47 protein-coding genes are annotated in these 53,170 nt (G+C 70.7%); 28 read left to right on the plus strand and 19 right to left on the minus strand.

Going from position 1 to position 53,170, the window contains the following annotated elements; all coding sequences use genetic code 11:
• Nucleotides 1-514 (minus strand): hypothetical protein (locus tag HKK72_RS40895; RefSeq protein WP_261986775.1); only part of this gene is annotated, 514 nt, incomplete at its 3' end.
• Between the two features lie 45 nt (nt 515-559).
• Between HKK72_RS40895 and HKK72_RS12840 the strand changes: the two genes are divergently transcribed.
• From HKK72_RS12840 to HKK72_RS12850, 3 genes are all read left to right on the plus strand, one after another.
• On the plus strand, nt 560-1,087 hold the full coding sequence (locus tag HKK72_RS12840; RefSeq protein WP_315987213.1) for a pentapeptide repeat-containing protein: 528 nt from the start codon (nt 560-562) through the stop codon (nt 1,085-1,087).
• 105 nt (nt 1,088-1,192) lie between these two features.
• Nucleotides 1,193-2,068, plus strand: coding sequence for a ClpX C4-type zinc finger protein (locus HKK72_RS12845; protein ID WP_187234556.1), 876 nt, complete (start codon nt 1,193-1,195; stop codon nt 2,066-2,068).
• A gap of 146 nt (nt 2,069-2,214) precedes the next feature.
• Nucleotides 2,215-2,382, plus strand: coding sequence for a hypothetical protein (locus HKK72_RS12850; protein WP_187234557.1), 168 nt, complete (start codon nt 2,215-2,217; stop codon nt 2,380-2,382).
• Between the two features lie 71 nt (nt 2,383-2,453).
• Here the strand turns inward: HKK72_RS12850 and HKK72_RS12855 are convergent, their stop codons facing one another.
• Both HKK72_RS12855 and HKK72_RS12860 read right to left on the minus strand, forming a co-directional pair.
• Nucleotides 2,454-4,469, minus strand: a complete 2,016-nt coding sequence (locus tag HKK72_RS12855) for a hypothetical protein (protein ID WP_187234558.1) — start codon at nt 4,467-4,469, stop codon at nt 2,454-2,456.
• Between the two features lie 226 nt (nt 4,470-4,695).
• Nucleotides 4,696-5,268 (minus strand): YbhB/YbcL family Raf kinase inhibitor-like protein, encoded by a 573-nt coding sequence (locus tag HKK72_RS12860; protein WP_187234559.1) that lies wholly within the window; start codon nt 5,266-5,268, stop codon nt 4,696-4,698.
• 287 nt (nt 5,269-5,555) lie between these two features.
• On the opposite strand from HKK72_RS12860, the gene HKK72_RS12865 reads away from it, so the two are divergent.
• Together HKK72_RS12865 and HKK72_RS12870 are read left to right on the plus strand one after the other, a co-directional pair.
• On the plus strand, nt 5,556-6,899 hold the full coding sequence (locus tag HKK72_RS12865) for an NAD(P)/FAD-dependent oxidoreductase (protein WP_187234560.1): 1,344 nt from the start codon (nt 5,556-5,558) through the stop codon (nt 6,897-6,899).
• An 82-nt stretch (nt 6,900-6,981) separates the two neighbouring features.
• Nucleotides 6,982-8,487: an SDR family oxidoreductase gene (locus HKK72_RS12870; protein WP_187234561.1), complete on the plus strand. Its 1,506-nt coding sequence runs from the start codon at nt 6,982-6,984 to the stop codon at nt 8,485-8,487.
• Between the two features lie 74 nt (nt 8,488-8,561).
• Here HKK72_RS12870 and HKK72_RS12875 read toward each other — a convergent pair whose 3' ends face one another.
• Complete coding sequence (locus HKK72_RS12875) at nt 8,562-9,581, minus strand: aldo/keto reductase (protein ID WP_187234562.1); 1,020 nt, start codon at nt 9,579-9,581, stop codon at nt 8,562-8,564.
• A 208-nt stretch (nt 9,582-9,789) separates the two neighbouring features.
• Here HKK72_RS12875 and HKK72_RS12880 point away from each other — a divergent pair, with 208 nt between their 5' ends.
• Nucleotides 9,790-13,023, plus strand: a complete 3,234-nt coding sequence (locus HKK72_RS12880; protein WP_187234563.1) for a BTAD domain-containing putative transcriptional regulator — start codon at nt 9,790-9,792, stop codon at nt 13,021-13,023.
• 52 nt (nt 13,024-13,075) lie between these two features.
• Here the strand turns inward: HKK72_RS12880 and HKK72_RS12885 are convergent, their stop codons facing one another.
• Both HKK72_RS12885 and HKK72_RS12890 read right to left on the minus strand, forming a co-directional pair.
• Nucleotides 13,076-13,894 carry an ABC transporter permease gene (locus tag HKK72_RS12885; RefSeq protein WP_261986767.1) on the minus strand — a complete coding sequence of 273 codons (819 nt, stop codon included), beginning with the start codon at nt 13,892-13,894 and terminating at the stop codon, nt 13,076-13,078.
• Nucleotides 13,891-14,871, minus strand: coding sequence for an ATP-binding cassette domain-containing protein (locus tag HKK72_RS12890; protein ID WP_187234564.1), 981 nt, complete (start codon nt 14,869-14,871; stop codon nt 13,891-13,893). Before HKK72_RS12890 ends, HKK72_RS12885 begins: the two co-directional genes overlap by 4 nt.
• 249 nt (nt 14,872-15,120) lie before the next feature.
• On the opposite strand from HKK72_RS12890, the gene HKK72_RS12895 reads away from it, so the two are divergent.
• Both HKK72_RS12895 and HKK72_RS12900 read left to right on the plus strand, forming a co-directional pair.
• Nucleotides 15,121-15,642 carry a PH domain-containing protein gene (locus HKK72_RS12895; RefSeq protein WP_315987214.1) on the plus strand — a complete coding sequence of 174 codons (522 nt, stop codon included), beginning with the start codon at nt 15,121-15,123 and terminating at the stop codon, nt 15,640-15,642.
• Nucleotides 15,639-17,081 (plus strand): PH domain-containing protein, encoded by a 1,443-nt coding sequence (locus HKK72_RS12900; RefSeq protein WP_187234565.1) that lies wholly within the window; start codon nt 15,639-15,641, stop codon nt 17,079-17,081. The genes HKK72_RS12895 and HKK72_RS12900 overlap by 4 nt, the downstream gene beginning before the upstream one ends.
• A gap of 23 nt (nt 17,082-17,104) precedes the next feature.
• Here the strand turns inward: HKK72_RS12900 and sepH are convergent, their stop codons facing one another.
• The 4 genes from sepH to HKK72_RS12920 form a co-directional block, all read right to left on the minus strand.
• Nucleotides 17,105-18,571: a septation protein SepH gene (gene sepH, locus HKK72_RS12905; RefSeq protein WP_187234566.1), complete on the minus strand. Its 1,467-nt coding sequence runs from the start codon at nt 18,569-18,571 to the stop codon at nt 17,105-17,107.
• Nucleotides 18,572-18,951: 380 nt separating this feature from the next.
• On the minus strand, nt 18,952-19,782 hold the full coding sequence (locus HKK72_RS12910; RefSeq protein ID WP_187234567.1) for an inositol monophosphatase family protein: 831 nt from the start codon (nt 19,780-19,782) through the stop codon (nt 18,952-18,954).
• A 79-nt stretch (nt 19,783-19,861) separates the two neighbouring features.
• Nucleotides 19,862-20,779, minus strand: coding sequence for a ferrochelatase (locus HKK72_RS12915; RefSeq protein WP_187234568.1), 918 nt, complete (start codon nt 20,777-20,779; stop codon nt 19,862-19,864).
• A gap of 99 nt (nt 20,780-20,878) precedes the next feature.
• Complete coding sequence (locus HKK72_RS12920; RefSeq protein ID WP_315987215.1) at nt 20,879-22,087, minus strand: lytic transglycosylase domain-containing protein; 1,209 nt, start codon at nt 22,085-22,087, stop codon at nt 20,879-20,881.
• Between the two features lie 92 nt (nt 22,088-22,179).
• Between HKK72_RS12920 and HKK72_RS12925 the strand changes: the two genes are divergently transcribed.
• Nucleotides 22,180-23,388, plus strand: coding sequence for an MFS transporter (locus HKK72_RS12925; protein ID WP_222720639.1), 1,209 nt, complete (start codon nt 22,180-22,182; stop codon nt 23,386-23,388).
• 59 nt (nt 23,389-23,447) lie between these two features.
• Nucleotides 23,448-24,770: a D-arabinono-1,4-lactone oxidase gene (locus HKK72_RS12930; RefSeq protein ID WP_187234569.1), complete on the plus strand. Its 1,323-nt coding sequence runs from the start codon at nt 23,448-23,450 to the stop codon at nt 24,768-24,770.
• A 95-nt stretch (nt 24,771-24,865) separates the two neighbouring features.
• Here the strand turns inward: HKK72_RS12930 and HKK72_RS12935 are convergent, their stop codons facing one another.
• Nucleotides 24,866-25,036: a hypothetical protein gene (locus HKK72_RS12935; RefSeq protein WP_187234570.1), complete on the minus strand. Its 171-nt coding sequence runs from the start codon at nt 25,034-25,036 to the stop codon at nt 24,866-24,868.
• A 275-nt stretch (nt 25,037-25,311) separates the two neighbouring features.
• On the opposite strand from HKK72_RS12935, the gene HKK72_RS12940 reads away from it, so the two are divergent.
• Both HKK72_RS12940 and HKK72_RS12945 read left to right on the plus strand, forming a co-directional pair.
• Entirely contained in the window at nt 25,312-25,965 is a 654-nt protein-coding gene (locus HKK72_RS12940) for a response regulator transcription factor (protein WP_187234571.1), read from the plus strand.
• A gap of 20 nt (nt 25,966-25,985) precedes the next feature.
• Nucleotides 25,986-27,239, plus strand: a complete 1,254-nt coding sequence (locus tag HKK72_RS12945) for a sensor histidine kinase (RefSeq protein WP_410050298.1) — start codon at nt 25,986-25,988, stop codon at nt 27,237-27,239.
• A gap of 122 nt (nt 27,240-27,361) precedes the next feature.
• On the opposite strand, the gene HKK72_RS12950 is transcribed toward HKK72_RS12945, so the two are convergent.
• On the minus strand, nt 27,362-29,005 hold the full coding sequence (locus tag HKK72_RS12950) for a serine/threonine-protein kinase (RefSeq protein WP_187234573.1): 1,644 nt from the start codon (nt 29,003-29,005) through the stop codon (nt 27,362-27,364).
• A 427-nt stretch (nt 29,006-29,432) separates the two neighbouring features.
• Between HKK72_RS12950 and HKK72_RS12955 the strand changes: the two genes are divergently transcribed.
• Both HKK72_RS12955 and HKK72_RS12960 read left to right on the plus strand, forming a co-directional pair.
• Nucleotides 29,433-29,729 (plus strand): DUF4193 domain-containing protein, encoded by a 297-nt coding sequence (locus tag HKK72_RS12955; protein WP_103937232.1) that lies wholly within the window; start codon nt 29,433-29,435, stop codon nt 29,727-29,729.
• Between the two features lie 14 nt (nt 29,730-29,743).
• Entirely contained in the window at nt 29,744-30,556 is an 813-nt protein-coding gene (locus tag HKK72_RS12960; protein WP_187234574.1) for a hypothetical protein, read from the plus strand.
• 51 nt (nt 30,557-30,607) lie between these two features.
• Here HKK72_RS12960 and HKK72_RS12965 read toward each other — a convergent pair whose 3' ends face one another.
• Nucleotides 30,608-30,892, minus strand: coding sequence for a DUF4235 domain-containing protein (locus HKK72_RS12965; protein ID WP_187234575.1), 285 nt, complete (start codon nt 30,890-30,892; stop codon nt 30,608-30,610).
• A gap of 337 nt (nt 30,893-31,229) precedes the next feature.
• Here HKK72_RS12965 and valS point away from each other — a divergent pair, with 337 nt between their 5' ends.
• The 9 genes from valS (at nt 31,230) to HKK72_RS13010 (ending at nt 41,247) form a co-directional block, all read left to right on the plus strand.
• Complete coding sequence (gene valS, locus HKK72_RS12970; RefSeq protein ID WP_187234576.1) at nt 31,230-33,794, plus strand: valine--tRNA ligase; 2,565 nt, start codon at nt 31,230-31,232, stop codon at nt 33,792-33,794.
• A 147-nt stretch (nt 33,795-33,941) separates the two neighbouring features.
• Nucleotides 33,942-34,712, plus strand: coding sequence for a hypothetical protein (locus tag HKK72_RS12975; protein ID WP_222720640.1), 771 nt, complete (start codon nt 33,942-33,944; stop codon nt 34,710-34,712).
• Between the two features lie 39 nt (nt 34,713-34,751).
• Nucleotides 34,752-35,297 carry a PaaI family thioesterase gene (locus tag HKK72_RS12980; protein ID WP_187234577.1) on the plus strand — a complete coding sequence of 182 codons (546 nt, stop codon included), beginning with the start codon at nt 34,752-34,754 and terminating at the stop codon, nt 35,295-35,297.
• Nucleotides 35,294-35,779 carry a dUTP diphosphatase gene (gene dut, locus HKK72_RS12985; RefSeq protein WP_187234578.1) on the plus strand — a complete coding sequence of 162 codons (486 nt, stop codon included), beginning with the start codon at nt 35,294-35,296 and terminating at the stop codon, nt 35,777-35,779. Before HKK72_RS12980 ends, dut begins: the two co-directional genes overlap by 4 nt.
• Nucleotides 35,780-35,782: 3 nt before the next feature.
• Nucleotides 35,783-36,574: a DUF3710 domain-containing protein gene (locus HKK72_RS12990; protein ID WP_187234579.1), complete on the plus strand. Its 792-nt coding sequence runs from the start codon at nt 35,783-35,785 to the stop codon at nt 36,572-36,574.
• A gap of 127 nt (nt 36,575-36,701) precedes the next feature.
• Nucleotides 36,702-39,254 carry a DUF4118 domain-containing protein gene (locus HKK72_RS12995; RefSeq protein WP_222720641.1) on the plus strand — a complete coding sequence of 851 codons (2,553 nt, stop codon included), beginning with the start codon at nt 36,702-36,704 and terminating at the stop codon, nt 39,252-39,254.
• A gap of 17 nt (nt 39,255-39,271) precedes the next feature.
• Entirely contained in the window at nt 39,272-39,946 is a 675-nt protein-coding gene (locus tag HKK72_RS13000) for a response regulator (RefSeq protein ID WP_187234580.1), read from the plus strand.
• Between the two features lie 120 nt (nt 39,947-40,066).
• Nucleotides 40,067-40,492: an OB-fold nucleic acid binding domain-containing protein gene (locus HKK72_RS13005; protein WP_187234581.1), complete on the plus strand. Its 426-nt coding sequence runs from the start codon at nt 40,067-40,069 to the stop codon at nt 40,490-40,492.
• Between the two features lie 68 nt (nt 40,493-40,560).
• Complete coding sequence (locus tag HKK72_RS13010) at nt 40,561-41,247, plus strand: DUF3159 domain-containing protein (RefSeq protein ID WP_187234598.1); 687 nt, start codon at nt 40,561-40,563, stop codon at nt 41,245-41,247.
• A 49-nt stretch (nt 41,248-41,296) separates the two neighbouring features.
• Here the strand turns inward: HKK72_RS13010 and HKK72_RS13015 are convergent, their stop codons facing one another.
• Both HKK72_RS13015 and HKK72_RS13020 read right to left on the minus strand, forming a co-directional pair.
• Complete coding sequence (locus HKK72_RS13015) at nt 41,297-41,956, minus strand: potassium channel family protein (RefSeq protein ID WP_187234582.1); 660 nt, start codon at nt 41,954-41,956, stop codon at nt 41,297-41,299.
• Nucleotides 41,956-42,621, minus strand: a complete 666-nt coding sequence (locus HKK72_RS13020) for a potassium channel family protein (RefSeq protein ID WP_187234583.1) — start codon at nt 42,619-42,621, stop codon at nt 41,956-41,958. Before HKK72_RS13020 ends, HKK72_RS13015 begins: the two co-directional genes overlap by 1 nt.
• Before the next feature lie 191 nt (nt 42,622-42,812).
• Here HKK72_RS13020 and HKK72_RS13025 point away from each other — a divergent pair, with 191 nt between their 5' ends.
• Both HKK72_RS13025 and HKK72_RS13030 read left to right on the plus strand, forming a co-directional pair.
• Nucleotides 42,813-44,849 (plus strand): APC family permease, encoded by a 2,037-nt coding sequence (locus HKK72_RS13025; RefSeq protein WP_187234584.1) that lies wholly within the window; start codon nt 42,813-42,815, stop codon nt 44,847-44,849.
• Complete coding sequence (locus HKK72_RS13030) at nt 44,842-46,215, plus strand: class I SAM-dependent RNA methyltransferase (RefSeq protein ID WP_187234585.1); 1,374 nt, start codon at nt 44,842-44,844, stop codon at nt 46,213-46,215. Before HKK72_RS13025 ends, HKK72_RS13030 begins: the two co-directional genes overlap by 8 nt.
• Before the next feature lie 96 nt (nt 46,216-46,311).
• On the opposite strand, the gene HKK72_RS13035 is transcribed toward HKK72_RS13030, so the two are convergent.
• Nucleotides 46,312-47,094, minus strand: coding sequence for a Bro-N domain-containing protein (locus HKK72_RS13035; protein WP_187234586.1), 783 nt, complete (start codon nt 47,092-47,094; stop codon nt 46,312-46,314).
• A 720-nt stretch (nt 47,095-47,814) separates the two neighbouring features.
• On the opposite strand from HKK72_RS13035, the gene HKK72_RS13040 reads away from it, so the two are divergent.
• Both HKK72_RS13040 and HKK72_RS13045 read left to right on the plus strand, forming a co-directional pair.
• A complete protein-coding gene (locus HKK72_RS13040) occupies nt 47,815-48,276 on the plus strand; it encodes a hypothetical protein (protein ID WP_187234587.1) in 462 nt (153 codons plus the stop codon).
• A 406-nt stretch (nt 48,277-48,682) separates the two neighbouring features.
• Nucleotides 48,683-49,180: a nuclear transport factor 2 family protein gene (locus HKK72_RS13045; protein WP_187234588.1), complete on the plus strand. Its 498-nt coding sequence runs from the start codon at nt 48,683-48,685 to the stop codon at nt 49,178-49,180.
• Between the two features lie 51 nt (nt 49,181-49,231).
• On the opposite strand, the gene HKK72_RS13050 is transcribed toward HKK72_RS13045, so the two are convergent.
• The 3 genes from HKK72_RS13050 to HKK72_RS13060 all read right to left on the minus strand — a co-directional run bounded on the left by HKK72_RS13050 (nt 49,232) and on the right by HKK72_RS13060 (nt 51,919).
• Nucleotides 49,232-50,260 (minus strand): glycoside hydrolase domain-containing protein, encoded by a 1,029-nt coding sequence (locus HKK72_RS13050; protein ID WP_187234589.1) that lies wholly within the window; start codon nt 50,258-50,260, stop codon nt 49,232-49,234.
• 434 nt (nt 50,261-50,694) lie between these two features.
• Nucleotides 50,695-51,459: a class I SAM-dependent methyltransferase gene (locus HKK72_RS13055; protein WP_187234590.1), complete on the minus strand. Its 765-nt coding sequence runs from the start codon at nt 51,457-51,459 to the stop codon at nt 50,695-50,697.
• A 151-nt stretch (nt 51,460-51,610) separates the two neighbouring features.
• A complete protein-coding gene (locus HKK72_RS13060) occupies nt 51,611-51,919 on the minus strand; it encodes a hypothetical protein (protein WP_187234591.1) in 309 nt (102 codons plus the stop codon).
• Between the two features lie 177 nt (nt 51,920-52,096).
• Between HKK72_RS13060 and HKK72_RS13065 the strand changes: the two genes are divergently transcribed.
• Nucleotides 52,097-53,170, plus strand: a 1,074-nt coding sequence (locus HKK72_RS13065) for a DUF11 domain-containing protein (RefSeq protein ID WP_187234592.1), incomplete at its 3' end; no start/stop codon positions are given.

Raw genomic sequence — 53,170 nt, forward strand, 5'->3', positions numbered from 1 at the left:
CGATCGCCGGGGTGGCCACAATCGGCCGTGAACCGATCGTCAAGTGGCATGAGTCCGTACCGTGCGCAAGGTGAGGATTCCTGACAGGTTCGAACGGGGTGACCGCATCGGCGACGCCGCCGATGGGGATCTCGAGGACCGGCGGTTCCGAAGGCGGCTGCGGCCGATCCGGATCCCGGAGCCGACGCAAGACGAACTCGACACGCTTTCGGTCAAAGAGCGCATCGAGCTGATGGATCGGCGACGGCAGGGCGGGCGTCAGACGCTCAACAGTGTCGGCATCCTGTTCGGAGTTCTCTTCACCGCGGGAAGCCTGATCGCTACCGCGATGACCCTCCGCACCGCCCAAGAGGACCGGGCGACCGATCGTTTCACCAGAACCGTCGAACAACTCGGTTCGGACAAGCGCGACGTTCGTGTGGGCGCCATCTACACGATGGAGCGGATCGCAGCGGACTCCGACCGTGATGATCCGACGATCATCGCGCTCCTGACCTCGTTGGTTCGAGAACACGACCCGGCTCCTGGCGCCGAGGTCCCTGAGGAGCCCGCCACCGATGTGCAGGCGGCGCTGGCCGTTCTCGTTCGTCTGGACGGCGCGCGCGAATCACGGCGTCTTGATCTGCACCGGGTCCGGTTGCCCCGCGCGCAGGTCGTCGAGGGTGACCTCAGCTGGGCGAATTTGCGCTACGCGGATCTGACCGGTGCCGACCTGACCGGCGCGAACCTGGCCAATACGGATCTGCACAGTGCCAAGTTGGCCGGCGCGGATCTGACCGGTGCCAACCTGACCGGCGCGAACCTGTACAAGGCGGATCTGACCGGCGCGATCCTGAGCGACACGAACCTGACCCGCGCGTACCTGGCCCGAGCGACCCCGACCGGCGCGGAGCTCATCAACGCGGTCCTGGTCGGCGCGATCCTGAACGATTCGAATCTGTCCCGGGCGGACCTGTCCGGCGCCGACCTGAGCGGCGCGGTCCTTTTCAAAACGAATCTGACCGGCGCGAGCCTCCACGACATCACAGGTCCCTCTCCTGAGGAGATCCGCAAGGTGGCCAGAACGAACGGCGACACTCTTTTCTGACGGGACGGGTCTCACGCACGGCCTGTCTGCCGTCATCGCGCTTCCGAGTTCCCGACCCGACAACCGGGTCTTGTCGGGGTGGTTTCGACAACTTATGGTTGTCGCATGGGTGAGGTGAGCGTGCGGACCCTGGTACGGGCCGTCCAGGAGCGGGCCGGAAGCAACGACCCGCTGGTGCTGCTGGAGACAGCGATGGTCGTCGCGGGGGAGACCAGTTCTGCGGCGGACGGTCTGATCGAGCACTACGTGGGCGCCGCTCGTGCGGTGAACGTGTCATGGACACTGATCGGTGAACGGCTCGGGGTGTCCAAACAGGCTGCCCGGCAGAAGTTCGCCCACCGCCTGGAGGTCAGCGACCTCATCGGCGATGCCGCCGAGAGCATGGTCATGGCACCGCGGCTGTCGGCCTGCCTGCAAGCGGCACAGGCTGCCGCTGACGCTGACGACAGTGTCCCTGGTACCCAGCACCTGCTACTCGGCGTGCTGCACGTCGGAGTGGCCGCCAACATCCTGGACCAACTCGGCGTCACTCGCGACAAGGTCCGGGAGGCCAGTGCCCGCCTCTTCGAGCCCGCGATGATTGCTGACGGGGACGGCCGGGAACGCCGGGTCGTCGGCGACGGCGATGCCGAGAACGCGGTGACCGGGGCCCGCCGACTGGCCGCCCGGCGCGGGCAGTCCCAGTTCCGTTCTGAGCACCTGCTGTTCTGCCTGGCCACCGATCCCGGCTCCTCAGCCCGCCGAGTTCTCAACGACCTCGGTGTGGACGTAGCCCGGCTCAAGAAGGAACTCGACGAATGGGTCGCCCCCGTCCAGCGCCGGCACCGCCGCATCGGCAAGAGCAAAGGCACCGGCCGGGCCTGCTCGTTCTGCGGCTGTAAAGACCTCGGCCCCCTGGTCGCTGGACCCGGCGTGTGGATCTGCGGCAACTGTGCCCGAACCGCCCTCGACATCCTGCACGCCGAACCACGCGGCGGCTGATCGCGGCCCGGCCCGGATCTGTTCCGCCAGAGCCGCAGACTTCTCTCGAACTTCTCTTCACAACGCCGCAAAAGGTGTCATGCGACGCGGCTTCGCGGCTCAGAGCAGCGCATGCTCAAGGTATCGAGCAAGGTGAGGAGGGCGTCATGATCGCTCTGACCGCGGTAATCGGTGGCCTGATGTTCGTCGCGTACCTGGCCAACCTCTGGGTGTTCCAGCGCGCCACCCGGAACGACCCGCTGACCACGTCGGCCCAGAGTTCCCAGTGCCTGCTGGCCAGGCGCTACGTCGGCGTCTACGTCCGGCGTCCCTGAGCCCTGCCCATGTCCGTGAGGAGTGAGCAGGCCGCCGAGCCGCTGTGCACGCGGCGACGCCGGCCTGCCGCTCAGCGGCGGAAATCGCCGCGGTAGTTGTCCCACTCTTCAGGGGTACGGCGCGGATTCTCGCCCGTGTCGTAGGCGGAGCCGTACGAGCCGTTCGTGCCGTTCGGGTCCGCCGGGGGCTGAGGCGGCGGCTGCTGGCCGTAGCTCTGCTCCGACCCGTAGTAGCCGGTCCCGCCGGTGTCGTACCCGCCGCTGGGAGGCTGCTGGCTCTGCTCGCCGTAGCCGCCTCCGGTTCCGAGCGGGTCGGAGTTGCCGTAGCTGCTTCCGGTGAAGTCGGAGTAGCGCCCGGGCTCGCCGGAGGGGTTGCTCGAGAGCGGAGAGGTCGACGAGGAGTCGCTCTGGCCGCCGAAGGAGCTGTAGCTGTCCATCCGGGTCGAGCCGGAGTCGTAACCGCTCAGCGGGTCGTCATAGCGCGGGCTCTCATACGTTGGCGAGGTCGGGTAACCGCCGGTGGAGTAACCCTGCCCAGGGCCACCCTGTCCGGAGCCGCCCTGTCCCGGGCCGCCCTGTCCCGGGCCGCCCTGCCCGCCGCCCTGTGCGCCGCTGCCGTAGCCGTCGTGGGACGGTGCCGCGGGCGCGCTGGAGCCGTAGCCGCCGTAGCCCTCCCCACCAGAGCCGGTGGAGCCGGTGGAGCCGCTGTAGCCGTCGCCACTGGTACCGCTGTAGCCGTCACCGCTGGAGTAGCCGCCTCCGGAGTAGCCGCCCCCCGAGAAACCGCCGGTCGAGGTGGGCTGCTCGCCGGACGGGGTGTGCAGCGGACCGGGGTCGTATCCAGACGTGGGGGCGGGGCTCGACGACGACCAGGGCGCGCCGCCGAACGACGGGTCGACCGTGGTGCTCAGCGGGTCGTTGAGCGGGTCGGTCAGTGATCCGCCACCGTACGACGGCGTCGGCGCGCCCGGCGAGGGCGTGTCCGCCGGCGAACCGGACCGCTGGCGACCCGACTGGATGCGCTGGAGCAGCTCGTCGACGGTGGGCAGCCGCTGGGAGTCGGTGTCATTGCCGGATCCGGGCGATCCGGCGGGCGGACCGCTCAACGGGCTCTCGGGGAACCCGCCGAGCGGGTCGCTCGAGTACGACCGGGAGGGCTGCGCGGGCTGGTGCGAGGACTGGAAGGACGGCGAGGCCTCCAGGCCCTGGTCGCTGCGCGCCGGCGGCATGCCGAGCGGGTCGGGAGCGTGGGTGGGCTGGTGTGGAGCCATGCCCAGCGGGTCCGGTGCGTGGGTGGGCTGGTGCGGGCCCATGCCGAGCGGGTCGGGAGCGTGCGTGGGCTGGTGCGGGCCCATGCCGAGCGGGTCGGGAGCGTGCGTGGGCTGCTGCGGGCCCATGCCCAGCGGGTCGGGAGCGTGCGTGGGCTGCTGCGGGCCCATGCCGAGCGGGTCGGGAGCATGCGTGGGCTGCTGCGGGCCCATGCCCAGCAGGTCCGGTGCGTGCGTGGGCTGGTGCGTGCCCATGCCCAGCGGATCGGGAGCGTGTGACGGCGGGCTGGGCGTCATGCCCAGCGGGTCCGGCGCGAACGACGACGCGGGCGTCACCGGCTGCGGGCCGGTGGACGAGTGGCCGGCGGTCGCGGGAGCGACCGGCATGTCGTACTCGTCCGGCGTCGTACCGAGCGGGTCGGCGCCGCGTTCCATGTCGTCCGGCTCTGGGGCGCCGTCGTGCTGCCAGGGGAACTTCGGCTTGTCGAAGGTGATGGTGGCCCAGTAGTCGTCGTCGGCCATCTCATCGTTGGCACGCCCACGCCGTGGAGCGGCGGGGGCGGGCTCGGCCGGAGGCGCGGACATGGGCGGGGCGGCGACAGGCGCGGACAACGGGGCTCCGGCCACCCGGCGGTCGTAACCGGCGGAGTAGCCGTCCTCGCCTTCCTCATCAAGGCCGTCGTGCCGCGTCTGCGACTCGTCGTCCATCCAGTCGTCGTCATCGGCGCGGGCCTGCCTGTTCGCCCGCATGCCGAGCGCGACGAGGACCACTACGAGTATGACGACCACAATGAGGCCGAGTACGACGATGTAAGTCATTGCACCACCCAATGCCATGGCCCAGCGAGTAGCGCCAGCGTTGCCCGCGGGATGATCCCGATGGTCGCTGACGGCCTGGTCCCCTGGGACCTCAACCGATTCTGGCTGACCGCTATGACCGTTGTCACACCCTTCGCGGATATCTACCTTCACACGAGTCGCCTCGTATGGCCACTTTGGCCGGTTCGTACGGCCGTCTACCCCGTGATCCCGTGGTCCAACGGATCTAAGCGCCGCTGAAGTTCCCGGTGATCCTGCCCCGGCCGATCGTGAGCTTGGCGATGTCGTTCAGCGAGTCCTTCAACGCCGCACCCTGGGGCATCTGCACCTTTTCGCTGAGGGCGTAGATCGTGTACCGGTACCGGTATCGCTGCCGGTCTCCCCGTTTCGGGCACGGCGGTGTGTAGCCGATCTTGCCCGAGGTGTTCCGGCCTTCGACCGCTTTGTCGGGGCGGGCTCCCTCCACCAGTTCGGTGGTGGTCCCGTCGATGTTGGCGATCAGCCAGAGGACCGCCGCGCCGTCCGGGGCGTCGGCGGAGTCGGTCACGATGGCGAACGCCTTGGTGTTGGCCGGCGCCCCTGACCACCGTAGCGGGGGAGTCTTGCCCCGGCCCCCGTTGCCGGAGCAGCCGAAGCGGGCCGGGATCTCGCCGCCATCACGGAACGCCGGACTGGTCACGGTGAACCAGTCCGATAGCTCGGCGCTCTGTGTGGTGGCCTGTCCATTGAGTCCGCAGCTGGTCAGCAGCGTGATCCCGACGGCAGCGACCGCGGCCGGCCGCCAATGTCTTCTCATCATTGAATATTGCTCCCGGTGGACACCTTAGCCGGGTGCCGGACGGCGTCGGCGTCTTTTGCGCTCAGCGAGGCGTGTGCCGGGCGGGATCTCCTGGTGCGACGCCCGGATGTGACGTCGGTCATATTTATGTACGGCTCGGCGAAGGAGTGCTGTAGTTCACACCGCAATAAAAGATCATCGTTGCGAATGTGTTAACTTCTGCTGTTCTTCGCTCTTAATCACTTGAAGGGGACTGGGTCATCGGGTAGCTTGTGAATGTCTTCACAAGCGTCAAGAGGGAGGCCTTGATGGCCACGAGACCGAAGGACGTCCCCCACATCCTCATCGTCGGCGGCGGCTACGTCGGTATGTACACCGCGCTGCGGCTGCACAAGAAGCTGCGTTCGGAGCTGCGGCGAGGCGAGGTCGAGATCACCGTCGTCGACCCGCAGTCGTACATGACCTACCAGCCGTTCCTGCCGGAGGCCGCTGCCGGGAACCTCTCGCCGCGGCACGTGGTGGCCCCGCTGCGGCGGGTGCTGCCCAAGGCGACGGTGCTCAACGCCCGGCTGACCGAGCTCGACCACTCCGGCCGCTGGGCCATCGTGCAGCCGATCGTCGGGCCGCCGAAGCGGATCTCCTATGACTACCTCGTGATGGCCGCCGGGTCGGTGTCGCGCACGCTGCCGATCCCCGGGCTCGCCGAGCACGGCATCGGCTTCAAGACCATCGGCGAGGCGATCCACCTCCGCAACCACGTGCTGGCGCAGCTCGACATCGCCGCGACCACCGATGACGAGGAGGTGCGCCGCCGGGCGCTCACGTTCGTCTTCGTCGGGGGCGGCTTCGCCGGCGTCGAGGCGCTGGCCGAGCTGGAGGACATGGCCCGCAACGCCAGCCGCTACTACGGCAACGTCAACGTCGAGGACATGCGCTGGGTGTTGGTCGAGGCCTCGGACCGCATCCTCCCCGAGGTCGGCCCGGAGATGGGCCGCTGGACCGCCGAGCAGTTGCGCGGCCGCGGCATCGACGTCCGCATGAAGACCTACCTCGACTCGGCCGTCGGCGGGAAGGTCGAGCTCTCCGACGGGACGGAGTTCCTCTCCGACACGCTGGTCTGGACGGCCGGCGTGAAGGCCGCGCCGGTGCTGCGCTCGACCGACCTTCCGCTCGACGAGCGGGGACGGGTCAAGGCCACCGAGTACCTGACCGTCGAGGGCGTGGTGCGGGCCTTCACGGCCGGCGACAACGCCGCCGTGCCCGACCTGACCAGCGAGGGGCAGCTCTGCGCGCCCAACGCCCAGCACGCGGTCCGTCAGGCGAAGGTACTGGCCGACAACCTCGTGCGCTCGCTGCGCGGCAAGAACCTCAAGCCGTACGAGCACGCCTCTGTGGGGTCGGTCGCCGGGCTCGGGCTGTACAAGGGCGTGGCGTACGTCTACGGCGTGAAGCTCAAGGGCGTCGCGGCGTGGTTCATGCACCGCACCTACCACCTGTCCCGGGTGCCGACCCTCAACCGCAAGGTGCGCGTGCTCGCCGACTGGACGCTGGCGCTGGTCTTCCGCCGCGAGACGGTGTCGCTCGGCAGCCTCGAGCAGCCGCGCGCCGAGTTCGAGCTGGCCAGCCGCGAGGACGTCCGCCAGGTGGCCTGAGGGGGCTGAGGGGCTCTGAGGGAACCCTGCGGAGCCCCTGCGTCGGAGGTTCATCCGCGTGCCACCGGGAAGGGGATCGTGGGTGCGATGCCTGGTCACGGGAGCCACCGGCTATATCGGCGGCCGTCTGGTCCCCGAACTGCTGCTCGCCGGCCATGAGGTGCGCTGCATGGCGCGCAGGCCGGAGCGACTGCGCGACCTGCCCTGGGCCGGTGAGGTGGACATCGCCGGTGCCGACGTCAACGACGCCGACGCGGTCTCCAAGGCGCTCGACGGCATGGACGTGGCGTACTACCTGATCCATGCGATCGGCGGCGGGGACGACTTCGCGGCCGCGGATCGGCGGGCGGCCGAGATCTTCGCCGCCGCGGCCGGGGAGGCCCGGATCCGCAGGATCGTCTACCTCGGCGGTCCGGCATCCGGACCCGGTCCGGCGGGTGAGCGTGAGCCGGTGCCCGGGGGTGGGCTCTCACCGCATCTGCGTTCTCGCGCCGAGGTGGGCGAGATCCTGCTGGCGTCGGGGGTGCCGACGGCGGTGCTGCGCGCCGCCGTGATCATCGGCTCCGGATCCGCCTCGTTCGAGATACTGCGGCACCTGACCGAACGGCTGCCCGTGATGATCACTCCGCGGTGGGTGGGCACCAGGATCCAGCCGATCGCCGTCCGCGACGTTCTCCGTTATCTCGTCGGTTGCGCCACGCTGCCGCCCGAGGTGAACCGCGGCTTCGACATCGGTGGCCCGGACGTGCTGACCTACGCCGACATGATGCGCCGGTACGCGGCCGTCGCCGGGCTGCCGCCGCGGGTCATCTTGCGGGTGCCACTGCTCACGCCGAAGCTCTCCAGCCTCTGGGTCGGGCTGGTGACTCCGGTGCCGGGCCGGCTGGCGCGCCCGCTGGTGGAGTCGCTCCGCACCGAGGCGGTCGCTCGCGAGCACGATGTCAGCCGGTTCGTCCCCGACCCTCCGCAGGGTCTGATCGGCTTCGATCGGGCCGTCGAGCTGGCACTCCGCCGCATCCAGGACAGGGACGTCCTCACCCGCTGGTCGTCGGCCTCCACCCCCGGCGCGCCGAGCGACCCGCTGCCCACCGACCCGGACTGGGCGGGCGGGCGGCTGTACGTCGACGAGCGCACCCGGGTGATCGACGCCCCGTCGGCGGCGGTCTGGCGGGTCATCGAGAGCATAGGGGGGCAGAACGGCTGGTACTCGCTGCCCATGGCCTGGCGCGTACGCGGATTCCTCGACCGGCTCGCCGGCGGGGTCGGATTGCGCCGGGGCCGCCGCGACCCGTGCCGGCTGCGGGTCGGCGACGCGGTGGACTTCTGGCGCGTGGAAGAGGTCGAGCCGGGCCGGCTCCTGCGGCTGCGCGCCGAGATGCGGCTGCCCGGCCTCGCCTGGCTGGAGCTGTCCGTCCGCGCCGAGGGCGGCCGCACCGTGTACGGCCAGCGCGCGATCTTCTATCCGCGCGGGCTCCTCGGCCATCTCTACTGGCGGGCGATCTGGCCGTTCCACGGGCTGGTCTTCGGCGGCATGCCGCGCAACGTGGCGGTCAAGGCGCTGGCCGGATCAGCGGGTGTACCGGACTGACCCGGCGTCACCGGCGGCGGCCGACGGCACCGGTGACCGGTCCCATCGGCCGCCGAGCAGGCGATCTCAGCGATTCACAGCCGCCGCGACCGCTGGTCGACCCCGAGCACGCCGTACGGGTAGTCGTCCACCTCTGGAGCGCTGACCTGGTCCAGCACGGCCGTTTCGTCCTCGGACAGGCGCAGCTCGCCCGCCGCGAGGTTGTCGTCGAGCTGTTCCAGCTTGCGGGCGCCGAGGATGACCGAGGCGACGGCCGGGCGGCCGGCCACCCAGGCCAGCGCCACCTGCGACATCGACACGCCGCGGCCCTCGGCCACCTGCCGGACGGCGTCGATGATCCGCCAGGTTCGCTCCTGCGCGTTGCGCGGCCCGTACGCCTCCATGCCGCGCTCCGGGTTCTCGCCCAAGCGGCTCGAACCGGTCGGCGTCAGGTCTCGCCGGTACTTCCCGGTGAGCCAGCCGCCGGCGAGAGGCGACCACGGCAGGATGCCGATGTTCTCGCCCAGGCATACGTCCACGAGCTCGAACTCGATGTCGCGGACGAGCAGGTTGTACTGCGGCTGCAGAGTCACGATCGGGTTCAGGCCGCGGAAGTCGGTGAGCATGGCTGCCTTCTGCAACTGCCAGCCGACGAAGTTGCTGACCCCGGCATAACGAATCTTGCCCGCGCGCACGGCGTCGTCGAAGAACCGCAAGGTCTCCTCGAGCGGAGTGATCGGATCCCACGCGTGCGCCTGGTAGAGGTCGACGGTCTCCACTCCGAGCCGGCGCAGGCTCGCGTCGAGGGCCCGGGAGAGGTGGGTGCGGCTCAGACCCATGTCGCCCGGCCCGTCGCCCATCGGGAAGCGCCCCTTGGTGGCGATCACGACCTGGTCCCTGAGCGCCGGCCGGCCCGCGAGCCAGCTGCCGATGATCTCCTCTGAGACCCCCTGGGAGTACACGTCCGCCGTATCGACGAAGTTCCCCCCGCGCTCGACGAACCGGTCCAGCAGGGCGTGCGAGGTCCTCTCATCGCTCTCGTTGCCGAAGGTCATGGCACCCAGGCACAGCTTTGAGACCGCGGTCCCGGTACCGCCGAGAGGCCGGTGTTCCATACTCACGCCTTCCGTCGAACGATCTGTGTCCCACGATGTCGAGGACGTTCGCGTCGCCCTCTCCACCTGGGGCACTATCTCGCGTCGGCCTCGGCCGCGTGCACCCAGGGGTGGCCGAGACGGCGCGATGACCGGGTCGGTGCGCCGTCGTGCCCGCTTCCATCAGCCCATTTCCCGAAAAGCCCTCGGAACAGGAGACAATCGACGGGTGCGAATCGGGATTCTGGGCCCTCTGGAGGTGCGCGTCGGCGACCGGCCCGTTGAGATCGGCGGCGCCCGCCTGCGTGCCCTGCTGACCCTGCTCGCCCTGGACGCCGGTCGGGTCGTCCCGGCCGAGCGGCTCATCGACGACCTGTGGGACGACAACCCGCCGGCCGGAGCGCCCAACGCGCTGCAGTCACTGGTGTCCCGGCTCCGCGCGACCCTCGGGGACGGTCGGGAGCTCGTGGAGTCGCACGCGGCCGGGTACCTACTCGCGATCGACCTCGGCGCCGTGGACGCACACGACTTCGAGGCCAGGGTCCGCAGGGCCCGGCGGACCGGCGACCCGGCGACCGCGGCAGCGGAGCTCCGCGAGGCACTGGCCCTCTGGCGCGGCCCCGCCCTGTCCGATGTCATGGGAGCGCCGTTCGCCGAGGGGCCCATCGCCCGGCTCGAAGGTCTCCGCCGGGCGGCGACCGAGGAGCGGATCGAGGCCGACCTCGCGCTGGGCCGGTACGCGGAACTGATCCCCGAGCTCGCCGCACTGGCCGCCGCCGAGCCGCTGCGCGAGCCCCTCCGCGGTCAGCTCATGCGGGCGCTGTACGGCGCAGGGCGGCAGGCGGACGCGCTCGCCGTCTATGACGACACGAAGCGGGTGCTGGCGCAGACGCTCGGCGTCGATCCGTCGGTGGAGCTGGAACGCGTCCATCTCGCCGTCCTGCGCCAAGAGCCCGGCCTCGCGCCGCCGGCCCCTCCGGAGCCGGCCGGGCTCGACCGGCCGCGCACCAACATCCGGGCCCAGCTCACCAGCTTCATCGGGCGCGACGAGGATCTGAAACGGGTCGGAAAACTGCTCGGCGAGGGCCGCCTGGTCACGCTCACCGGGCCCGGGGGAGCGGGTAAGACCCGGCTGGCGATGGAGGCGGCGGCCCGGCAGACCGACCAGTCGGCCGACGGCGTCTGGATCGTGACACTGGCTCCGGTGACCGATCCCGCCGAGATACCCCAGGCGGTGCTCTCGGTGCTGGGCCTGCGCGAGATGGCGCTGCTCACGCGCGCCCGCTCGCCCGGCGCGGTGCCCGAGGCTCTGGAACCCCTGGACCGGCTGGCCGAGGCCCTCGCCGGCAAACGGATGCTGCTCCTGCTCGACAACTGCGAGCATCTGGTCGACGCGGCGGCCCGGCTCGCCGACCGGCTGCTCGCGGACTGCCCCGGCGTACGGATCCTGACGACCAGCCGGGAGCCGCTCGCCATCACGGGCGAGATCCTCTGGCCGGTGGACCCGCTGGCCCTGCCGCCGCAGGACGCCGGCATCGATGAGGCCGCGGCATACCCGTCCGTACGCCTGTTCACCGACCGGGCCACGGCGGTGCGGCCCGACTTCGCGGTCACCACGGCGAACGCGGGGAGTGTTGTGCGGATCTGCCGGGCCCTGGACGGCATGCCGCTCGCCATCGAGCTCGCGGCGGCGCGCATGCGGGCGCTGAGCCCGGACCAGGTCGCCGCCCGGCTCGGGGACCGCTTCCGGCTGCTGACGGCGGGTAGCCGCATCGCGCTGCCCCGCCACCAGACGCTGCGAGCCGTGGTGGAGTGGAGCTGGGAACTGCTGGACGAACGCGAACAGGCGCTCTGGCGGCGGCTGTCGATCTTCACTGGCGGCGCCACCGTGGAGAGCGCGGAGGCGGTCTGCGCGGGCGAGGGCGTGACGGCCGCGGAGATGCTCGACATGCTCGCCGCCCTGGTGGACAAGTCCCTGCTGGTCGTGACCGAGACCGAGACCGAGGGACCCCGTTACCGGATGCTGGAGACGATCCGGGCGTACGGCATGGAGCGGCTCGCCGAGGCGGGCGAGGAGGACCGGGTGCGCCGGGCGCACGCGGAGTATTTCGCCGTTCTGGCCGAGACGGCCGAGCCGGAGTTGCGCCGGGAGCGGCAGCGGCACTGGCTGGGTCGCCTGTTTGCCGAGCACGACAACATCCACACTGCGCTGCGCTGGGCCATCGGCGTCCCCGACCAGGAACTCGCGGTGCGATTCTGTGCCGCGCTCGGGTGGTACTGGTGGCTGCGCGGGCACCGGGCGGAGGGCAGCGAGCTGGCGGTGGTGGTGCAGGCGATGCCCGATCTGCCCCAGGACCAGACGACCGCACTGGTCTACGGCCTCGCGGCGTTCGGGTCCATCGGCGGGAATCACGACTTCGAGCAGATCAAGGAGTGGCTGCGCCGGGCCCGCGCCATCTGCGACGCCGAGCCGGGCCCGCTGCACCACCCGATGCTCCGGGCGCTCGGCCCGCTCTTCCGGCTGTTCGAGACCGGCATGGACCTGCGCGTCCTGGACGACCTGACCCCGCTCTTCGACGATCCGGACCCATGGTTGCGGGCGTTCGCCCATCTGATGTCCGGCCAGGTCGGTCTCAACGCGGGGTTGGCCGCGGACGCCGGCCGGCATTTCGGGATCGGGCTGGAGGGATTTCGCGCCCTCGGCGAGCACTGGGGCACGTCGTTCGCGCTGATCTCGCAGGCGGAGATCAGCGCATGGCGCGGTGAGCACCGTCATGCGGTGAAGCTGTACGAGGAGGCCCGCCGGCATCTCGTCGAGCTCGGTACCGGCGAGGACGCCCCCTGGGTCTACACCCGGTTCTCCAACGAGCTGTGGTTGCTCGGCGAGCACGACGACGCGCGCGAGCTGGTCGAAGAGGCACTGCGGATCGCCGAGCGGACCGGCTCGATCGAGAGCCTGGCGGCCGTGCACTTCCAGATGGGCGAGTTCGCCCGGCGCGAGGGCGATCTCGACGAGGCACGCCGCCGGATGGACCGGGCTCTGTCCCTCGCCGATGACCTCGCGGGCCCGCACCAGATCCGGGCGATGGTCGAGTCCGGGCTCGGACTCGTGCTGGCCGCGGACGGTGACACCGCGGGGGCCCGCACCCAGCACGTCAAGGCGCTCGAAGACGCGGTGGCGTCCAATGACGCTCCGATCATCGCCCTGGTGCTCGTCGGCTTCGCCGACCTCTCGCTGCGCCAGGGCGATCTCGCGGAGGTCGCTCTGCTGCTCGGCGCCGCGGACGGGATCCGCGGCATGCCCGATCTGTCGCTGCCGGACGGGCTGCGTCTCGCCGCGGAGGCGCGCGCCGCGCTGGGAGCGGAGGCCTTCACCGCCGCCTTCGAACGCGGCAGGGTGATGACGGTCGACGACGTGCTCGCGCTGCTCGGCGTGGTCCGCCCGCCCCGGTTCACCCTGTGACGAACGCGCGGCTCGCGCTGACGCGAGACGCGCGTTCGGACGTACCGGCGGATCAGACGCGGCGGCGGAACTGCCAGATGGACAGCGGGATGAAGAGCGCGGCCATCGCCGCCCCCCAGGCCAGCGCGATGGTCGCGTGTGCCGCGACCGGCCCGCCGAGCAGCAGACCCCTGGTCGCCTCCACCAGCTGGGTCACCGGGTTGTTGCGCATCACGAAGGCCAGCCAGTCGGGCGTGCCCGGGCTCAACTTGATGAAGGCGGTGCTGAGGAAGCTCAGCGGGAAGATGATCGTGAAGCCGAAGATCTGTACCTTCTCGGGCTCACGGACCGACAGCCCGATGAACACCGACGCCCATGAGACCAGAAGCGCGAACGCCAGCAGCAGGAAGAACGCCGCCATTACGGCGAAGGCGTTGGTCTCGATCCGGAAGCCGATCAGGATGCCCATGCCGAGCAGGACGAACATGGACCAGGCCTGCTTCACCGTGTCGGCGAGGATCCGGCCGGCCAGGGGCGATGTGCGGGCGATCGGCAGGCTGCGGAACCGGTCGAAGACCCCCTTGGTGATGTCGACGTTCAACCCGAAGCCGGTGGACATCGTCGCGAAGAGCGCGTTCTGCGCGATGATGCCCGGGATCACGATGGGGAGGTAGGCCTCCACGCTCCCGGCCATCGGCGGCCCGAAGACGTAGGCGAAGAGCAGCACGAACATGATCGGCTGGATGCTGAGATCCAGCAGCTCCATCGGGTTGTGCCGGATCTGCACCAGCCCGCGCCAGGTGAGGGTCAGGATGTTCCGCACGGTCGTGACGGGGGAGATCCGCTTGTCCAGCGAGACCGCCGCCGGTGCGGTGGTGGTCATGGCGGTCATGCCGGTGTTCCTTCCTTGACGAGCGCCTCGGGACTGTCCTCGATCTCGTCGGCACCGTGGCCGGTCAGGGCGAAGAACACCTCGTTCAGGCTGGACTTGCGCAGTGACAGCTCGGCGATCGCGACGCCGGCGTCGTCGAGCCGCCGCACGACGGCGGGCATCACGGTCGGATCCGTGATCGGAGCCCGCACCAGGCCGTCGACGACCTGGGGGATGCTGCCAACGAGTTCGGAGACGACCCTGGTCACCGTCACGTGGTCGGCCTCGGTCACCGGCCGTACCTCGATCACCTGACCGCCGGCCTGGGTCTTGAGCTCGTCCGGGGTGCCCTTGGCGATGACCCGGCCGTGGTCGATCACCACGATGTCGTCGGCGAGCTGGTCGGCCTCTTCCAGATACTGGGTGGTGAGGAGCACGGTGACACCGTCCTCCACCAGCCCGCGGACGATGTCCCACAGGCCCCCGCGGCTGCGCGGGTCGAGGCCGGTCGTCGGCTCGTCGAGAAAGAGGATCTGCGGCCGGCCGACCAGGCTGGCGGCGAGGTCGAGCCGCCGCCGCATGCCGCCGGAGTAGGTCTTGGCCGCCCGCTCGCGGGCGTCCCACAGGTCGAATCGCTCGAGCAGCTCCGCCGCCCGGCTCTTGGCCTCACGGCGCGGCATGCCGAGCAGCCGGCCGATGAGGACGAGGTTCTCGGTGCCGGTGAGCATCTCGTCGACACCGGCGTACTGACCGGTCAGGCCGATCTGCTGCCGTACCCGGTGCGCGTCGGCCACCACGTCGTAGCCGCCCACCTGGGCGGTGCCCTCGTTGGGGCGGATCAGGGTCGCGAGCACCCGGACCGCGGTCGTCTTGCCGGCCCCGTTGGGACCGAGCAGACCGAGGACCGTCCCGGTGCGCACGGTGAGGTCGACGCCGTCGAGTGCCCGTGTCTCACCGAAGCGCTTCACCAGGCCCTGGGCCTGGATCGCGTAGGTCATGTCCGTCTCTCTCCTCGGATGTCGACGCCGGATATCTCTCGCTTTGACGCTGCGCCCCGTCAAAATAGCTGGCGTCTGTTCGGTCGCGCGATCAGTTTTTTCCATGCCGCTGTCAAGCGGCTGGCAAGCCGCTGACAGCGTCGCACGAGGGTCTGACAGAACCATGACGGCCTCCTGCCGGCCCCCCGGGGCCGTGACACGACCCGGAGCGCACTCGGCGTGCGCCGGGCGCGACCTAGACTCCTGAGCGTGACGTCGGCGATGAGGTTGCGGCCTCCGGACAACCGCGTGTCACCACGGGCGATGGTGCAGTGGGGGCTGGAGTACCTCCTCGGGTGGGCGATCGCGTTCGGGCTGGCCGTGGGTGCGGCCGCGTGGATCGACGCGTCCCGCTGGGTGGGCTTCCCGCCCGCCCTCGTGGCCCGGATCTGGTGGCTGCCGCCGCTGGTCGCGGCGCTCGGCGTGGTCTCCGCCCTCGTCGCACCGGTCTGGCGTTACCGGGTGCACCGCTGGGAGGTCAGCTCCGACGTGATCTACACCCGCGCGGGCTGGTTCAACCGGCACTGGCTGCTGGTGCCGGTCAGCCGCATACAGACCGTCGACACCGAACAGGGCTGGATCGAGCGGATCCTCGGGCTCGCCACCATAAAGATCAGCACGGCCTCTCACGAGGGTTCGTCCAAGGTGGCCGGTCTGCCCGTCCAGATCGCCGTCAGGCTCGCGGAAGAGCTCGCCGGGCGGGCTCACGATCTGCGCGACGATGCCACATGACCGCTGTGTCACGACCGCGGCACCTCCATCCGCTGACGTTCGTGGTCGGCGCCGTACGCGAGCTCATGGCGCTGCTCGGCGCGGGAGCCGCCGGGCTGGCGGTCGGCGGCCTCGCCACGGGCGTCCACTTCACCCTCATCGGGCTCGGCGTGAGCCTGACCCACCACCTGGTCAAGTGGTTCACGTTCACCTACGCCGTGTACGACGACCGCATCGAACTGCGCCGTGCCCTGGTGGGCCGGTCGGTGAAGAACATCCCGATCGAGCGGATCCGCGGCGTCGACATCAGCGCCACCCTCAGCCATCGGCTGCTCAAACTCGCCGTCGTGCGCATCGACGCCGCCGCGGGTGGCGACGGCGGCGACGAGGGCACGCTCAACGCCGTCTCCCGCCGAGAGGCCGAGCGGCTCCGCCGGACACTGCTCGCGCCTTCGGCGACCGGGCCCACGCACCCGGACGCGCCGATCGAGGACGTCGTGTACGCGCAGGCCCGGCCGCGGTGGTACCTCTACGCCCCGCTCAGCGGCGCCTATCTGCTCACCCCGTTCGCCGTCGCCGGGAGCGTGCTCGGCACCCTGTACAACCTCGGCGACGACTTCGGCCTCATCACGCGGACGCGGCTGGAGCACGTCGGAGACGGGGTACTGGGCCTGCCGCTCGGCTTCGGCATCGCCGTGGCGGCGCTGTTCGTGCTCGCCACGCCGGCCATCTCGATCATCGCGTTCGCCCTGTTCAACTGGAACTTCACCCTGCGCGCCCGGGACGGCGCTGTGGTCGTCGAGCGCGGTCTGATCACGCGCCGCAGCGTGTCGCTGGAACGCCGTCGCATCCGCGGGGCGGAGCTGCGCGACAACCCGCTCGAGCGGATCGCCGGAGTGGTGCGGCTGCGCGCCCTCGTCACCGGGCTCGGTGACGACGCCCACCGCGGGCAGCTACTGCCCGTCTCGCCACGCGCGGTGGCCCGGGGCGTCACGGCCCGCCTGCTCGGCGAGGTCCCGTCGCCGCTGACCGCGCACCCGCCTGCGGCCCGGACGCGCCGGGTGCTACGGGCCATGGCGCCGCCGCTGACGGTGGCGGCCATCGCGCTGCTCGCCGGGCAGCCGTGGGTGGCGTGCGCGTGCGCGGTGATCTCGGTGCTCGCGGTGCCCATCGGGCTGGACCGCTACCGGCAGCTCGGACATGCCAGCGACGGCGTACGGCTGTCGGTGCGATCGGGTTCGCTCCGCCGCCGGCAGTCGGTCGTAGAACACCGCGCCGTGGTCGGCTGGCGGCTCCGGCAGACCCTTCTGCAGCGGCGGCTCGGCCTGGCCACCCTGGTCGTCGCGCTCGGGGCAGGTGACGGAGGCGTACCGGTGGTCGACATGGCCGACGCGGACGCCATCGCCTTCGCCCACCGGATCACCCCGGAGTGGGTCGTGCCGTTCGTCGAGCGACGCTGATCCGAATTCGGGCCCGCCGCCCTTCAGTCGGGGCGGCGCGCGCCGAACATGATCTCGTCCCAGGACGGGACCGATGCGCGCTTGCCCCGGGCCGACTTGCGGCGTGGCCGGGGCGGCGGGTTGGACGCGGGCGCCTTGTCGCCCGCCACCGCGGCCGGCTCCTTGACCTGCGCGGCGGCGACCTGCTCGGATGCTCGCTCGGCCGGCTCGTGCCGACGTGGCCGCTCGGGCCTGGTTGCGGGCTTGGGCGCGGGCTTGGGCGCGCGATCCTTGCCCGCCTCGGCCGCATCGCCGGCCCGAGGGTCGTCCGAGCGGGCCGCGGCCGTGCGGGGCTCAGCCGTACGGGGCTCGGCGGTCTCCTCGTGCGACCGCGCGGCGTCCTTGCGCGGCTCCGCCGCCTTCTTCCTCGGCCGCGGTGCGGGCGCATCGCGGGCGGGCTCGGGCTCGCGGCGTGCCGCGGGCCGCGGTGCGGGCGCCTTCGGCTCGGTGAACTCGGGCTGCGGTACGGCCGCGGGCTCGGCCGGGGCCTCGGACACCTCCGGTTCGGGGTCGTCCTGCTTCGGTGCCGAGTCGCCGTACGAGGGGGCCGGGGCCTCTGGCTCCTCGGCCACCGACGGCGCGGGGCGCTCCGGGGCGGGACGCTCCGGCACCGGCTCCATCCGCTCCGGGGGTGCGGCGTCGTCGTCGTCGAGACCCGCCTCGGCGAACTCGTGACGGTCCGGCCTCGAGGGCCCGGTCTGCTCCGGCGCCGCCACCGGCTCGGGCTGGGTGACCATCCGGCCGCGCTCGACGATGTACTCGCGGCGGACGCGGTCGTGCCGAGTCTCAGGCGGGACGCCGAGGGGATCCGAGACGACCTTCATCGCGGGCCGGCGCGGCATGAGCGGCGTGACGGTGTCGGCGACCGGCTCCTCGAGGAGCAGCGAGGAGAGCTGGGCGGCCTCCTCGTCGTGCGGCGACACATGCCGCCGCCGCGGGTCGAAGCCCCACTCGGCGGTGTACGGGCGGCCGTCGTCGAAGAACGACAGGCGCACCCGCCAGGTGCTGTCCTCGCACTTCCACGAGTCCCACTCGACGTCTTCGAGGTCTATGCCGCGCCGGCTGAGGCGTTCCTCGACCATCTCGCCGAGCGGCGGGCCGGACGTCGACTCGCCCGGACGGCGCACCGCGACCCGCTGGGCCTGCTGCGCCATGTATTCGCGTTCCTGCAGCACCGGTCCCTCGAACCAGCGGACGCGTTCAACCGGGATGCCCGCGGATTCGGCGATCTCGTCCGCCGTCTCGCCGGCGCGGATGCGTGCCTGGATCTCCTTGGGGCGCAAGGGACTCTCCACTTCGATCTCGAACTGGCCGAGGCGGGAGAAATGCCCACGAACTGCGGCACGGAGCCTGTCGTCGACGGGCAGGGTGAACCGGGTGCCTCGCCCCGCAGTGGCAAGAACGAGGTACGAACCGTCCTCGCTGACCGCGACGAGGCGCAGCTCCTGCATGCGTGTCCTTCCTGCCCTGTCCTACGACGGCACTGGAGAGTGCCGAACGGTCCCTCGCCTCCGCGAACCCGCCTTGGCGGTGTTCGCGGCGGTCAGGGTCGTTCCACCCTCGTCCAGGGCGCATGCGTGCCCTTCCCCCGGTTTCTCGAGTGTCTCTGCCGAACACGCCTGCTTCCAGCACCGTACCCGGCATGTCCGAACATCGCCGCTCTCGGAGCCCGCCTGGCTCCGGGAACGGCCCGTTTCCTGGACAGCTTGCCGTTCCCAGGGAGCCGGTGGGGCCAGCCTGCCCGATTCTTGTGGATCCTTTTCCACACCGTGCCGCTCACGGTGGGTCAGCGCGGCGCTTCGGTTCGGTGCGTCTGCTGGGAGTACGTCAGTCAATCCCGGGCGGGGTCGAGGGGCGCGAGGAGGTCGTGGAGTGCTTCGAAGAGCTCCGGAGCCGCGGCGATCGTCAGGTCGGGGCCCGGGGGCGCCCCGTGGAGTCCGCCGACGCGGCCGCCCGCCTCCTCGACGATGAGCGTCCCGGCGGCGATGTCCCATTCCTGTACGCCGCGTTCGTAGTAGGCGTCGAGCCGCCCGGCGGCAAGCGAGCAGAGGTCCACACAGCAGGATCCCGAGCGCCGGATGTCACGGACCCGGGGGAGCACGCCGGTGAGCACCCGGGCCTGGTGGGCGCGTCGCTCGGCGGCGTAGCCGAAGCCGGTGCCGACGAGCGCCGCGTTCAGCGGGACGCCGGTGCTGACCCGCGGCGTCCGCGTTTCCGGTGTGCGCGACGGGCCGGCCGTCGTGACGGTGTGCAGCCGGGCGCCCTGTCCTCGTACGGCGGTGTAGGTCTCGCCTCGGCGTGGGATGTCGATCGCCCCCGCCACCGTCTCGCCGTCGATCTGGGCGGCGATGCTGACCGCCCAGTCGGGAAGGTCGTACAGGTAGTTGACCGTGCCGTCGATGGGATCGATCACCCAGCGGACCCCGGTGCTGCCCTCGTGCGCGCCGCCCTCCTCGCCGAGGAAGCCGTCGTCCGGTCGCACGGCCCGGATCCGATCGAGGATCAGCCGCTCGGCGGCCTGGTCCATCTGGGTGACGATGTCGGTCGGGCTGGACTTGGTCTGCACGACGTCCGGCCCGCGGGCCGACCGCTCGCCGGCCAGCATCGCCCCGGCCTCGCGGGCCGTCGCGACCGCCAGCTCGCAGAGCAGGTCAAAATCCATGATCACGATCCCCCGTTCGTTCCGCCGCACCGATCACCGTGCCGCACCGATCACCTTACGGGCGGACGGTGAACGGGGATCACCCGGCGTCCGAGGCGGCCTCGAGCAGCCGGCGGGGGAGCGTCACGAAGCGTGGATGGACGCCCGGCGTGGCCACGCGCTCGAACGGCAGCCCCAGCTCGGCGGCGCGCTCGGCCGCCTCGACGTCGAGGTCGAACTTGACCTCCATGTGATCGGAGACGAATCCGATCGGCACGACGACCACGCCGGGTGCGCCCTCACCTTGCAGTTTCTCCAGGTGATCGCAGATGTCCGGCTCCAGCCACGGCTGGGCGGGCGGGCCGCTGCGGCTCTGGTAGACCAGCGCCGAGGGCGCGCCGGGCGCGACCCGCTCGCGCACGGCCGCGGCCACCTGCCGCAGTTCGGCGACGTAGTCCTCGCGGCCGGGCTGGGCGATCGGCACGCTGTGCGCGGTGAAGACGAGGTGGGCGCCGGTGGGGACCCGCTCCAGAGCGCTCCGGGCGCTCTCGACGAACGGTTCCACGAACTCCGGCCGGTGGCAATAGACGGGGAGCTTGTCGATCTCAGGCGCGTCGCCGACCTGCGTCCGGGCCCGTTCGATGTCCTCGACGTACTGGTCGGAGCAGGAGTACCCGCTGTAGGCCGACGTCACGAACGCGGCGGCCCGGCGGATCCCGTCGGCCTTCATCCGCCGCACCGTGTCGGCGAGGTAGGGATCCCAGTTGCGGTTCCCCCAGTACACGGGCAGCCGCACCCCGTGGCAGGCGAAGTCGGCCTCGATCGAGGCCTTGAGCTCGCGGCACTGCTGGTTGATCGGGCTCACCCCGCCGAACAGGTGGTAGTGCTCGGCGACGCCCTCGAGCCGTTCCCGCGGGATGTTCCGGCCGCGGGTGACGTTCTCGAGGAAGGGCATCACCTGGTCGGGCCCCTCCGGCCCTCCGAAGGAGACGAGCAGTAGCGCGTCGTAGGCGGTCATTCCTCCATCCAACCAGGGCCCCACGGTGGTGCCGCAGAGCCCGGAGCCGGCGTTTCGAACCGCCGGGACGACCCACCTCACCCGGATGCCACGGCGGCGTCAGGAGTACTGCCGGGCGTAGGCCTTCGCCAGTTCGAGCACGTCGCGCACGTACCAGTGGGCGTGGTTGTAGGCGAACACCGCCTTGTAGAGGGATTGGCCGCCGCGGCCCGCCCCGTTGGCGCACAGGTACTTCGCGGCCGACGGCACGGCGTCGTAGGGGTTCATGATGTCGGCCCTTCGGTCGCCGTCGCCGTCCACGCCGTAGGCCCGCCACGTGGCCGGCATGAACTGCATCGGCCCGAGCGCCCCGGCGCTGGACCGGCCCGCGTTGCGGCCGTGGGCGCTCTCGATCTGCCCGATCGCGGCGAGGACGGTCCACGACAGCCCGGAGCAGCCCGTGGCTGCCTGGCGGTAAAGGTCCAGGTAGCCGCCGGGCCGCCCGCCGCGACCGGAGACCTGGTAGCGGCTCTCGTGCAGGTTGAGCACCTGTACGCCGCCGCCGAGGATCCCGCGAAGGCGCCGGGACAGCGCACCGAGGTCGGCGCCCGGGGCGTTGACCATGACCGCGAGGTCGGGCACCAGGCCGATGCGGTGCCCGGTCTCGCGACCGACCAGCATGTCGACCCCGGGCAGGCCCAGCGCGCCGGAGCCGCCCATCGTGATCTGCGGGACCGTCTTCGCGGCGATCGGATAGTCCGTGCCGTCCTGGAGCCGGAGCGTGCGGGCCGCCGACTCTGAGACGACGAACCGGTCCGCCGCGAGCGCCGCCCACAGGTCCTGCCGCCTGGCGGTGCCGGGCGGGGTCCAGGATCGGAAGCCGGACGGCTCGACGGCAAAAGCGTTGATCTTGTTACCCTGCAGCCGCACGGCGCCGCCGCCGACGACGATCACCTCCCGGACCTGCCGGAGTCTCCCGATCGCGCGGGCCTTGGCGGGGTCTATCGACGTGGTCGCCACGGCCAGCAGATCCGGGGGGACCGCGCGCTTGAACGCGGCCACCTGCCCCTCGGAGATGTTCGTCACGCCGCTCGGGGAGTCGCCGGCGGTCGTCTCCGGGCCTCCCCGGCCGGCCGGGCCTTCAGCGCCCGCCGGGCCCGGCGCAACGGTCCCGGAGCGATTCCGCTCGGAGGGCGGCCGGTCACCCGTCAGCGCCGCCACCACGCCTCCGGTCAGCGTCAACGCGCACGTCAGCGCGAGGCCGATGATGGTGCGCGCCGTCCCGCGGCCGACCATGGACGTATCCGGGGATCGCGTCGAACGGGTCACGACCATCTCCAACGGTCTCGCTACAGGGTGCCGATTACCAGGCCGAATCGGTCGTTCGGGCCAGATAGCGTGATCACGGCAAAGTGCATCAAATGGGGGGAAGCGTGGTCAATCCGTACCGGGAGCTGTTCGCCGTTCCCGGCGCCCGGATCTTCGTCGCTGCGGCCCTCGTCGGGCGCATGTCGATGTCCATGGTGGGCATAGGCATCGTCCTTCTCGTGTCCGCGGTCACCGGTTCGTACGGTATCGCCGGAGCGGTGTCGGCGAGCTTCGCGCTCGCGTACGCCATCGGCTCGCCGGTCGCCGGGCGGCTCACCGACCGGTACGGGCAGAGCCGGGTGCTGCCTCCGCTCGTCCTCGCCAACTGCGTGAGCATGACGGTGCTCGTCCTCTTCGCCCAGCTAGACGCACCGACCTGGACGCTGTTCCCCGCCGCCGCGGCGAGCGGGCTGACCTCGCCGTCGCTCGGCGCGATGGTCCGGGCCCGGTGGTCGCACGTCCTGCGCGCCGGCGGATCGACGGCCGCGCGTCTGCACGCGGCGTTCTCGTTCGAGTCGGTGGTGGACGAGATGATCTTCGTCGCCGGCCCGATGATCGTCACTCTGCTGGCGACCGGCGTGAGCCCCGCGGCCGGCGTGGTCGTCGCCTCACTGCTGACACTCGCCGGCTGCCTCGCGCTGGCGGTGCAGCGCCGCACCGAGCCACCCCCGCGGCCGCACCGAGCCGGGGAGAGGGGCAGCGCGATCGCCGTTCCCGGCGTGCCGGCGGTCTCCGCGGTGTTCCTGCTGCTCGGGATGGTGTTCGCCTCGATCGAGGTGGGCGCGCTGGCCTTCGCCGACGAGGCGGGGCACCCGAGGCTGGCCGGCCCGCTGCTCGGCCTGCTCGCCCTCGGCAGCGCGGTGGCGGCGCTCTGGTACGGGGCCCGGAGCTGGACGATGCCGCTCCATCTGCGGTTCCGGATCGGGCTGGCGCTGCTGGTGGCCGGCCTGATCCCCGTCGTCCTGATCACCAATCTGTACGTCATGATGGCGTTGATCTTCTTCTCCGGGCTGGCCATCTCGCCCACGATCATCCCGGCGTACGGCCTGGTCGAGTCGCTGGTCCCCGAGCACCGGCTCACCGAGGGCCTGACCTGGATGTCCACGGCGATCGGCATCGGCGTCGCGGCGGGCGCGTCGATCGCGGGGCGGCTCATCGACGCGAGCGGCTCGGGCGCCGCCTTCCTGTTCTCCGCCGGGGCGGGGCTCTTGGCGGCGGGCGTCGGCTGGGCGTTCCGGCCGGACCGACGCCGGCGAACGTGAATATCTCGAACGTGAATATTCTTCGCCGAATCTGAGCTACTCCCCAGTACAGTGCTGACATGTCGCGCGTAGGTGGCGGAAGCTGGCGAAACTGGGCTGGTAATCAGCGGGCCACGCCCCGGCGCGTACTGGTGCCCCGGTCGACCGAGGACGTGGCCGCCGCGGTGCGCACGGCGGCCGAGGACGGCCTCACCGTGCGGATGGTCGGCACCGGCCACTCCTTCACCGGCGCCGCCCTCACCGACGGCGTGCAGCTCCGGCCCGGCGGGCTCACCAGGGTGCGCTCGATCGACACCGTCGGCGGGCTCGTCACCGTGGAGGCGGGCCTGCCGCTCCGTGACTTCAACCGGGTACTGGCCGAGCACCGGATGGCGCTCGCGAACATGGGCGACATCCAGGAGCAGACCGTCGCGGGCGCCGCGCAGACGGGCACGCACGGCACGGGGCGCGACGCCGCGGGGCTGGTCTCCCAGATCGCCGAGCTGGAACTCGTGCTCGCCGACGGCAGCGTCGTGACCTGTTCCCGGGACCGGCGGCCCGATCTGTTCGACGCCGCCAGGGCCGGCCTCGGCGCCCTCGGCGTGGTCACGGCGATCACCTGGCGGACGGTTCCGGCGTTCCTGCTGCGCGCGCGGGAGGAGCCGATGCGGTGGGACGAGGTGCTGGAGCGGCTCGACGAGCTGGCGGCCGACAACGAGCATTTCGAGTTCTACTGGTTCCCGCACACCGAGGGCTGCCTGACCAAGCGGAACAACCGCGTCGCCGGGCCGGCCGCCCGCGAGGTGGGGCCGCTGCCGACCTGGCGGCGCTGGCTGGACGACGAGCTGCTGTCCAATGTGGTCTTCGGCGGCGTCAACCGTCTCGGCCGCAGGGTGCCCGCCGTCGTTCCCGCGGTCAACGAGATCTCCACCAAGGCGCTCAGCGCCCGTACCTACACGGACCTGTCGTACAAGGTCTTCACCAGTCCCCGGCGGGTCCGCTTCAAGGAGCAGGAGTACGCCATCCCACGTGAGCAGCTGGGCTCGGCGCTACGGTCGCTGCGCGAGCTGCTCGCCGGGAAGGACTGGCGGATCGGCTTCCCGATCGAGGTACGGCTGCTGCCGCCCGAGGACGCCTGGCTGTCGATGGCCTATGACCGGCCCACCGCGTTCATCGCCGTTCACATCTACCACGCGCTGCCGCACGCGCAGTACTTCCAGGCGGTGGAGGAGCTGATGACCGCCGTCGGCGGCCGCCCGCACTGGGGCAAACTGCACACTCGCGACGCCGCCTACCTGCGGAGCGTCTACCCGCGGTTCGACGACTTCGTCAGGCTGCGTAACGAGCTCGACCCGGACCGCCGGTTCGCCAACCGCTACCTGACCCAGGTTTTCGGCGCCTAGCGAATGAACGCGGCTTCGGATCGCATGATCATGCTCACGGCGGAAGTGCATGATGAGACGGGGGTTCGCCCGGCCGCCGCCGGGCCTACGCGGGCTCAGTCGCAGCGAGGCGGCTGGATTCCGTTGTCCGCGGCGATGCGGTAGAGATCCTCGATCTCGGCCTGTCGTGCGTCGACGAGGGACACATCGCCGTCGGCGTGGGCGGTGCGCAACGACTCGTAGGCGTCGTTCAACCGCTTTTCGATCATATGAGATAGCTCGCCCATGGCCGTCCTTCCTGGTTCAGCGCTCCCTACCCATGTCCTAACCGATGGTAAACCTGGAGCACGCCCCGATCCGGATGAGAATCGGCTGAGAATCGCCTGAAATCGCCCGAGATGGGGGAGATACAGCAGAGGGAAGGTAAAGAACCGGTAAAGGATGCTTTCAGGGGGAAAGCGGGTAGGGCGGCCGCTTACGGAGGACTTACGGGCCTCCTGGCATAACGGAGAGCGCCGGTCCAGCGCGCCGGTGCCGAGGAATTCGGGGGAGGGGAGATCCGGTGCGAGTTCTAGTCGTCGAAGACGAGCGGGTGCTCGCCGACGCGATCGCGACCGGTCTGCGCCGCGAGGCACTCGCCGTAGATGTCGCCTACGACGGCGGCGGCGCGCTGGAGCGGACCAGTGTCAACGAGTACGACGTGATAGTCCTGGACCGTGACCTGCCGAAGGTGCACGGTGACGACGTGTGCAAGCAGCTGGTGGCCGAGCGCTATCCGGCCCGGATCCTGATGCTCACCGCGGCCGGTGAGCTGAACGACAGGGTCGAGGGCCTGTCCATCGGCGCCGACGACTACCTGGCCAAGCCGTTCGCGTTCGCCGAGCTGGTGGCCCGGGTGCGGGCGCTGGGCCGTCGGGCCGCGACCCCGCTGCCCCCCGTGCTGGAGCGGTCCGGGGTCGAGCTCGACCCGGCCCGCCGCGAGGTGCACCGCGACGGGCGGCCGGTCGAGCTCACCCGCAAGGAGTTCGCGGTGCTCGAGGTGCTCATGCGCGCCGAGGGCGCCGTGGTCAGCTCCGAGCAGTTGCTGGAGAAGGCGTGGGACGAGCACATCGACCCGTTCACCAACGTCGTCCGGGTCACGATGATGACGTTGCGCAAGAAGCTGGGCGACCCTCCGGTGATCGAAACCGTGTCCGGAGTGGGGTACCGCCTGTGAACCGGGAGCGGGCGATGAGCATGCCGGCCCCCGAGGCCGGGGACGAGGCCGGCCCGACCTCCGGTGGAACCGGGCCGGAGGCGCCGCCCGCCCCCGGCCGCCAGGCCGTGCCGGGACCCGGCCCGGGCCCGGGCCGCACCCGGGGCTCGTTCCTCGCCGATCTGCACGCGCTGCCCGGCCGGGTGAGCGTCCGGCTCCGGCTGACCCTGCTGTACGGGCTGCTGTTCTTCCTCGCGGGAGGCCTGCTGCTCGTCGTGACCTACCTGCTGGTCGCCGACATCCTCAGCAACATCGACGTCGGGGTGTACGGCCTCGCGACGAGCGAGCAGCTGGAACGCCTGCGCCAGCAGTTCATCGAGCAGACGATGCGGCAACTGATCGGCCGGTCGCTGCTGGCACTGGCCGGGGTCGGGATCATCGCACTGGTACTCGGATACTTCGTCGCCGACCGGGCGCTCGCGCCACTGCAGAAGATGACCACGACGGCACGCCAGCTGTCGGAGAGCACGCTGCACGAGCGGATCGCCCTGGAGGGGCCGGAGGATGAGATCAAGGAACTGGCCGACACGTTCGACGCGATGCTCGAACGCCTCGGCCAGGCCTTCGACTCCCAGCGCCGGTTCGTCGCCAACGCCTCCCACGAGCTCCGCACGCCGCTCGCCATCAACCGGACGCTGCTGGAGGTGGCCCTCGGTGATCCGGAGGCCTCCGACGACCTCAAGGCGGTGGGCCGTACCCTGCTCGCCACCAATGCCCGGCACGAGCGGCTGATCGAGGGCCTGCTGCTACTGGCCCGCAGCGAACGGGAGCTGACGACCTGGTCGCCCGTCGACCTGGCCGAGGTGGCGGCCAGAGTGCTCGAGACGACCGGCAAGCGCAGCGACGGGCCCGAGGTGACCGTGCACCCCGAGCTCACGGCGGGCCGGGCTATGGGCGATCCGGTGCTGCTGGAGCACCTGGTCTCCAACCTGGTCGACAACGCGATCAAGCACAATGTCGAGGACGGCGAGGTCTTCGTACGGACCGGCGTGCTCGACGGATTCGCCGCCTGCCAGGTCGAGAACACCGGGCCGGTCGTGCCGGCCTACGAGGTCGAGCGGCTGTTCGAGCCGTTCCGCCGCCTCTACACCGACCGGATCGAGTCGGCCAAGGGCGCCGGGCTCGGCCTGTCGATCGTACGGTCGGTCGTCCGCGCGCACCGGGGCACCGTCTACGCGACGCCCCGGCCGGGCGGCGGCCTCGTCGTCACCGCCCGCGTGCCCCTCGCACTGTGACCACCGGGCCCTGTGACCACCGGGCCCTGTGACCACTGGCCCGGTGACCACGCCCTGTGACCGCTTGCCCTGTGATCACTGTCCGCGTGATCACAGGGCAAGCGATCACTGTGTGCGCGTGATCACTGCTTCCGCAGGAGCCCGCTGGCCCACGGCGTGCCGGCGGCGCTGTACCTGCGCCACTCGAACCTGACGCTGGTGCTCGTGGAGTAGTACAGCGTCACGTAGCCGCTCGTGTAGCAGTTCCCGGCGTTGCGCGTGATCGTGTCCCTGAGCACGGTCTTCGAGGGGCTCGACGAGTCCACCAGCGTGATGCCCGAGCACTTGCCGTTGTCGTACTCGATCCGCCCGGTCAGGTTGCCCGACGTCAGCGTGAGCGTGATGTCCCAGCTGCTGGTCCCGCCCTGGCTCTGGTAGCCGTTGCCCTTCCACGTACCGCCGAAGTTGGAGTGCAGCAGGCGGCTGGAGAAGGGCGTGAGGCTGAACGGCGTGTAGCTGTAGGGCGTGTAGCTGTAAGGCCGGTAGGAGTACGGGGTGTAGCTCGTCTCCGGGTCCGCGTCGTCGTTGTTCATGGCCACGCCCAGGGCGACGAGCAGGATCACCACCAGTGCCACCACGACGCATCCGACGCCCGCGATCAGCGGGCCGTTGGAGTTGGAGCCGCGCGGCGCCGGTGGCGGATACGGCGGCTGCATGGGCGGTCGCGGCGCCATCGGGGGGCGGTTCATCGGCCCCTGGTGCATCGCGATCGGCGGTGGGGTGACCGGGCCCTGGTACATCGGCATGGGCGGCGGGGTCATGGGCCCCGGCATGGACATGGGCGGGTTCGGAGTGATCGGCGGTGGCGGCGGCCCCGGCGCGATGGGCGGCGGAGCCGGCATCTGCGCCGCGATCCGGGTGCCCTGGTCGAGCAGCTCCTCACGGGCGGGTGCCGGGCCGGGCGCCGCCCCGGCGTTTCCGAGCAACTGCAGGAGCAGCTGGTGCGAGGCGGGTCGCCGTGCCGGGTCCTTGGACAGGCAGCGCCCCACCACCTCCCGCAGCGGACTGTGCAGCGCGGACAGGTCGGGGTCGTCGTGCAGGATCCGGTTGATGATCACCGGCAGCGTGTCGGCCTCGAACGGCGACTGCCCGGTGGCGGCGAAGACCATGGTCGCCGCCCAGGCGAAGATGTCGACGGACGGCATGAGCGGTGCCCCGGTCAGCTGCTCGGGCGCGAGATAGCCCGGCGTGCCGACCACCATCCCGGTGGCGGTGACGGCGCTCTCCTGGGAGTTGACCGTCCGGGCGATGCCGAAGTCGACCACGCGCGGTCCGTCGGCGGCGAGCAGCACGTTGTTGGGCTTGAAGTCCCGGTGCACGATGCCGGCCTCGTGGATCGCGGCGAGCGCGGTCACCGTGCCGATGGCCAGCCGATCGAGGTCCTGCGGGCCGAACGGCCTCTGCTGTACGACCACGTCGTGCAGCGACGGTCCGTCGATGAACTCGCTGACGATGTACGGCTGATCGCCGTGCACGTCTGACTCGAGGACCCGGGCGGTGCAGAACGGCGCGACCCGCTGTGCCGCCGACACCTCCCGGATGAACCGCGCCCGTGCCGCCGGATCGGCGGACATCTGCGCGTGCAGCAACTTGATGGCGACGTACTCGTTCCCCGGCGTCTGCCCAAGGTAGACCGCGCCCTGACCGCCCGCACCGAGCCGTCCGACTACCTCATATTGCCCCAGCGACGCCGGATCGCCCGGCTCCAGGGGAGCGGCATCCGGCAATGTGACCCCTCCAGCAACCCGCAGTGTGTACCCACCCCGTCGGCGGGCACATTATCGCGTTACATCAGACGTTTCAGGGAAGTAGTGGGTTCACCGTTCCCGCATTTGGTTCCGAGCTGGACGTCGTGCGGGCAGCCTGGCTCTGGGGAGGGTATGATCCCGCCGCTGCGGCACCCCAGGGACAGGGTGTTCGAAGCGGACAGGCATGATCAACTCCGCTTTTATCGAGTTGGGTGTGTGACATGCGACACATGAGGTGGGTTGGGCGCGGTGATTGGTGTCACTCGTGTGGCCAGTCGCGCCTTGTGTGTTGTGGGTCACGACCCGTGACAAAAATTCCCGCCCGGATCGGGCACAAGAAGGGCATCCCGAGCGTTAGATCCGCGCGACGGGGCGCATAAACGACCGAGGGGGATGGAGATAGAAAATGGCTACCGACTACGACAGCCCGCGTAAGACGGACGACGACCTCAGCGAGGACAGCCTGCAGGAGCTTCAGGCGCGTCGTGCCGACAAGGCGGCGAGCATCATCGACGAGGACCTGGACGCCGGTGAGGTCGCTGAGCTGCCCGGCGCGGACCTGTCGAACGAGGAGCTCACCTTCCGGGTGGTGCCGAGGCAGGCCGACGAGTTCACCTGCTCGCGTTGCTTCCTGGTTCACCACCGCAGCCAGCTCGCCGAGGAGCGTAAGGGGCAGCCCATCTGCCGCGAATGCGCTGCCTGAGCAGGGAGGGTCCCGTGTCAGGTGTTGTCGAGCCCCAAGGCGCTCCGGATCCCGAGATCGACGCCGAGATAGGCGAGCTGATCGGCCGGTTGTCCTCTGACGAGGACATGGACAAGGAGACGCGCGGCCGCCTGCTCGGGCGGCTCGCGCGGCTGCTCAGCGCCAGCGCCCGCCGCGCCGGCGTGACCGGGATCGCGGGCGGCCGGTGGCTGGGCGACGTGTTCGCCTACGTCGCGCCTCGTATTCCGGTGCGGGATCTGGAGACACTGCGGCGGCATCACGACGGTCATCTCGGTGAACTGCTGGCCGACGACCTCGTTCGCATGGCGACGAACGGCACGACCGCAGTGGGCGCGGCCGGCGGGGCGCTGGCGGCGGTGGAGTTCGTGGCACCCCCCTTGCTGCTCTCCGTCCCCGCGCAGCTGGTCGCCGAGACGCTCGTGGTCTCGGCGATCGAGGTCAAGTTGATCGCCGAACTGCACGAGGTGTACGGCGTGCAGGTGCCCGGCGGCGGTTCGGCCCGGGCCGCGGTCTTCCTCACCGCATGGGCCAAGCAGCGGGGCATCAACCCGATGGCGGGCGGCACCATGACGGTGGCGCTCGGGACGGCCGCGAAGCAGGCGCTCCGCAAGCGCCTGCTCCGCATACTCGGCCGTCATCTCACGACCCTCGGCCCCTTTCTCACCGGCGCGGTCGCCGGGGGAGCGCTCAACCGGGCCTTCACCAGACGACTCGCCGAGTCCGTCCGCAAGGATCTGCGCCGCCACGTCGGCCCGTCCGCGCCCGTCGGCCCGGTCGACCGGCCTCGGCTCGGGCCGGCCGACTGACCGCCGGCCGGCCCGCCGCCGGATCAGCCGGCCGGATGGCCCCGTCACCGGTCAGGCGTCGCGGAAGATCGCCGGAAGTTCGCCGGTGCCGCGCTGCCAGCGCTTGGCGGCCGCCCGCGTGGCCAGCAACCGGGAGACCTCCATCCCCACGCCCATGACGACTGCCCAGCCGAGCGCTTCGCCGAGCCCCACCTCGGGCGACTCCGGGTTGGTCGGAGGCTCCTTGCCGGTGGTCTTCTTCCACCCCGCGGTGATGACCCTGCGGGCCGCCCAGCCGCTCGCGAGGGCCGCGGCGCCGGCCATGACCCGCCAGCCGATCTCACCCTTGTCCGCCATCGTCATCCTCCAGTCCGTCCGCACAATCGGCCCGCGACAGCCGGCCCGCACAATCGGCCCGCACGTGCCTTCGCCGTCCCGCCTCCGCCCACCGCCCTAGGGCGGGGACGCACGCTCAGAGGACGACCGTATCGAAACGCCCCGATCGCCGCTCACGCCGTGAGCCGCCGCCACGCGAGCCGCCCGGCCGCCACGCGAGCCGCCACCCGAGGCGCCGCCTGAGGCCCCTGAGCCGCACGTGAGCCGCACGTGAGGCGCCACGGAGTCCGTGGGCCGGATCGGAGCCGCCGCCGTTTTAATGAGCACGCCGACACCGCGCCGTCAATACCATTGACGCATGACCGAACAGTCGCGTACTCCATCCATTCCCCAGAAGCCCTCGCTCGACGGCCTGGAGGACAAGTGGGTACGCGTCTGGGACGAGGTCGGCACCTACCGCTTCGACCGCACCGCGCCGCGGGAGCGGGTGTACTCCATCGACACGCCGCCGCCCACCGTGAGCGGCTCGCTGCACGTCGGGCACGTGTTCTCCTACACCCAGACCGACACCGTGGCGCGGTACCGGCGGATGCGGGGCATGGCCGTCTTCTACCCGATGGGGTGGGACGACAACGGCCTGCCCACCGAGCGCCGCGCGCAGAACTACTTCGGGGTCCGTTGCGACCCCTCGCTGCCCTACGATCCCTCGTTCGAGCCGCCCGAGCGCCCCGACCCCAAGCGGCAGATCCCGGTGAGCCGCAGGAACTTCGTCGAGCTGTGCCGCCGGCTCACCGACATCGACGAGGAGGCGTTCGAAGAGGTCTGGCGCCGGGTCGGCCTCTCCGTGGACTGGGGGCTCCTCTACACCACGATCGGCGACGAGTCCCGCGCGACCTCGCAGCGGGCGTTCCTGCGCAACCTGGCGCGCGGCGAGGCCTATGTCGCGGAGGCGCCGACCCTGTGGGACGTCACCTTCCGTACCGCCGTGGCACAGGCGGAGCTGGAGGACCGGGACCAGCCGGGCGCCTTCCACCGCATCGCCTTCCAGGGGCCGGCGGGGCCTGTCCACATCGAGACGACCCGGCCTGAGCTGATCCCGGCCTGCGTCGCCCTCGTCGCGCATCCGGGCGATGAGCGGTACCGGCCGCTGTTCGGGCAGACCGTCCGCACCCCGCTGTTCGGGGTCGAGGTGCCGGTCGTGGCGCACCGTCTCGCCGAGCCCGACAAGGGCTCGGGAATCGCGATGATCTGCACGTTCGGCGATCTCACCGACGTGATCTGGTGGCGGGAGCTCGATCTGCCGACCCGCGCGGTCATCGACACCGGCGGGCGTCTCGCGGCGGCCCCGCCCCCGGGAGTCGACTCGGCGGCCGGGCGAGCGGCCTTCGCCGAGATCGCGGGCCGGACGGCGCACTCGGCCAGGGAGCGGATCGTCGAACTGCTGCGCGAGTCCGGCGACCTGGACGGAGATCCACGCCCGACCGTCCGGCCGGTCAAGTTCTACGAGCGGGGCACCAAGCCCCTGGAGATCATCACGTCCCGGCAGTGGTACATCCGCAACGGCGGCAGGGACGCCGGCCTGCGCGAGCGGCTGCTCGCCCGGGGGGGTGAGCTGACCTGGCACCCGGCCTTCATGCGCGCGAGGTACGAGAACTGGGTCGAGGGGCTGGCGGGGGACTGGCTGATCTCCCGGCAGCGGTTCTTCGGCATCCCCATCCCGGTCTGGTACCACCTCGACGCCGACGGCGAGCCCGTCTACGACCGGCCGATCGTGCCGGACGAGTCCGTGCTCCCGGTCGACCCGTCGTCCGACGTCCCTCCCGGCCTCACCGAGGACCAGCGCGGCAAGCCCGGAGGCTTCGTCGGCGATCCCGACGTGATGGACACCTGGGCGACCTCGTCGCTGACCCCGCAGATCGCCGGTCGCTGGGAGCGCGATCCGGATCTGTTCGGCCGGGTGTTCCCCTACGACCTGCGGCCGCAGGCGCACGACATCATCCGGACCTGGCTGTTCTCGACCGTCGTGCGGTCGCACCAGGAGCACGGCTCCCTGCCGTGGGCCCGTACCGCCATGTCCGGCTGGATCCTCGACCCGGATCGCAAGAAGATGTCGAAGTCCAAGGGCAACGTCGTGACCCCGATGGGCCTGCTCCGGGAGTACGGCACCGACGGCTTCCGTTACTGGGCGGCCAGCGGGCGTCTCGGCACCGACACGGCCTTCGACACCGGGCAGCTCAAGATCGGCCGCCGTCTGGCCATCAAGATCCTCAACGCCGCCAAGTTCGTGCTCGGCCTGGGCGAGCCCACGCGATCCGGTACCCCGACAGCGCCCGTGGACCTGGCCATGCTGGCCACGCTGGCCGAGGTGGTCGACGAGGCGACGGCGGCCTTCGAGGCCTACGACCACACCAGGGCCCTCGAGCGGACCGAGCGGTTCTTCTGGGATCTGTGCGACGACTACCTGGAACTGGTCAAGACCCGGGCCTACGGAGGTCAGGACGGCCCGGCAGGGGGCGGCCCCGACGCCGATTCCGCGCGGGCGGCGCTGCGGCTGGCCCTGTCGGCGGTCCTGCGGTTGTTCGCGCCGTTCCTGCCGTTCGTCACCGAGGAGGTGTGGTCCTGGTGGCAGGAGGGATCGGTGCACACCGCGCCCTGGCCGACCCGCGCGGAACTGCCCGGCGGCGGCGACCCGGAGGTGCTGGCGGCCGCCGCGCAGGTGCTCCAGCAGGTCCGCAGGGCCAAGTCGGAGGCCAAGGTCTCGATGCGGGCCGAGGTCTCGCATGCGGTCGTGCGCGGAGCGGCCGCGCCGAAGGCGGCTCTCGCCGAGTCGGACCTGCGCGCAGCCGGCCGTATCGGCGACCTGACCCTCGACGATGCCGCCGAGGGGGACCTCACGGTCGGCGTCACGCTGGCGGAGCAATGACCGCCGCCGAGTTCCACGCGCCCCCGCATCGGGTAGGACCGCAGCGTGGGATGCGCGTGTCCGGAGGGTGGGCGAGGAGCGATGCAACGACCGCGGACCAGTGGCGCGGGTCCATGCGCTGCCCGCCGCAGGTGCGGAGCGCCGATCGTGGTCGTGCTCGCGCTGGCCGCCCTGGCCGTCTCGGCCTGCGCGCGTAGCGCCAGCCCGGCGGGCGCGGTCGCCTCGCCGTCGGCGGCGACGGGCACCGCCGTCGTCCGATCACCGGCCCCGTCGGCCCCGTCGGCCGCGCCGTCCCTGACGGCCGGGACTTCGTACGGGCTCGGGGGCCATCAGCCGTTGTGGCCCTTCGGCTCCGCGGACGAGGCGAGGGCCTGGCAGGGGACCTACCGCGCCGGTGGTCACCAGCCGTGGCACCTGAGCGCCGAGGACACCGCGCTCGCGTTCACGCGCTTCCTCGGGCTCAAGGGGATCGACCGCGTGACCCGCCGTGCGGTCGCCGGTGGTGACGCCCGCGTCGGCGTCGGTTATCGCGGCCCTGAGGGCACCGGAACGGCAGCGGTGATCCATCTGGTCCGGCTCGGCGTCGGCGCTGACGCGCCGTGGGAGGTCGTCGGCACCGACGACAAGGAGCTGTCGCTCACCATCCCCGCCTATGGCGCCACGGTGACCTCGCCCATCGCCGTGGGGGGCTCGATCACCGGCGTGGACGAGAGCCTGCGGGTGGCGGTCCACCAGAGATCGTCGGGGTCGGCGATCGGTGTGTTCTGCTGCGTGCCCGCCGGCGGCACTCCGGGGCGATGGTCGGCGAAGGTGCCGTTCCAGGGCGCCCACGACCCCGTCCTCACCATCGTGGTGACCACGGGCGGCCATGTCGCGGAGGTTGAGCGGTTCGCGGTCACCGGTGTACGCAAGGGGTGACGGCGCAGGACGTTTCGCCCGAACGGGTAGGGTCGCGCCGTGAACCGTTCCACCTTGACCAGTCCTCCGCCCGGTGCGGTGATTCCCGAGCCGCACCCCGAGGTCAAGATCGGCCAGCGGATCGGCCCCCACTACGCCCGGTGCTTCGGCTGCGGCTCGGATCACCCGACCGGCCTGCACCTTGACGCCGTCATCGCGGAGGGCCTGACGGTCACCGCGGAGTTCACGGTCGCCGACGCGCATCAGGGCGCTCCGGGACTCGCCCACGGCGGCGTGCTTGCGACCGCGATGGACGAGGTGCTCGGTATGGTCGTGTGGCTGCTCCGCAAGCCGTACGTCACGGGCAGGCTGGAGACCGACTATCTGCGGCCCGTCCCGGTGGGGGCGACGCTGCATCTCCGGGCCCGGTGCACCGGCGTCAGTGGCCGCAAGGCCTACCTCGAGGCCGAGGCGCACCTGGACGGCCCGGACGGCCCGGCGGCCGTGCGCGGCGCCGCCCTGTTCGTCGAGGTGCCGATCGAGCATTTCGCCGAGCACGGTGGAGGGGTGGCGGGCCTGACCCCCGACCACGAGGTGAACCCATGAACGACAAGATCGACGTACTCGTCCAGCGGATCGACCCCGAGCTGCCGCTGCCGTCCTATGCCCACCCCGGCGACGCGGGGGCCGACCTGGTCGCGGCCGAGGACGTCGAGCTGGCCCCTGGTGAGCGCGCCGTCGTCCCGACCGGGATGGCGATCGCGTTGCCCGACGGCTACGCGGCCTTCATTCACCCGAGGTCGGGATTGGGCGCTAAGTTGGGAGTGACGATCGTCAATGCTCCGGGCACGGTCGACGCCGGTTATCGCGGCGAGATCAAGGTGACCCTGTTGAACACGGACGCTCGCGACACCGTACGGCTCAGGCGCGGTGACCGTATCGCGCAGATGGTAGTTCAGCGGGTGGGACGAGCCGTGTTCCACGAGGTCACGGCGCTCCCTGGATCGGCTCGGGGAGTGGGCGGATTCGGCTCCACCGGCGGATACGCCGACGGTGGCGACTACGAGCACAGCAACGAAGGAGCGTGAGTCGTGTTTCGACGTCGTGGTCAGGGCGAGGAGCCCAAGAACGATCTCGAGCTGACCGACGAGGAGACGGACGTGGCCGCGGATGACGCCGTGGACCACGCGGACGCCCGATCCGAGGGCGGCCCGTGGGACGCCGAGGCCTCCTTCCCCGAGCTCGAGCGCATCGATTTCGGCGCCGTTCAGGTGCCGATCGGACCGGGACTCGAGGTCCAGGTCAACGTAGAGGCGACCGAGGCCGACGCCGAGGGCAACCCCATCGGTGGCCGGCTGGTCGCGATCACCGTTGTGCACGGGGAGAGCGGGCTGCAGCTTCAGGCGTTCGCGGCGCCCAAGCGCAGCGGCATCTGGGACGAGGTGCGGCGCGAGACCGGCGCGGAGATCACCGAGGCCGGCGGTCAGGCCGAGGACGCGGAAGGGCCGTTCGGCACCGAGTTGCGAGCCATGGTGCCCGTCCAGATCCCCGACGAGGTCAAGGACCAGGTTCCGGACGAGATCCGCGAGCAGGGCTTCGCCTGGCAGCCGGTGCGGTTCCTCGGCGTCGACGGCCCCCGCTGGTTCCTGCGCGGAGTGGTGAGCGGCGCCGCGGTCGAGGACGAGGAGCAGTGGCAGGTCCTCGAGGACGTCTTCCGCAACGTCGTGGTGCTCCGCGGCGACCAGCCGATGCCGCCGCGCGAGCTGCTGGAGCTGACCCTGCCCGAGGAGGCGCAGGAGGCCCTCGGCCGGCCGGACGAGGATGACGACGATGACGGGTTCAACCCGTTCGAGCGGGGCCCGGAGATCACTGAGGTCCGCTGAGCGGTCTCATCCCGCCGTCGTCATGTCGGGCGTCCGCACGCCGTGGCCACGGCGGGACTTCGGCATTCCCGGCGGCGTGGTCGCGTGATCGCGTAGGGGGTGATGGGCCGTCGGCGCACGAGGCACATTGCGGATCTACCTCGGTGCCGCGCCCGGGGTGGGGAAGACCTACGCCATGCTCGGCGAGGGGCACCGGCGCAGTGAGCGCGGCACCGACGTGGTCGTCGGCTTCGTCGAGACGCACGGCCGGGCCCGGACCGCCGAGCTGGTCACTGGCCTCGAGGTCGTCGAGCGGCAGACGATCGAGTACCGGGGCGTGCGTTTCACCGAGATGGACGTCGACGCGATCCTGCGACGCCGTCCGGCGGTCGTGCTGGTCGACGAGCTCGCCCACACCAACATCCCGGGCGCTCGCAACGCCAAGCGGTGGCAGGACGTCGAGGAACTGCTCGCCGCCGGGCTGGACGTCATCTCCACGCTGAACGTGCAGCACCTGGAGTCGATCAATGACGTGGTCGAACGCATCACCGGGGTCCGGCAGCGCGAGACCGTGCCCGACGACGAGGTGCGGCGGGCCGACCAGATCGAGCTCGTCGACATGTCGCCCGAGGCGCTGCGCAAGCGGATGGCGCACGGCAACATCTACGGTCCGGACAAGATCGATGTGGCGTTGTCGCACTACTTCCGGGTCGGCAATCTCACCGCCCTGCGGGAGCTGGCGCTGCTGTGGGTGGCCGACCGGGTCGACGCGGGCCTCGCCCGCTACCGCGACGAGCACGGCATCACCGAGACCTGGGAGACCCGTGAGCGGGTCGTGGTGGGCCTCACCGGCGGCGCTGAGGGCGACACGCTGATCCGCAGGGCCGCCAGGGTCGCGGCACGCCTGGGCAGCGGAGACCTCGTCGGCGTGCACGTCGCCGGCGGCGACGCGCTGACCGCGGGCTCGGCCGCGGCACTGGCCCGGCAGCGCGAACTGGTCGAGAGCCTGGGCGGCAGCTACCACCAGGTGGTCGGCGACGACGTGCCGACCGCGCTGCTCGACTTCGCCCGGAGCGTCAACGCCACTCAGATCGTCCTCGGCACCAGCAGGCGCCCCGCCTGGCAGTACGTCCTCGAGCCCGGAGTCGGCCGTACGGTCACCGACCGGTCAGGGGACATCGACGTCCACATGGTCACGCACGAGCGGACCGGCAAGGCCGGCGGCCTGCGCTGGGCGGGGACGGGCCTGAGGGCCCTGAGCCGGCGCCGCCGGGTGGCCGGCTGGATCCTGGCCGTCCTCGGCCCCGCCGGGCTCGCGCTGTCGCTCACCCGGATACCCGCGCACATCGGGCTCGCGTCGGACCTGCTGATGTTCCTCGCCCTCACCGTCCTGGTCGCCATGGTGGGAGGGCTGTGGCCGGCCGTGGTCGCCGCGGTGGCAGGGAGCCTGCTGGTCAACTGGTTCTTCACCCCGCCCCGGCACACGCTCACCATCGCCGAGCCGGCCAACACCCTCGCGCTCGCGATCTCGGTGGTCACGGCGGTCGCGGTGTCGACGGTCGTTCACCTGGCCGCACAGCACCGCCGCGAGGCGGGCCGGGCGCAGGCCGAGGCGGGCGCGCTCAGCCTGCTCGCCACCAACGTCCTGCGCGGTGAGCACACCCTTCCCGCACTGCTGGAGCAGGTCCGAGCGACCTTCGGGCTGACCTCGGTCGCGCTGCTGGAGCGAGATGACGCCGGCGGCTGGCGCTGCGCCGCCTCGGCGGGGCCGGAGCCCCGCGCCCGCCCGGAAGAGTCCGACACGCGCGTGCCGGTCAGCGACGACCTGCTCCTCGCGCTGCGCGGCCGGGTGCTGCCGGCCTCGGACCGGCGCGTCCTGTCCGCCTTCGCCCACCAGGCGGCCGCAGCGCTCGAACGCCAGCGGCTGGCCGACGAGGCGGGGCGGGCGAGGCGGCTCGCCGAGTCGGACAAGATCCGTACGGCTCTGCTGGCCGCGGTGTCGCACGACCTCCGCAACCCGCTGGCGTCGATCAAGGCGAGTGTCAGCAGCCTCCGCCAGGCCGACGTGGACTGGGATCCGGCCGACGAGGCCGAGCTGCTCGCCGCGATCGAGGAGTCGGCGGACCGGCTGGACGGCCTCATCGCCAACCTGCTCGACATGACCCGGTTGCAGACGGGCACGGTCGCGGCGCTGACCCGGCCGGTCGGTCTCGACGAGATCGTCCCCGCCGCGCTCGCCGGTATCCCCGGCGACCGGGTCAAGGTCGACGTCCCCGAGTCGCTGCCCATGGTCGACGTCGATCCGGGCCTGCTGGAGCGGGCCGTGGCCAATGTGGTGCAGAACGCCGTGCGCTACAGCGCCGCGCCGGTCCTCGTGACCGCGAGCGCGGCGCGCTTCGGTGCCGTACGCCCGGGGCGGGAGGGCGAGTGGCCGGACCGGATCGAGCTCCGGGTCGTCGACCACGGTCCGGGCGTGCCGGGCGACGGCAAGGAGCAGATCTTCGCTCCGTTCCGTCGGCTCGGCGACGCCTCCCGGGCTCGCGACGCCCGGGAGACCGCCGCCGAGGGCGGTGTCGGGCTGGGTTTGGCCGTGGCTCGCGGCTTCACCGAGGCCGTCGGCGGCACCCTGACCGCCGAGGACACCCCGGCCGGCGGTCTCACCCTGGTGTTCTCGCTGCCGATGGCGGGGACGGGCAGGTGACCGGCGACGGAGGGCGCATGACGCGAGTGCTGATCGTGGACGACGAGCCGCAGATCGTACGGGCGCTGGAGATCAATCTGCGGGCCCGCGGCTACGAGGTCGACGCGGCGTCCGACGGCCGGACCGCCCTCGATCTCGCGGCGCGGCGGCATCCCGATGTGATCCTGCTCGACCTCGGCCTGCCGGAGATGGGCGGCACCGAGGTCATCGAGGGCCTGCGCGGCTGGCTGACCGTGCCGATCATCGTGCTGTCCGCGCGGCACGGCTCCGACGACAAGGTCCGGGCCCTGGACCTCGGAGCCGACGACTACGTGACGAAGCCGTTCGGCATGGACGAGCTGCTCGCCCGTCTGCGCGCCGCCGTACGCCGGGCGGTGCCGGCCGAGGAGGCCGCGGTCGTCACGACCGCGGCCTTCACCGTGGATCTGGCCGCCAAGAAGGTGTCCCGTGACGGCACGGACGTCCGCCTCACCCCCACCGAGTGGCAGGTGCTGGAAGTCCTCGTCCGCAACGCCGGCCGGCTGGTGGGCCGGCGTCGGCTCCTGCGCGAGGTGTGGGGGCCCGCGTATGAGCATGAGACCAACTACCTGCGCGTCTATCTCGCGCAACTGCGCCGCAAGCTGGAGCGGGATCCGTCCCGGCCGGAACATCTGATCACCGAGCCGGGCATGGGCTACCGCTTCGAGGGCTAGGCTCGTGGCGCCTCCGGCGAGCCGTATCCGCACAGGTCAGACGGTGTGCGCGCGGCAGTCCGGCAATTACCCTAAGTCGGACGGTTCGCTTCTTACGAACATGGCCTACGCTTGCGCATCATGGACGAAGTGCCGGCCGCGTCGACGCCGGAGCCGAGCGGGCGACCCCTGTCCGGCCGAGAGCAGGGCGGCTTGCGGCGTTTCCTTCGTCGTCTGGCCTCGAGCAGGGCCGAGCTCGAAGCGGAGGACCTGCAGAAGAACAGCGGCGAGGAAGGGGCCACCCCCATCGCCGTCTGCGGGGAGCGTAAACGTGCCTGTGTGGCGGGTACGCTACGTACCGTGACCTTGAGACCACGTGGGGGAGCTCCGGCTCTCGAGGCCGAGCTCTACGACGGCTCGGACGTCATCAATCTGATCTGGCTGGGCCGCCGTAGGATCGCCGGCATCGAGCCCGGCCGGCGGCTGCGCGCGGAGGGCCTGGTGAGCCTGCAGGACGGGCGGAAGGTCATGTTCAACCCCAAATACGATCTGCGGGGAACATCATGAGCGAGGCAGGGCGTACGGACGCCACCGATGCGAACGCGGCCGCGTCCTCGTCCTCGTCCTCGTCCGACATGATCGCGTCCCCGTCCGACGCGACCGTGTCCCCGCTGAGCACCGCGTCGTCGCCGCACGACACGGTCGAGTCGGCGGTGCGGGCGCAGCTCGCCAAGGCACTGGGCGGCATCCGCGGCACGGTCGAGGCGGCGGTGCCCACGATCGGCTTCACCGCCACCTACCTGATCACCGAGCAGCTCAAACTCGCCCTGTGGATCGGCGCCGGCGCAGCGGTGCTGCTGCTGATCGTGCGGATCGCGCAGAAGTCGACCACCCAGTTCGTGCTGAACAGCCTCGTCGGCATCGGCATCGCGGCCGTGTTCGCCCTGCGGTCGGGCAAGGCCGAGGACGCGTTCCTGCCCGGCATCATCTACAACGGCGCCTACGCGGCGGCCATGGTGTTCTCGATCGCGGTCCGCTGGCCCGTCGTCGGCTTCATCATCGGCTCGGTCACCGGTGACCCGACCGCGTGGCGGCGTGATCCGGGCGTCGTACGGCTCTGCTCGCGGCTGACCTGGCTGCTGCTGATCCCCTGCCTAGTGCGCGTGGTCGTGCAGTATCCGCTCTACCTCGCGGGAGAGGTCGGGTGGCTCGGCGCGTCCAAGATCGCGCTCGGCTGGCCGCTGCAGATCGCGGCGCTCGGCGCCATGGTCTGGGTGCTCGCCCGAGGCCGCACGCCGCTGGAGTCGAGGCCCGCCACCTGACGGGCGTCCCAGCCGGGACGGGGGCGCCGGGCGGCGGACCGCGGAAGCCTCAGCGGGCGTTGAGCAGCTCGGCGAGCTCGTCCTCCACGTCCTGGCTGGCGACGAACAGCAGTTCGTCACCGGCCTCGAGAGTGTCGTCGGGCGTCGGCACCAGCACCCGGCCTTCGCGCAGCACGGCGACCAGTGCCGTGTCGTGGGGCCACGCCACGGATCCGACGCGCTCGCCCGCCAGCGGCGCGTCCTCCGGCAGGGTCAGCTCGACCAGATTGGCCTCACCCTGCCGGAAGGTCATCAGCCGCACCAGGTCGCCCACGCTGACCGCCTCCTCGACGAGGGCGGACAGCAGGCGGGGCGTCGACACGGCGACGTCGACCCCCCATGACTCGTTGAAGAGCCACTCGTTCTTGGGATGGTTGATGCGGGCGACCACCCTCGGCACCCCGTACTCGGTCTTGGCCAGCAGCGAGACGACCAGGTTGACCTTGTCGTCGCCGCTCGAGGCGACGACGACCTGGCAGCGCTCGAGGGCCGCGTCGTCCAGTGACGCGATCTCGCAGGCGTCGGCGAGCAGCCATTCCGCCCGGGGGACGACCTCGACCTTGATCGCCTTGGGGTCGCGGTCGATGAGGAGCACCTCATGGCCGTTCTCCAGCAGTTCCTGGGCGATGGAGCGTCCCACGGCGCCGGCTCCGGCGATCGCGACTCGCATCACTCGCTCCTCTCCACGCGCCGGGACACCGCTTCGTTGATCCGTTCCATGTCCCCGGTGTGGGCCATCACGTTCACGATGTCACCGTCCTGGATCATCGTGTCGGCGGTCGGCACGAGCGCCTCGCCCAGCCGGGACAGGAAGGCGACCCTGGTCCGGGCGGCCTCCTCGAGCGCGGCCACCTTCTCGCCGATCCAGCCGGGGTCGACGTGCAACTCGGCGAGCACGACCTCACCGGTCGGGTCTCGCCACAGCGGTTCCGCGCCCTCGGGCAGGAGCCGCCGGAGCATCTGGTCGGCGGTCCATCGCACCGTCGCCACGGTCGGGATGCCGAGGCGCTGGTAGACCTCCGCCCGGCGGGAGTCGTAGATCCGGGCGACCACGTTGTCGATTCCGAACGTCTCGCGGGCCACCCGGGCCGAGATGACGTTGGAGTTGTCGCCGCTGCTGACCGCGACGAACGCGGAGGCGTGCTCGATGCCCGCCTCGACGAGGACGTCGCGATCGAAGCCGAACCCGGTGATGCGGCGGCCCTTGAAGCCCCCCCGCAACCGCCGGAACGCCTCGGGACTCTGGTCGATGATGGCCACCGAATGGCCCTTGTCCTCGAGGATGTGCGCGAGCTTCGAGCCGACCCGCCCACAGCCCATGATCACGATATGCACGGCCGTTCCTTCCCGGCTTCGTGGATCCATTGCTGATGATCCTGGACCGGATGAAACCTACACATCCGCCACCGTAAGTATCACCTTAGCCAGGTAAAGATCGTCCAGGGGGTGTGACCCGGCTGAGCTGCCCATCTGGACAGGTCGGCGGGCGTCAAGAGGCCGTCAAGGACCGGCTAGAGTCTCATCTCGTGTCGAAGGCACCCGACCTTGTGAAGCGGCTTCTTCTGGGAAGGGCGTTGCGAAGCGCTCAGCAGCACGAGCAGCTGCTCCCGAAGCGTCTTGCGCTGCCCGTTTTCGCCAGCGACGCACTGTCCTCCGTGGCCTACGCGCCCCAGGAGATCCTTATCACGCTGGGCATCGCGGGCCTGGCGGCCTACCACTTCACCCCCTGGGTCGGCCTCGCCGTCATCGGGATCCTGCTGGTCGTCGTGGCGTCGTACCGCCAGAACGTCCGCGCCTACACCAGCGGCGGCGGCGACTTCGAGGTCGCCACCGAGAACCTCGGCGGCAACTGGGGCGTGCTGGTCGCGAGCGCGCTCCTCGTCGACTACGTGCTCACCGTGGCGGTGTCGGTGTCGTCGGCGATGGAGAACCTCGGCGCCTTCGTCCACATCATCGAGGAGCACAAGGTCCTGGCGGCGATCGCCGTCGTCGCGCTGCTCACGGTGCTGAACCTGCGCGGGCTCAAGGAGTCGGGGTTCGCCTTCGCGATCCCGACCTACCTGTTCATGTTCGGGATCTTCAGCATGATGATCTGGGGCTTCACCCGCCTGTCCTTCGGCGCGGACCTCAAGGCCGAGACGGCGGGCTACCAGGTGCAGGGCAGCCACGCCGACATCGCCGGGTTCGCCCTGATCTTCCTGCTCCTGCGCGCGTTCGCGTCCGGCTGCGCCGCGCTGACCGGGGTCGAGGCGATCAGCAACGGCGTGCCGGCGTTCAAGAAGCCGAAGGGGCAGAACGCCGCGACGACGCTGCTCATGCTCGGCCTGGTCGCGGCCACCATGTTCGGCGGGATCACGGCGCTCGCCTTCATCACCGACGCCAAGTTCGCCGACCCGGCCCAGGGCAGCCATCTGGTGGACCCCGCGACCGGGCGGGACGTGTCCGACCAGGATCCGATCGTCGCCCAGGTGGCGCACACCGTCTTCAGCAACTTCCCGCCCATGTTCGGCTACGTCACGCTGATGACCGCGCTCGTGCTGATCCTGGCCGCCAACACCGCCTACAACGGGTTCCCGGTACTCGGCTCGGTGCTGGCTCAGAACCGCTACCTGCCGCGGCAACTGCACACGCGAGGCGACCGGCTCGCGTTCAGCAACGGGATCATCATCCTGGCGACCATGGCGGGCCTGCTCATCTACGCCTACGACGCCGACGTCACGAGGCTGATCCAGCTCTACATCGTCGGGGTGTTCGTCTCGTTCACGGTGAGTCAGATCGGCATGGTCCGACACTGGAACCGGCTGCTCGCACGCAGGCCCGAACTCGCTGCCCGGCGGCAGATGCAGCGATCCCGGGCGATCAACGCCTTCGGCGCGGTGATCACCGGCATCGTCCTCGTGGTCGTGCTGATCACCAAGTTCACCCACGGCGCCTACATCGTCTGCATCGCGATGCCGATGCTCTTCATGCTGATGAAGGCGATCCGGCGGCACTACGACCGGATCGGCCGGGAGCTCGAGGCGACCGGCGAGGACATCGTCCTGCCCGCCCGCAACCACGCGATCGTGCTGGTCTCCAAGATCCACAAGCCGACGCTCCGCGCCCTGGCCTACGCCCGCGCGACGCGGCCGTCGACGCTTGAGGCGATCACCGTCTCGGTCGACGCCCAGGAGGCGAGACAGCTGCAGGAGACCTGGGACCGGCTCGATCTTCCGGTGCCGCTCAAGATCCTCGACTCGCCCTACCGCGAGATCACCCGGCCGGTGCTTGAGTACGTCAAGAGCGTCCGCAGGCGCAGCCCCCGCGACGTCGTGACGGTCTTCATCCCCGAGTACGTCGTCGGCCACTGGTGGGAGCACCTGCTGCACAACCAGAGCGCTCTGCGGCTCAAGGGGCGGCTGCTCTTCCAGCCGGGCGTCATGGTCACGAGCGTGCCCTGGCAGCTGGTGTCGTCCGACCGGCTGAAGGGCCGGCCCGAACAGGTCGCCCGGCGCACGTACGAGTCCGGCGGCGGCCGGTCTGACGTCACCGCTGGTGGCGGTAGTGTCTCAGATCATGACTGATGGCCTGCCCAGCACCGGTGACCTGCTCGAGCTCGAGATCGGACCGGTGGCCCATGGCGGCTGGTGCGTCGCCCGGCACGAGGGCCAGGTGGTGTTCGTGCGCCACGCCCTGCCGGGTGAGCGCGTCCGCGCCCGGGTGACCGAGGAGGGCAAGAAGTTCCTCCGCGCCGACGCGGTCGAGGTGCTCCAGGCATCCCCCGACCGGGTCGAGCCGCCCTGCCCGTTCGCCGGGCCCGGCCGCTGTGGCGGCTGCGACTGGCAGCACGCCTCTCTGGCCGCGCAGCGCCGGATGAAGGCGGCCGTGGTGGAGGAGCAGCTGAGCCGGCTGGCCGGGATCGAGCGCCCGGTGGTCGTCGAAGAGGTGCCGATGCCGGTGGAGTACGCCGACGACGGTGAGCCGATCGTCACGCCGCCCGGGCTGGGCTGGCGTACGAGAGTGCAGTTCGCCGTTCGCGGCGACGGCGCGGTGGGCCTCCGGCGGCACCGCTCCCACGGGATCGAGCCGATCGACGAGTGCCTGATCGCCCACCCCGAGGTCGAGGCGATGGGCATCGAGCGCAAGCGGTGGCCCGGAGCGTCGGGTGTCGAGGGCATCGCGTCCGCCGGCACCGGAGACCGGCTCGTCGCACTGGCCGAGCGGCGTGGCCGCGACCGCCGCCCGGTCAAGGTGCCCCGGCTGGACGTGCCGGTGCGGCTGGTCCGCGGGCGCCCCGGGCCCGGCAGCACCCTGCCGTTCGTCCGCGAGGAGGTGGCCGGGCGGCTGTGGCAGGTCAGCGGAAGCGGCTTCTGGCAGGTTCACCCGGGTGCGGCACAGGTGCTGGTCGACGCGGTGCTGGAGGCGCTGGAGCCCAAGCCGGGCGACATCGCCGTGGACCTCTACTGCGGAGTCGGGTTGTTCGCCGGGGTGCTCGGCCAGCGGGTCGGCCGTGACGGACTGGTGGTCGGCATCGAGTCCGACGCACAGTCCGTACGAGACGCGCGCTTCAACCTGAAGGACCTCCCGCAGGTCTCCATCGAGGGCGGCAAGGTCGAGGAGGTTCTGAGTGACCTGGAGTTCGGCCGCCGGGACCAGCCCGGCGCCGCCAAGCGCGGAAAGCCGGCCGGGCGGGGCGGCGAGAGCCGGGTCAAGCGCGCCGATCTGGTCGTGCTCGACCCGCCCAGGGCCGGAGCCGGCCGCGAGGTGGTGGAACAGGTCGCCAAACTGGCCGGCCGCAAGATCGCCTATGTCTCCTGCGACCCGGCGACGCTCGCCCGCGACCTCGCCTACTTCAGCGAGCGCGGCTGGACCCTCGACGATCTGCGCGCCTTCGACGCCTTCCCGATGACCCATCACGTGGAGCTGCTGGCGGTGCTCGTCAGAGGGTAGATTTCCGCGCTGACCCGCATGGTTGCGCGAATCCGCCTCCGTACGGCCTCATCCGGGCGGCGCGGTCCCGGATGAGGCCGTACGGAGGCGGAGGGCTCAGGACGTCACCGCCTCGAACGCCTGCTCCAGCACATCGATCGGGTAGACGTTGACCGTGCCGAAGGTGGCGTCCTGTCGCCGCTCGGGTTTCTCTCCGCGGTCCCGCATGATGGCGGTCGCTTGCTTGCCGACTCGGGCGAGAAAGGGCCGGTCGGTGGGGCAGTCGTTGAGCTTGGCGTAGCCGAGGGCGGTCGATCGGTCGTGCTGGTCTTCGATCGCGGCGACCTTGGCCTCGATCAGGCGTTGACCGGCGGCCAGTTCCGCCTGGCGGGCCTCCAGCGCGGCCAGGCGACGGCGGTCGGCGCGTATTGCCGCGATCATGTTCTCGATGAGATCGAGATCGTGGTTGTCGCCGATCACCGCGGGTTCATCGCGCCGGGCGCGGCGGAACTGGGGGATGACGACCTTGACGACCCAGCGGCGGAACATGCGTGGACCGTCGCCTCGAGCAGCGAGGTCGAGGGTGACGAACCCTTCCTCGGTGACGAACCAGGTCTCGGCGTTTCCGCCGGTCGTGCCAGCTCTGAGAAAACTCAGGGTGGCGCGGCCCGCGAAGACGCTCCACATGTTCACCTTTTTCTTGTCCTCGTCGTCGACCAGGTTGATGGCCGCTGACGGGTTGGAGTGCCCGGCGCCGTGGCACAGGTCGCCGAAGTAGAGCCAGACGACCTCATCGAGGAGTAACCACCGCAGCGGCTGACCGGTCTCCGGGTGGTGGAAGATCCCGGCGTTCGCGTCGGGGTCGATGCCGCCGCCATCGAACAGGTTCAGCTCGCTCATCACCTGCGTCCCTCCTGCTGCCCGTCCGTCATACCGGAAAGACTAGGGAAGAATTGGTAACTCTACAAGCATGGATCAGCAACGCTAGGTAACAGATGGGAACGCCCCTGCATCGCGAGCCCTTGACGTGCCCACTCGTTGGACACTCTTACCCTGCCGGATCGGGAAGCTGATTCAGGGAGCTGGATGTTCCCAGTTGTTCCCTGCATGATGGTGTCATGAGTCAGGGCCGAGCACGTGCCGCGCGCTACGTCATCGCGCGCCGAGGGGAACTCGGCCTGACACGGCAAGGCCTCGCGGGGCGAGCGGGCGTCGACATCAAGACGATCTATAACCCGGAGTCCGGCGAGCGATGCCACCGTCGAGCGCCGGCGCGAAGAGCGGCGCGTCAGGCCATCGCACGGGTTCGCCGAAGAAGAGGTTCGCCAGGCCGAGGAGATCGCCGAGCAGGTGCGAAACGACCCGGAGCCGGCGCGGGCGGTCGCGACGCTGCTCGGACTCCGGCCGCCCGACCACGACAGGGCTGACGAGCGTGATACTGCCTGACCCGGTGCCTTAAGGTAATTAAAACCTTACCCTTTCGTATGGTGCGTACCGGCCCGCGTGTGCGCCAGGATTTGGGGGCCACGGCACAATATGTAAGGACGTTCTGGCGCTGAGTGACAACCAGTGGTGCACCTTCAGCGAAGACGCCCCCTGGCACGGAAAGGGCCTCCTGCCTTGTCGCTGACGCACCAGCAGAGCGATTACCATAACCGCCACGCCGGCATCCTGACCGGCTTCACGGATCGGCGCAACGTCGCCATCCTCTTCGCGGCCATCTTCATCTTCGGCGGGACCATTTTGGTCGCGTTCACCGTCGAGGATGCCGGCGCCGCCGCCGCGTTCGGCTTCGGTGTCGCGTGCTGGATCGGGGCGACCATGATGATCTTGGCCGCGTTCGCCGCGGACAACCACACGCAGCTCGCCAAGATCGCCGCCGACGGCGACAGACGACTCGCCGAGATGATGGGCGAACTGACGAGCTCTCTCGCCAGCCTCGAAAAAAGCCTGGCCATCGCCGAGAAGAGCGTCATCACCAGGCTCGACGCGCTCGAAAGCGTTGAACGCGCCACCAGCAACATGCTCAACGGCATGGTCCGTGGGGCAGGGGACGAGATCGGTAATCGCCGCCGGAGCTAGTGCCGCATCACGCGATGTCCGCCCTGCGTTCGACGCCTTTCCCATGCCCCATCACGTGGAACCCGTCGCCACCATGGTCAGGGGCTGAGGTCATGCGCCGGGAACGTGGAATCCCCGGCGCGGAAGCCTAGCCTTCCGTCCAGTCACCGCTCTCCCGTCCGGGCGCCGCTCGACCGGTGCGTGCCCGGTGGGATGACGGTCGCGCGTTCCCGCCGCCGGTTGATGCCTTCCGGTTATGACGACAGGTCTTGGACGCCGATCGGGTCATCGCTGTTGTCTTGATGCGAGGAAGCGGCGTTCCGGGCCCTAGGGATCAATGAACCCGTGGTGACCGGAGGCCGCGGGACGCAGCGCCGTCCGCGCCGATCCCGGCCCCTCGACGGCGACCACACCGAGGAGAGCACAGATGATGATCAGGGCGGGCCGGATGGCCGTCGTCGTTTCGGTGGCGCTGGCGCTCGCGGCCTGTTCCAGCGACGATGGTCCCGGGCACGCGGCTTCGGCACCGCCGGCGTCGGTCGCACCGAGCCCCAGGACCTCGGGCGGCGGGTCCACAGCGCCGGCGGGCGCCGACCGGGCGGAGGCGGAACGGGTGGTGCGGCGGTTCACCGATGCGCTCAACGCCGGTGACGAGGACGGTGCACGGGAGAGCCTCGCCGAGGACGCGCGTTTCGACAGCGTGGGCCGGATCTACCCGTCCCGCGACGACATCATGAACGATTTCCTCATCCCTGAGGTGCTGCAGGCCAACGGCGGCTACCGGGTCGTCGGCGAGCGCTGGAACGGCGGACGCTACATCGTGGACTACGAATTCACCACGGGCGGCGGAGGCAGGGAGAGGTTCTATTACGACTACCTGATCCGTGACGGGCTGATCCGCGACGTGGTGGGCCGCTACAGCTGACCCGCAGCCGTGCCCCATTCCCCGGTTGACGGTGGGGCGGGGCCGGTGGTCTCAGCCGCGCCAGTAGAGGAGCTTGGCGGCGCCGGCGACGATGCTCGCTTCGGCGGGGCCGAGTTGCATGACCTGGAAGCGCAGCCTGCGGTCCTTGCCGATGCCGTCGGCGGGCAGGGCGTACAGCACGTGGGCGTCCTCGGCCGCCGCGGTGAAGCTCTGGACCGGCCCGGCGTCGAACTCGGAGACGTCCGAGGCGACCACCTCGATCGCGCGCGCTCGCACCGCGGTGCCCGCGGCCAGACCCCGGATCGTCACCGACGCGGTCAGCGCGTACTTCGCCGGACCCCACAGGATGCTCGGCCCGCCCTCGTCGGCGTGCTGGTGGGCGCCGTCGGCGTAGTCCTTGTCCCAGCTCACGTTCGTCCACCTGCCGGGCGGGAGCGGCCGGGCGGTGGTGACGCCGACGGAGACGTAGCCGGGCGCGGGGTCGCGTGCGGGGGTGACGCCGACGCGCCACTGCCCGTAGTCGTCCTTCATGGCGCGGTCGTGGTCGACGGCGGCGCCGTTCAGAACCTGTTCGTTCAAGTACTGCTGGATGTGCGCCCGCGAGTCCCACTTGCCGCCCGACCAGGCGTAGGTCTGCCAGGCCCAGGCGGCCTTCCCGGCGTCGAGGCTGCGCTTGACCGGTCCGTAGCCGCCGTAGACCCCGACGCGGCGTTGCCCGATCACGCTCGCGGCGCCGTCGAGATAGGCGTTGATCTTGCTCTGCTGGGCGGCGGTGGCGTCGAAGTCCACCGCGAAGTAGATCGGCCGGTCGCCCGGCATGCCGCACGCCGTGGCCTGCGCGGCCGCCGCCTTGGCGTCCGCGGTCCCGCCGGACCGGCCGGCCAGAGCCCGGTCCTTGGCCGACTCCCATACGACGACCACCCAGATGCCGGCCGCCGACAGCTCGTCGGCCTCCGCCCTGGTGAGGTTCTTGCCGCTCGGGTCGTCGGACAGATAGCGGCAGACGAACTTGGCCCCCGCCTTCTTCAACGCGGCCGTGCCGGGACGGCCCCAGGAGTAGTCGATGCCGAATACGCTCATCAGCGCCTCCCCGTACGGTGCGTCCGTCACATCGTGCAGCTCCGGCGGAGCGATGGCCACCGTTTCGGCGATGATGCGTTCTGCACCGGAACCCGGCACGAGTGTGCGCTGCTCTGAGCTGCGCCGACAGGGTGCGCAGGCGTACGGCCAAGGCCGCATGAGGTCAGACGCCGAAGGGCGCCGCGTAGCGGATGGTCCCGCGGTACCGGGGCGGCGTCGGAGAGGGGAAGCGCCATCAGCGCCTCGTCGGGCGGGTCGAAGGAGGCCCGGATCCCGTATCCCGACGCCGGAGTGAAGCCGAACCTCGGGTAGTACTCGGGGTGGCCGAGGACCACCACCAAGCGCTCACCGCGGTGCCGGGCCGCGTCGAGCAGCGACCGTACGACCGCGCCGTCTCGGGCCTGGTCTTCCACGTGATCGGTATCGCCGGTCGTTCATCCGCCATGGGTCACCCGGATCTTGGACTGTTTGTGGCGGAGTTCCTCCCAGTCGGCCATGAATTGGGCCGCCAGGCCGTGCTTGTCGGCCAGACCGATGAGGGTTTCGGTGCGGTAGTAGAAGTCCTCCCGGAGCACGTGATGCTCGGCGCCTTCGGTGCGGTCGAAGGTGAAGTCGAAGAACCCTCCTGGGGCGAGAACTCTGCCGATGTGGCTGAAGCACTCCTCGATGACGCCGATCGGCGAATGGGAGAAGACGCTGTGCGCATGCGCCACGGTGAAGGCGCCGTCGGGAAGGAATGCGAAACGCAGATCCCGTACGGGGGTGAGGTGCGGCATCTTGGCCTGCAAGCCGTGTTCCTTGATCGTTTCTTGGGCGGCGATCAGGATGTCGGGCGAGATGTCGAGGCCGTAGTAACCGCCGGTGTCGAGATAGTCGATGAATCGCCAGCCGGCCCGCAGATTCCCGCACCCGATCTCGAGCATTCGGTCGCGGGGCTCGAGTCCGTGCCCGACCAGATAGTCGAACTGCATCTTGCCCAGCGCCAGCCAGCGATCATGGGACTTGCTGCCGACGGCCCGTTCGGGGCTCTTGGTCGCGTCCGACTTCATGACCGCGCGGTAATAGCTCACGTGGTCCCTGGTCTTCAGCCGCAGCCAGGCGTCGCGAGCCAGCCGCCGGGCGTACGGGGGAATGCGCCGAGGATTGCGGGTCGCGTACCTGATCTTGTGGGAAAGGCGTGAGCGGTCCGTTTCCGACATGCAGCCAGTAAAGCGCACTCTCCGAGCGTCCAAGGTTCAGGCGCGTTTCCCGCCGTTTCATTGCGAAGGCCGTATGAAGTGAGTCATATGGCCTACCCCGCGCGGAATCCGTACTGACGTCGTACCGATTCCGCGCGGACCATTCTGCCCGTCAGCCGGGCGAGGGCGACGCCGTAGGAACGGCCGAGGGAGTGGTCTCGGCGCCGCCGGGGCAGCTCGGATCGGTGACGACCACCGGCGCGACGTCGGACTTGGCATGGGTGACGACGTAGACCCGGTGGCCGTGCCCGTCGCACTTGTGCGCGACGTTGCCGAACTGATTCGGGTAGTTGATCACCTCGGCGGCGGAGTCGTCGCGTTTGCTCACCGGGGCGTCGCCCCAGCCCCGTTCGTTGCTGAAACCCGAGCATGCCGAGAGGGCCAGGACCAGCGGGACGGCGACGATAAGGATCTTCTGCACGCCGATACGACGACTGGCGGCCCCGGGCCGGTTCCCACCCCGAACGCAGATCGAACTCAACCGAGATTTTACGCTACTTTCCGTTACGACATGCCGACTGGGAGTTAGGAGATACGGCCGAGGGCGATTACAACAGTGACTTGCTCTAGGTGCCGACCAGGTCACGGAAGGACCGTAATGATCCACACAACGAGACGCCGGTTCGGCGCTCTCATGGTCGTGCCGGTGATGGTGCTGTCCGCATCGGTTACGGCGCTCCTGTCCGGTGCGGACGCCCGGGCAGAGGCGCGGGCCCACGGACAGGCCGGGGTCGCGAGCAACGGCAAGCTTTCGCCTGCACGTCACGCCACGGCCAAGAAGACGAACAAGAAGGCGAAGCGGCCGCACAAGCGCCCGCGCGCCGGCATCGTCCTCGACATCGACGCTCCGAACGCTCCCATTCTCCCCGGGAAGACCTACGACTGGCCGTTCTCCGTCACCAACCGGGGATCGGACAAGATCGAGCACGTCACCTTCGCCGCCCCGCTGTCCAAGCACCTGGACTTCGTCGAGGGGCAGGACGACTGCTCGTGGCAGCGCAAGATGGCGGTCTGCGAGCTCGGTGCGATGACGCACGGCCAGACCAAGACCGGTGTACTGACCGCGAAGGTCGACGACGACGCGTGCGACGGCGACGCCATCGGCGGCCGCGCCTCGGTGAGCTGGGGCGACCCGTCGGACCACGGCAGGGTCAAGGCCGCCTTCCCGCCGGTGAAGGTCGTGGAGGCACCCGACCTGGCGGTGATCGGGAAGGCGCCGCCGGAGGTGCGGCCGGGCGGTGAGGTGCCGTACGAGTTCACGGTCTTCAACCGGGGAACCGTCACCGCCGAGCACGTCATGGTGCGCCAAGTGATCCGGACCGTCCTGGAGAGCGTCACCCAGGAGCGTCCGCCGTTCACGGTGACGGACGCGTCGGCGCCGTGCGAACCCCAGCGAGCCGCGACCGTCTGCGACCTCGGGTCGCTGGAGTCGGGCGAGTCCCGCAGGGTCCGGATGAACCTTCAGCTCAACGCGGCGGTTCAGCCCGGCCTGCTGATCAACGCACCGGCTCTGGTGACCTCGCCTACGCCCGACGCCAACAAGGCCGACAACGAGTGCAGCCCGGAGACCGAGGTGGTGTCACCGGTCCCCGTGCGGGCCGCCCTTCCGGCCAGGGGGCCCAGCGAGGGTGTACTGCCGGGACGCCCGCATGGCGGCCCGGACGAAGGTCCC

The sequence above is a fragment of the Actinomadura sp. HBU206391 genome (assembly GCF_014323665.1).
Taxonomy (GTDB): Bacteria; Actinomycetota; Actinomycetes; order Streptosporangiales; family Streptosporangiaceae; genus Actinomadura_C.

Bases quoted from the DNA above. Each gene is read 5' to 3' on its own strand.
- HKK72_RS13055 (WP_187234590.1), bottom strand. From the start codon at position 51,459: ATGTCGGAAACGGACCGCTCACGCCTTTCCCACAAGATCAGGTACGCG.
- HKK72_RS12860 (WP_187234559.1), bottom strand. From the start codon at position 5,268: ATGATGAGAAGACATTGGCGGCCGGCCGCGGTCGCTGCCGTCGGGATC.
- HKK72_RS13015 (WP_187234582.1), bottom strand. From the start codon at position 41,956: ATGCGAGTCGCGATCGCCGGAGCCGGCGCCGTGGGACGCTCCATCGCC.
- HKK72_RS12885 (WP_261986767.1), bottom strand. From the start codon at position 13,894: ATGACCGCCATGACCACCACCGCACCGGCGGCGGTCTCGCTGGACAAG.
- HKK72_RS13005 (WP_187234581.1), top strand. From the start codon at position 40,067: ATGGACGAAGTGCCGGCCGCGTCGACGCCGGAGCCGAGCGGGCGACCC.
- HKK72_RS12935 (WP_187234570.1), bottom strand. From the start codon at position 25,036: ATGGGCGAGCTATCTCATATGATCGAAAAGCGGTTGAACGACGCCTAC.
- HKK72_RS12850 (WP_187234557.1), top strand. From the start codon at position 2,215: ATGATCGCTCTGACCGCGGTAATCGGTGGCCTGATGTTCGTCGCGTAC.
- valS (WP_187234576.1), top strand. From the start codon at position 31,230: ATGACCGAACAGTCGCGTACTCCATCCATTCCCCAGAAGCCCTCGCTC.
- dut (WP_187234578.1), top strand. From the start codon at position 35,294: ATGAACGACAAGATCGACGTACTCGTCCAGCGGATCGACCCCGAGCTG.
- HKK72_RS13000 (WP_187234580.1), top strand. From the start codon at position 39,272: ATGACGCGAGTGCTGATCGTGGACGACGAGCCGCAGATCGTACGGGCG.
- sepH (WP_187234566.1), bottom strand. From the start codon at position 18,571: ATGCAGGAGCTGCGCCTCGTCGCGGTCAGCGAGGACGGTTCGTACCTC.
- HKK72_RS12915 (WP_187234568.1), bottom strand. From the start codon at position 20,779: ATGACCGCCTACGACGCGCTACTGCTCGTCTCCTTCGGAGGGCCGGAG.
- HKK72_RS12955 (WP_103937232.1), top strand. From the start codon at position 29,433: ATGGCTACCGACTACGACAGCCCGCGTAAGACGGACGACGACCTCAGC.
- HKK72_RS13010 (WP_187234598.1), top strand. From the start codon at position 40,561: ATGATCGCGTCCCCGTCCGACGCGACCGTGTCCCCGCTGAGCACCGCG.
- HKK72_RS12890 (WP_187234564.1), bottom strand. From the start codon at position 14,871: ATGACCTACGCGATCCAGGCCCAGGGCCTGGTGAAGCGCTTCGGTGAG.
- HKK72_RS12965 (WP_187234575.1), bottom strand. From the start codon at position 30,892: ATGGCGGACAAGGGTGAGATCGGCTGGCGGGTCATGGCCGGCGCCGCG.
- HKK72_RS12945 (WP_410050298.1), top strand. From the start codon at position 25,986: ATGCCGGCCCCCGAGGCCGGGGACGAGGCCGGCCCGACCTCCGGTGGA.
- HKK72_RS13045 (WP_187234588.1), top strand. From the start codon at position 48,683: ATGATGATCAGGGCGGGCCGGATGGCCGTCGTCGTTTCGGTGGCGCTG.
- HKK72_RS12900 (WP_187234565.1), top strand. From the start codon at position 15,639: ATGACCGCTGTGTCACGACCGCGGCACCTCCATCCGCTGACGTTCGTG.
- HKK72_RS12875 (WP_187234562.1), bottom strand. From the start codon at position 9,581: ATGGAACACCGGCCTCTCGGCGGTACCGGGACCGCGGTCTCAAAGCTG.
- HKK72_RS13050 (WP_187234589.1), bottom strand. From the start codon at position 50,260: ATGAGCGTATTCGGCATCGACTACTCCTGGGGCCGTCCCGGCACGGCC.
- HKK72_RS12930 (WP_187234569.1), top strand. From the start codon at position 23,448: ATGTCGCGCGTAGGTGGCGGAAGCTGGCGAAACTGGGCTGGTAATCAG.
- HKK72_RS12865 (WP_187234560.1), top strand. From the start codon at position 5,556: ATGGCCACGAGACCGAAGGACGTCCCCCACATCCTCATCGTCGGCGGC.
- HKK72_RS13030 (WP_187234585.1), top strand. From the start codon at position 44,842: ATGACTGATGGCCTGCCCAGCACCGGTGACCTGCTCGAGCTCGAGATC.
- HKK72_RS12910 (WP_187234567.1), bottom strand. From the start codon at position 19,782: ATGGATTTTGACCTGCTCTGCGAGCTGGCGGTCGCGACGGCCCGCGAG.
- HKK72_RS13035 (WP_187234586.1), bottom strand. From the start codon at position 47,094: ATGAGCGAGCTGAACCTGTTCGATGGCGGCGGCATCGACCCCGACGCG.
- HKK72_RS12845 (WP_187234556.1), top strand. From the start codon at position 1,193: ATGGGTGAGGTGAGCGTGCGGACCCTGGTACGGGCCGTCCAGGAGCGG.
- HKK72_RS12925 (WP_222720639.1), top strand. From the start codon at position 22,180: ATGGGGGGAAGCGTGGTCAATCCGTACCGGGAGCTGTTCGCCGTTCCC.
- HKK72_RS12855 (WP_187234558.1), bottom strand. From the start codon at position 4,469: ATGACTTACATCGTCGTACTCGGCCTCATTGTGGTCGTCATACTCGTA.